The sequence below is a fragment of the Leifsonia poae genome (genome assembly GCF_027921845.1).
Classification (GTDB): domain Bacteria; phylum Actinomycetota; class Actinomycetes; order Actinomycetales; family Microbacteriaceae; genus Leifsonia; species Leifsonia poae.
This window is the reverse complement of sequence record NZ_BSEN01000006.1, coordinates 56,996-110,643: the sequence shown is the minus strand read 5'-3', so window position 1 is coordinate 110,643 and position 53,648 is coordinate 56,996. Positions and strand designations below refer to the sequence as shown.

The window sequence follows — 53,648 nt, the reverse complement described above, 5'->3', positions numbered from 1 at the left end:
TCGGCGACGGGGAGACCACAGTCGCGGAGGAGGTCGGCGCGCCGGGGTCGGCCGCGCATCCGGAGAAGACGGCCGCGGCCACGACTGCCACCACGACCAGGGTGCTCCGTGTGGTCTTCATGCCCTCAACCTAGTCACGGGTGGGTGCGAGGGGAATCGCGATTGCGCTCGCCGGGGTGCGGCGTACCGTGACCGCCATGACAGACGAAACCGGCACCGGCACCACGAGCGGCGACACCGCCAGCACCGACGACCTCGAGACGATCGCGCGCCTGATCAAGGCGTCCAAGGTCGCCCTCCTCACGACGCAGACCGCCAACGGCGACCTCCATTCGCGGCCCCTCGCCACCCAGGAGGCGGAGTTCGAGGGGGACCTCTGGTTCTTCACCCAGGATCCGAGCCCCAAGATCGCAGACATCCACGCCCACCCGCAGGTGAATGTGGCGTACGACACGGGCAAGGGCTACCTGTCGATCGCCGGGACCGCCGAGGTGGTGCACGACCGCGAGAAGGTCGACGAGCTCTGGACGCCCTCGATGGACGCCTGGTTCCCGGCGGGCAAGGACGACCCGGCGGTGGCCCTGCTGCTCGTACACGCGGACTCCGCGGAGTTCTGGGCGACGAACGAGCCGGGCATCGTGACGGCGTTCAAGATCGCGCGCGCCGCCGTGACACGGACGCGACCGGACATCGGCGAGAACCGTTCGGTCGAGCTGTAGGCGGTCGTTCGGGCGGCGGTCGTTCGGCCGTCGGGCGGCCGGCCGTCGGGCGGCCGGCGGTTGTTCGGCAGTCTCACAACTCCGGAACCCGAGGCCGACCTGACGCGATCGTTCCGGAGTTGTGCGCTGACACGCCGGGTGGCCGACCAGAGTTCCGGATGAACGCAGTTGCGCACTCGGAAGGCAGACGGCGGCAGCCGTTCACAACTCCGGAACCCAGGGGCGACACGCCGCCGCGAGCCTCCTGATTCCGGAACTTACGAGCTCCGTCGGCTCGAACGTCCGGAGTTGTGCGGGCAGCGTCTCTGCGGACACGGCGCGGGCATGACGGAGTGCCGCCGGACGCATCGCCCGGCGGCACCTCCGCCCGTTCTCACTGGATGCGGTGCGTGCGGCGCGCCGTGTGGAGGCGCACGGCCTCACGGTTGCGCGCCCCGAACATCAGCACCACTCCGAACAGCGCCAGCAGGGCCGCGATGACACCGAGAGCGGAGAGGTCTCCGGTCTCAGAGCCGGTGTCCGCCAGAGCCGATGCGTCGTCTGCGGTCATTCCGCTGTCGAGCGCGACCGCGCCGCCCGCGCCGGCCGAGGCCGTGCCGAGTCCCACGGTCGTGTCCAGATCGCCGGCCGCGTTCCCACCCGTACCCGGGTCGACCGGCGTGACCGGCGTCGTCGGGTCGGTCGGCGTTGTCGGATCCGTCGGCGTCGTCGGGTCCGTCGGGGTCACCGGCGTGGTGACATCCGAACCGTCGGACGTGCTGTCGCCGACGACGCTCACCGCGTTGCCTCCCACCGTCACCGGAACGTCGAGACCGACCGGCAGCTGGATGCCACCGAGCAGGCCGCCGTCACCGGTCGTGGTGCTCCCACCAGTCGTTCCACCAGCGCCGGGAGCGGTCGAACCGCCCGTCGCCGTGGAACCCGAGCTCGACGAGTCACCCAGTACGCTCACCGCATTGCCGCCAGCCGTCACCGGCAGCGCAGCATCGATCGGCGCCTGGACACCGCTCAGGATGCCGTCGTCACCGGTCGTCGTCGCACCCGACCCCGCAGGGCCGCCCGCGCCACCACCGGTCGTCGTCGAACCCGAGCTCGACGAGTCACCCAGCACGCTCACCGCATTGCCGCCGGCCGTCACCGGCACCGCAGCACCGATCGGCGCCTGGATGCCCGACGCGATGCCATCCGCACCCGACGTCGCCGGAGCCGCGCCCGATCCGGAACCCGAGCCCGCCGCAGGAGCGGCAGGTGTCGCGACCGACGATCCGCTGCTCGACGAATCGCCCAGCACGCTGATCGCATTGCCGCCGACCGTCGCAGGTACGTCGGCGTTCACGAGAGCCTGAACACCCGACAGGATGCCGTCAGCGCCCGACGTCGTCGATCCCGCGGCCGACGATCCGGATGCCGGCGAATCGGCAACCGGAACCGCCGCCGTCGAATCCGCCGACGAGCTGTCGCCGAGCACGCTGATCGCGTTGCCACCGACGGTCACCGGGACATCCGCCGCCACAGGCGCCTGGATCCCCGAGGCGATCCCGTTCGCACCCGACGTCGTCGGAGCCGGCGCCGGAGCAGGGGCGGTCGGAGCAGGAGCGGCCGGAGCAGGCGCCGCAGGCGCCGCCGAATCACTGCTCGACGAGTCGCCGACCGCACTGATCGCGTTGCCGGCCACTGTCACCGGAACGCTGACGTTCACCAGCGCCTGGTCACCGGATGCGACGCCGCCCAGCCCGGAGGTCGAGACCGACGGCGCAGGCGCAGCAGCAGGCGCGGCCGCGGCCGATCCCGAACTCGTCGAGTCGCCGAGCACGCTGATGCCGTTTCCGCCGATGGTGACCGGAATGGTGAGGTCGACGGCGGCCTGGTCGCCCGAGGCCGTTCCGTCGGAGCCGCTGGTCTCGGCCGCGTTCGCGACACCGACCCCGGCGAGTGAGAGTCCACCGAGGAAGACTGTGAACCACAGCCCCCTCGAGACGTATTTGTTCATGGTCGTAGAACCTTTCGATTGAGTGTCAGCTGCTCCCGTGCGGGAGGCTTCGGTCGCGTTCCGCCTGCGGACAGGCGGAGTCGACCCACTCAGTCGGGGTTCGTATCGTGGTCGGCGACCGGCGACGACGGGAGTCGGTCGTCGGTGGCACGGGGGCTCGCGGCGGAGTCGCCGGCGAGCAGGATGAAGCGATCGCCGGGGATGGCAGCGGCGGGCGCGAAGCCGCCTGCCCCGGACGAAAGAGAGCCGGTCGTCGTGCCGTCCGGCGTTCCGATCGGTGCACGCGGCGCGAACGGGCTGCCGCCCGGATCGGCGAACCGACCCGCCGTCGCAGAGGTCGCCGCCGCGCTGCCGCCTCGGTGCGACGCGAACGCGCCCACGGGGTCATTCGAAGACGTCGGAGCGGCCACCACGGTGATCCCCGCACCCGCGGGAGCACCGAGCGCGCCGAGCGTGTCACCGGGCGACGCCGGGCCACCCGAGATTCCGGGCAGACCGGGTAGATCCGGCACACCGGGAAGCCCCGGCAGACCGGGCAGTCCCGGCAGACCACCACCGGGTGCCGGATGCGCGATCGGGTCGATCGCGTCCGTCACCCCGTCCACCACACCGGCGATCGCGTCGTCGACCGTGTCGGCGACCGGCGCCGTGACGCTCGTCACGGGATCGTCCCCGATCAGCTCGTGCACCACCGGGATCGTGGCGGTGACGGTGTCGACGACCGGGTCGACGGCCTTGGCGATCGGCGTGACCACTGTTGCAACCGGCTTGGCGGCGGCGATGTCGGCCACCACATCCGAGACGGGCGCGGTCACGTGGGAGACGATCGTCGATGCCGGAGCAGGAACCACCGCGGCCACCGGCTTCGTGACCGACTCTGCGACCTTCGCGGTCTTCTGCGTGACGCCCGAAACGACACCCTCGACCTTGCCGAGCACCGAGCCCACGACCCCCGTGACGGAGTGCGCCGGGGGCTGCGGGGGCGCCGGTTCGGCTGCGGAGGCGGGCGAGCCCCCGAGGAGGACGCCGAGCAGTGCGAGCCCGGCTCCGGCGATCAGCGACCCGATCACGATGCGCGCAGGAGTGAGGAACGGGAGCTTCACGGTGCTCGTACCGTCCATCACGATCACCCCCTGGGTCGCGCGTTGGTACGAGGGACTGTACTCGCCGTTCTATCCCACCGGAAGTGGCTGTTCCGACTTCGCCTGGACACCGGCGCGGGAACCGCGACGCGCGGTCCCGGCGGCGATCGCCATCACCACGACGGCCCCGACGGTCAGCGCCGCGCCCGCCCAGAGGGGCGACGTGTAGCCGAGTCCCGCGCTGATCGTGATGCCGCCGATCCAGGCGCCGACGGCGTTGCCGAGGTTGAACGCGGCGATGTTGGCGCCGGAAGCCAGGGTCGGCGCCTGCTCCGCGTACATCATCACGCGCGTCTGCAGCCCGGGCACGGTCGCGAACCCGAAGGCCCCCATGAGCACCAGCGCGACGATCGTGGCGATCGGGTTGCCTGCGACGAGCGCGAAGGCGGCGAGCACGATCGCGAGACCGATCAGGATGATCAGGAGCGACCGGTCGAGCGCGCGGTCGGCGAGCCGGCCGCCGACGGCATTCCCGGCGAACAGACCGACACCGAACAGGATGAGCAGCCACGGCACTGCCGATGATGCGAAGCCGGACACCTGGGTCAGCGTGTAGGCGATGTAGGTGAAGGCGCCGAACATCCCGCCGAAGCCGAGCACTGTGACGACGATCGACAGCCACACCTGACCGGAGCGGAACGCCCGCAGCTCGTGCAGCACGCCGGCGCTCTTCGCGTCCGCCGACACCCGCGGGACCAGCAGGGCGACGCCGGCGAGTGCGATCACGCCGATGATCGTGATGGCCCAGAACGTCGAGCGCCAGCCGAGCGCCTGACCGAGCAGGGTGCCGAACGGCACGCCGAGCACGTTGGCGGCGGTGAGTCCCGTGAACATGATCGCGATGGCGCGCGCCTTCTTGTCCGGCGCGACCATCCCGGCCGCGACGACGGATCCGATGCCGAAGAACGCGCCGTGGCACAGCGCGGCGAGGATGCGCCCGAGCAGCATGACCTCGTAGGTTGGTGCGAGGGCCGAAAGAGCGTTGCCCGCGATGAAGAGCACCATCAGGCCGATCAGCGCCGCCTTGCGCGGCACTCGGATGAGCGCGGCCGTCAGCACCAGGGCGCCGACGACCACCGCGAGAGCGTAGCCCGAGATGAGCCAGCCGGCGGCCGCTTCGTCGACATGGAAATCGGCAGCGACCTCCGGGAGGAGGCCGGCGATGACGAACTCGGTGAGGCCGATGCCGAATCCGCCGAGGGCGAGGGCGATGAGGCCGACGGGCATGAGAACTTCCTGTCTGGGTTGGGTGGAGGGTCGAAAGGCGCGTACTCTGATAGTTGCAGGCGCGTCATAAATAGTTGCACATGCAAGTATCTGATGCAACCCTGCGCAGCAACCGATCAGGGAGACCGACATGGGAATCGCCGACGACGCGGTCGAGGTGCGCGCCCAGGGCTGGCGAACACTCGCCGCACTTCACAACTTCATCGAGAACGAGCTGGAGCGGGCACTCACCGCGAACGTGAAGCTCTCGGTGGTCGAGTACACGGTGCTCGACGCCCTCAGCCGCCAGGACGGCTGGCACATGCGCATGCAGCAGCTCGCGCGCGCAAGCGCGCTCAGCCCGAGCGCCACGACCCGGCTCGTCAACCGGCTCGAGGAGCGCGGACTCTTGACCCGGGTGCTCTGCGACGACGACCGCCGTGGCATCTACACCGAGCTGACCGCTGCCGGCCACCACCTGCTCGACCGGGCGCGGCCCATCCACGACGATGCCCTCGAGAGTGCGCTCAGCCAGGCGAACGACCTGCCCGAGCTCGCCGGGCTCATCGCCGCGCTCCCCCAGCTCGCCCTCGCGCACTGACCGACGCGCACCCTAAGGAACCTCATGCTCCGAACCATGTTCAAGTCGAAGATCCATCGCGCCACCGTGACGCATTCGGATCTGCATTACGTGGGCTCGCTCACCGTCGACGCCGATCTGCTGGATGCGGCCGATCTGCTTCCCGGTGAGCAGGTCAGCGTCGTCGACATCGCCAACGGGAGCCGCTTCGAGACGTACCTCATCGCCGGCGAGCGCGGCAGCGGCGTGATCGGCGTCAACGGTGCGGCCGCCCACCTGGCCGAGGTCGGCCACCTGGTGATCGTCATCTCCTACGCCCAGCTGACGGACGAGGAGGCCCGCGTCTTCGAGCCGACGGTCGTGCACGTGGATGCGGACAACCGCATCGTCGCGGTGGACGCCGACCCGGCCGGCGCGCACACCGCCGGCCTCTCGCGCCCTCCGTTCGCCCTGCCGTAGAGCCGTCAGCGCAACTTCTCGATCAGCGCAGGATCTCGATCAGCGCCACCCACGAGAACACGACGGCGCCGATCAGCGCGGTGAACGTGCCGATCGCGACGAGCACCAGGCCGGCGGTCAGGGAGAACACGAGCAGCACTCCCCCGACCGCGAAGATCGCAAGCGGCAGCGTGAACGACGCGATGTGACCCGTGTCGTACCGGTGATACGCGTCCGCCGCCTGGTCGCCCGTGATGGCGCGAGCGGCCAGCACCGCGATCACCGCGCCGGCCGCTGTCCCCACGAGCACCTCCACTCCGTAGACGACGAGCGCCTGCCCGGGGATCAATGCGGCGCAGGCCAGCACGACGCCGAGGATCAGCGCTGAGATCGCGGCTCCCGCACGGGCGGCCAGTCCGCGCGACTCGGCGATCTGCCGGATGTTCACCGACAGCGCCACGATCAGCAGACCGCCGAGCGCCGCGCCCGCCCCGGCGACGGCGACATTGAATTCGCTCCACGACGCGAGCGCGGCATCCATGGGTCACACCTTAGCGAGCCGGTCGTGAACGGCCGATCATTCGAACGGCCAGACCTCCCGCACCTCGACGCGGCCGAACCTGGCCATCGGGTGCCGCGCGGCGATTCCGACGGCCTCCTCCATCGAGTCGCACTCCAGGAGGTCGTAGCCGGCGACCCATTCTTTCGCTTCGGCGAACGGCCCGTCGGTGACGTCGAGACGGTCATGGCGCAGCCGAACGGTCTTCGCCTCCTCGATGGGTCGCAGCCGATCGCCTTGCGTCGGCTTCCCCCGGGCGACGACCTCGGCACCCCACTCCTCGATGTTGTCGTCTTCTGCGCGATACGGCTCCGCATCGACATCCGTGCGGATCAGGAACAGAAACTGCATGTCGCCTCCTTGGTTGTGACGGTACGTGATGACGTCGCCCGGGCACCACCGCATTTCGACTAAGTGCCGAAAGAATTTCTGCAGGCCGCGTTGCGCGCCCGCGCGTGCGACCGGCGACGGCGCCCTCACCGGGCGACCCCACCCTGGTGCATGACCGCGCCGGGGGCGTATAACGGTGCCATGAGCGACGCGATCACGAACTGGATCGACCTGTACCGCCGAGCATGGGAGAGCAACGACCCCGACGACATCCGCGCACTGTTCACGGAGGACGCCTCGTACCGCACCGAGCCGTTCGCCGAGCCGTGGGACGGCCACCTCGAGATCGTCGAGGGCTGGCTGGACGCTCAGGACGATCCGGGCGCGGCGACGTTCGAGTGGCGGCTGCTCGGTCAGGACGGCCCGCAGTACTTCGTCGAGGGCGTCACCGATTATCACGCGGGCCCGGTCTACAGCAATCTGTGGCTCGTCCGCCTGGCTCCGGACGGCCGCGCCGAGGAGTTCACCGAGTGGTGGATGGAGCAGGACGACGACGGCGACGAGTAGCCGTCAGAGCGATCCGAGCCAGAGGCCGAGCCCGGCCGCGGCGAGCGCGAGCACCATCATCCCGAAGCCATTGATGAGCGCGGCGCGGTACCGTCGCTGCTGCGCGAGCCGCACCGTCTCGTAGCTCGCCGTGCTGAACGTGGTGTAGCCGCCGAGGAACCCGGTGCCCAGCACCGCGCGCCACTCCGCCGGCAGGCCGTGGGTCAGGGCGAGCCCCGTCACCAGGCCGAGCAGCAACGAGCCCGTGACGTTGATGACCGTCGTGCCGAGCGGGAAGTTCACGGCGAACCGGCTGCGCAGCACTCCGTCGAGCACGAGTCGCGCGACGGCGCCCAGCCCTCCGGCGGCGGCGATCGCGAGGAGCAGCAGCGGCGTCACCGGGCCGACCGCCCGATCCGCGACGCCACGGCGATACCCGCCAGCGTGCCCAGCGCGCCCACCACGATCGTCGCGACCGCGTACAGGATGCTGCCGCCGAGGTTCTGCGCCACGATGAGTCCGTCGGCGTCCACGGCGAAGGCACTGTAGGTGGTGAAGCCACCCAGGATGCCGGTTCCGGCGAACAGACGCACATCGCGCCGCCATCCGGTGTCGTCACCCCGGAGGGCGAGGCTCTGCAGCAGCATCCCGAGCACGAAGGCGCCGACGACGTTGATGCCGAACGTCGCCACGGGGATGCCTGCGACCGGCGGGACGGCTGCAGCGATCAGGGCACGCACGGCCGTGCCGATGGCACCGCCGACGAAGACGAGCCCGATGTACCGCCAGTGCAGATGAACGGGAGAAGGGCCGGCCACTATACGGGCGGGTCTTCCCAGGGCAGGCGTCCCGAGCCTTCGACCGGAGCGATGGGCACGACGATCACCGGGCGGTGCTGCCGATGGGCGAGGTGCACCGCGACCGAGCCGTTGAAGAACTCCCGGATGCTCCCCCGGATGCCGGCCTCGCGGGTTCCGACCACGATGTACCTGGCGTCGACCTCTTCGGCCAGTCGCGCGAGCGCCCAGGCCGGGTCGCCCGCCAGCTGCTCGAGCGTGAAGGGGATGCCGAGCGGGGCCAGCACGCTGCGCACTCGCTCCTCGAGCTCGGGGTCGAACCGCTCCTCTTCCGTCTCCGGCAGATCCGGGTCGTACGGCAGCGCCACGACCGTGCCGTCGACGTAGCTGGAGACCAGATACCGGTTCGGGTCGACGTTCGCGCAGACCAACGGAACGTCGAGGTCGTCGGCCAGCTTCGCCGCCTGTTCGAGCACCGTCACCGACTGCCCGGGGACGACGGCGACGAGGACGCCGCCGCGCTGCGTGTGATCCGAACCGCTCATGAGACCAGTGTGATGCGCCGACGCGTTCCGAGTCCAGCGGCGCGCAGGCGGTGCATGCCCTTGGCGGCACCCCATTGCTGGGGTACGGTCGCCTGAGACGGCCTGAAGGGAGCCCGCATGAGTTTCGAAAAGCCGCCTCTTCCGCGCGAGCGGAGGCGCACCACCCGAGGTCTCCGACCGATTCCGGAGCTGACCCGGGATCTCGTCGCGCAATTGCGCCGCCTGGTCTCCAGCGAGCTCGCGCTGTTCAAGGCCGAGATGACGGCGAAGGCGAAGGCCGCAGGCATCGGCGCCGGACTGCTGGTCGCCGCCCTGGCCTTCGTGTTCTTCGCACTGTGCGCGCTGGTCGCGACGGCGATCCTCGCCTTCGCGCTCATCGTGCCCGCCTGGCTCGCCGCCCTCATCGTCGCCGTGATCCTGCTGCTGCTCGCCGGGATCGCCGCGCTCATCGGGCGCGCCAGCCTCAAGCGAGGGCTTCCGCCGGTGCCCGACGACCTCAAGCAGGAACTGGGCGACGACGTGCGCGCCCTGAAGGGAGAGCGACCGTGACCGACCGCCGCCCCGAACGGCCGCCGCTTCCCAAGGACGCCGGCATCCACACCATCCAGCTCGACCTCGAGCAGACGAGGGACGAGCTCGCGAGCACGCTCGATGACCTGTTCGCGACGTTCAACCCGGGCGTGCAGATCCGCTCCCATCCGGTGTTGGCCGTCGGGCTGTTCCTGGGGACGCTCGCGGCGACCGCCGGCGCGGTGGTCCTGCTTGTCCGGGGACGGTCGCGTGGCCCCCGCTGACAACGGGGGCGTCGGCTCCGCTCGGGCGGAAGCCGTGGGACGCATCGAGGGGATGAACCAGGTCTCGTGGTTCAAGCTGCCGTGGCGGTTCATCCTCAAGCGCACCCTGCGGAGCTTCTCGCTCGACGCCTGCACCGACCTCGCCGCCGGCCTCACCTACTTCGCGGTGCTGTCGCTGTTCCCCGCGATGATCGCCCTGGTGAGCATCCTGGGGCTGATCGGTCAGAGCAAGTCGGGCATCGATGCCTTGTTCGACATCGTCGACCAGGTGGCCCCGGGCACCCTCGACGCGGTTCGCGGACCGATCGAGAACCTCGCGTCGTCTCCGGCGAGCGGATGGGCTCTGGTGATCGGAATCGTCGGTGCCGTGTGGTCGGCCTCCGGGTACGTCGGCGGATTCGGCCGCGCGCTCAATCGTGTGTACGGCGTGCGTGAGGGTCGAACGGTCTTCTCGCTGCGACCGGTGCAGCTCGGCGTGACGATCGCCGCGCTGGTGCTCGTCGCCGTGATCGCTGTGCTGCTGGTGATCTCAGGTCCCGTCGCGACGGCGATCGGCGATGCCATCGGCGTGGGCGAGGCCGTGCAGGTGGTCTGGTCCGTTCTGAAGTGGCCGGTGATGGTGGTGGCCATCGTGCTGCTGGTGGCTCTGCTCTACTACGCGACCCCGAACGTCAAGCAGCCGAAGTTCCGCTGGCTGACCACCGGATCGTTCGCCGCCATCATCGTGCTCGGCATCGCATCCGCCCTCTTCGCGTTCTACGTGGGCAACTTCGGCAGCTACGACAAGACGTACGGAGCTCTCGCCGGCATCATCGTCTTCCTGCTCTGGATCTGGATCGCCAACGTCGCGCTGCTGCTCGGCGCGGAGCTCGATTCGGAGATCGAGCGGGCCCGCGAGCTGATAGCCGGGATCGACGCGACGACCGACCTGCGGCTGCCGCTCAAGTCGGACAAGGCGATCGTCAAGGCGCGCGACGCGGACGATGCCGGCATCCTGGCCGCGCGCGAGGTGCGCCGGCGCTACCGCTCCTGAGCGCGCCACGCCGCTCAGCGGGCCGGAGTGCGCTCAGTAGGCTCGGACCATGAGCGCGCCCGACGACCCCACCGCCTCCGCCCGCCCCGGCACCACGACCCCGGATGCCCGCGGACGCACGGGCCTCGACGCCGTCGGACGCGACCTCGACCGCAACCCAGGAGTGCGCATCCACGATGTCGAGGTGACCTCCGACGGCTGGCACGTGCTGCGCCGCACCACCTTCGACTTCCTCGGCCGTGACGGCGTCTGGACGACGCAGTCGCGCGAGACCTACGACCGCGGCAACGGCGCCACGATCCTGCTCTACGACCCGGATGCCCGCACGATCCTGCTCTCCCGGCAGTTCCGCTTTCCCGCCTACGTCAACGAGCATCCGGACGGCCTGCTCATCGAGGCCGCGGCCGGGCTGCTCGACGACGATTCGGCGGAAGACGCCATGCGGCGGGAGGCGGCCGAGGAGCTCGGGGTGACGGTCGGCACGCTGCGTCACCTGTTCGACCTCTACATGAGCCCCGGGTCGGTGACGGAACGTGTGCACTTCTTCGCGGCCCCGTACACGGCAGGGGACGTCGACGGCGGAGGCGGCGTCGAAGAGGAGGGCGAGGAGATCGAGGCCGTGACGATCGGCTACGACGAAGCGCTCCCGATGATCGCCGACGGGCGCATCGTCGACGGCAAGACCGTCATCCTGTTGCAGTGGGCGGCGCTCAACCTCTTCTGAGCGCGACGCCGCGACGCGACGCGGGCTACTGCGTGAGGGCGACGCCCTGCGCTTTGCCGAAATCGATGTGCAGGTGGTTGCAGGTGTCGTCGAACGGCACGAAGTTCGTCAGCGACATCGACTCACGGCACCCGACCTGACCGAGGCCGGAGCCGGCGGGGACGAGCGGGTCGAGGTACCGGATGAGCTCGACCGACTTCGCATCGCCACCGGTGAGCGCCTGGCCGTCGAGGAGGTAGAAGTCGACCGCGTGGCCGCCGCCGTCGGCGTAGTGGGAGGAGTCCGTTCCCGCACCCTCGATCTGACCGGTGCAGCGGCGGTTGATGTCGCTCACTCCGACCTGGCGGTAGTGCGCGAGCGCGACCGAGATCGCCTGCAGAACGCGGTAGTCGATGCCGCAGTCGGGCACGGCCTTGCCCTCGGCGAGGTTGGCGATCTCGGGGATGTGGTCGGGGATCGAACCCACGAGCCGGCCGGTGGCGACAGCGCCCATCAGCTGGGTGGCGAGCGCCTGCACGGTCGGCGAGACGTAGTTGTTCTGGGTGGAGTCGAGCGCGATGGCCGCTTCCTGCGTCGAGAAGGCATCGCGGGCGACGGTCTGGATGGTGGCGGCGCCACCGCCCGTCAGCGTCTGCACGGCGAGCGCCACTCTCGTGTCGCCCTCGACCGATGCGGTGTCGGATGTGGCGTATGCCGGCAGCGCAGCGGTGCCGAAGAACGCGGAGAGAGCGAGGAACACGACGGCGTGGAACCCGAAGCGGCGGCGGTCTCCGCCACGCAGGCGGGCGAACGCGCCGCGCATGCCGTGAGGCACGGCGGTGGGTGCCGGAGTCGCACGTGCGGCCACGACGCGCTTGGCCTTCACCTCGCGACGGGTGTTCTTGGCCTCGACGGCAGCCGCCCTCGAGGCGGAGCGCTCGGAGCGCGCGGAGTGGCCGGAACGCGGAGCCCTGGCCGGGCGTGCCTCGCGGGTGCCGGTGCGCTCGTGCTCGAGTCGCTCGCGTCTGCTCGACCACACCTGCTCGCCCGCGCGTGTGCCGTCGAGAAGTGCTGCGTCGTCGGCAGACACCTCGGACGCCTGGACGCCGACAACGACGACCGGGGCCCTGTAGGTGCGGCGAGACCGCATCGGGGCACTGGAGTTTGGCAAATCGGGGGCTTTCGTGGGCGGGGTAAGAGCGCCGGGCCTGGCGCAACGCGTTCCCACCATTCTGTCCTTAAATCGCCCGCGAGGAAACCGGACACGACGATGTGCGAGGTCGGAGGGGCCCTTCCTGCGTGTTCGGGTCACGCAGAAAGCGCCCCCTGTCCGGGGGGGATACGAGCGATGAGGCTCTGGAAGGCCCCTTCGCCGTCTCGACTGGAGTGAGCGTACATGCCCGTCAGCGCTCGGTTTTCGGCGGGTTCGGTCTCTACGACATCCGCCTCGGGGTCACGGGACGGCCACCGCGAGTTCGACGGCGCCGAGACGCTGCCTCAGAATCACCTCCGAATGCCGCGAGAGGTCTCTCAATCCGATGCCGGGACGGCCGCCGCGCAGCTGACCTCCTGAGGTGACGACGACCGTGACGCCATCGCGTCCGCTCGCCCGCACGGCCAGCGTGACGGCCGATCCGTCCCCGTGGCGCACCGCGTTGGCGAGTCCCTCCGACACCGCGTCCACGACCACCTGACGACGCACCGGATCGTGCAGCCGGTCCCACACGGCCTCATCGATCTCCGCCGCGAGCGGCATGGCCGAACTCCAGCTGTCGACCAGCCGGCCGACCTGCACGCGCGGCCCCCGGCCGTCGCGCGTCTCCACCGGGGCCCCTTCCAGCTCGGCCCGGATGCGGTCCAGCGCATCCCGCACGGCGCCCTCGGCATCCGCGTCGTCGTCTCCCGCGATGGCCAGCGCCGTCGCGATCAGGTCGGCCTGCACTCCGGAGTGCAGCAGCGTCGCGAGGCCCGTGCGTTCGTGGTCGTAGGCGGCACGCACCCGGGCCGCGACGGCGACGCTGGACTGCAGCGACTCCTCGAGCCGGCGCTCGTCGTCGCCGAGACTCGCCGCGAGCGACACGACGAGCGCGATCGCGCAGGCGATCACCGGGAACAGGAGCGCCTGCATCCAGACCAGGTCGGTGCGGAAGCCGCTGAGGTCGACCAGGGCCGTGCTCTCGGCGGCGACGACCACCCCGACGGCGAAGTAGCCCCCGATGACCACCACCGTGGCGGCCGGGCCGGCGGCATGACGCGCGGCCCAGCCGACGACGACGTTCCCCGCGTACAACAGGGCGGCCGCAATGACCCCCTGCACCACCGTGAGCGGGATGCCGTATGCCCCTACCGCGTAGGGCACGAAGAGCGCGACGAACAGCAGCGAGGTGAAAACGGGTGGAGCCGGTCGCAGCTCGGTGACAGAGGCCAGCAGCCAGTCGCGCATCCGGGGCTCGGCGAGTTCGGGTGCGGTCGCGACGGGCTCGTCCGGCTCGGAGTCGAACAGGTCGTGACTCACCGGACGCACGATGTCGTTGGCGATCGAGCGCAGCAACCGCGATGCCTCCCCCGGCGCCAGCCCGGGCCGGATGGCCGGCCGCACGGTCTCGTCGATGCGGGCGAGCACCGCGTCGACGACGTTCTCGCGGAGCTCCTCGATGCGGCGCCGTCCGGTCTCGCTGTCGGCGTCCGCCGCGCGCTGGACGGCGCGCAGCCGCCCGAGCACCCGGAAGTGCTCGTGCACCAGGTCGACGCAGATCGCGATGAGTGCGAACGACACGACGCACACGACGATGTTCACGGCGACCCGCGACGCCATGTCGCCGACGGTCACGTCGATGCCGAGCAGGGCCGCAGACCCGAGGAAGAGGTACGGGCGGGCGGCGCCGACGACGGCGAACACCAGAAGCACCGCGGTCGGCCGGAATCCGCCACGCACGGGCCGCAGCAGCAGCCGGCAGGCCAGGAGAAGGATGCCGACGCCGACGTGCTCGAGTGCCGCCAGTCCCCAGATGGCGCCCGACGGCGAGCCGGCCGCCACGTACTGCGAGCCGGACATCGCGGTGAGCGCGAAGGGTGCGCTGACCAGCCAGGTCCACACGGTGACGGCACTCGGGCCGGTGGCCCGGGCGAGCATCCGGCGCGCTGATGGCGGGATCATCCGAGCCCCGTCGCCGGGTCGCCGAATGTGGCGATGTACGCGGCGGCCGTGGCGACCCGGGGTGCGACGCCGTCGTCGGAGAGCTGAAGGGCGGCGAAGATGCGCTCGACGCTCTTCTCGACCGCGCGCACCGAGACGCCGCGCCGTCGGGCGATCTCCGCGTTCGTCAGGCCGGCGGCCAGGAGCCGCACGGTCGCGAGTTGCGTGGAGCTCAGGCCCGCGAGCGAGGTCTGCGGCGCGCGCAGCGGCACCTCCCGCGCGTACGGGCGGTCGTCGAGCGCCGCCTCGGCCGCGTCGACCAGTTCGTCGATCGACTCGATCGCACCCTTGTTGACGAACGACGCCCCGGCGATCAGCTCGCGCGCCGTGGCCGAAGCGGCCTCCCGCGAGAGGTTCGTGAGGAACACGACCGCCACGTGGGGAGCACGCGAGCGGACGATCCCGGCCAGCTCGACGCCGTTCGGACGCTCGCCCAGATCGATGTCGGTCACGAGCAGATCGGGGTCGAACGACTCCAGCGCGTCGAGCGCGTCAGCGGCCCGGCCGAACGCGGCGACCTCGAACCCGCGGGAGCCGATCCCGTCGGCGACGAGCGAACGCATCAGGGCGTGGTCCTCCACCACCAGCGCTCGTCTCGTCCAGTCCCCAGCCGTCACGTCGCCAGGATAACCGCGGGCGGAGGTGCTCCCAGCCGATTCGGCACCCCAGTTCGGGTGCTGTGCCGGCGCCTGAAATCGGGACCGGGTGGGCGGTCGCAGAGGTGTCGCCCGCCCCGGGGTTCGCGCGGCCCGGGGCGGACGGTCGGTGCGTCAGCGTGCGAAGCGCAGCGTGACGAGCTGGAAGGGGCGGAGCGCCACTGTGACGCCGGATTCCGACGACCCGGCCACAGCATCCGGCGGGGTCTCGCGTTCGATCAGATCGGTCTCGATCACGCCCGAGTGGGGGAACGTGGTGCTGACGTCCGCGGTCGCCCGCGTGCCGTGCGCCTCGTAGAGCCGCACGATCACGTCGCCCGATCCGTCTTCGGCCAGCTTGACGGTCTCGATCACCACGGCCGGGTGGGACGAGGCGACGAGCGGCTCGACGCCGGCGTCCGGGCCGGCGGCGGCGACGCGCGACGGCAGGTTGAGACGGTAGCCCTCCTCGATCGCCCGGTCGACACCACCGACGACGATGGCCGAGCGCAGCACGTGCTCGCCCTGGTCGGCGACGGGGTCGGGGAACATCGGCGCGCGCAGCAGCGTCTGCCGCACGAGCGAGTAGGTTCCGCCGCCGTCGCGCGCGTGACGGGTGATGTCGTGACCGTAGGTCGAGTCGTTGGCCACGCCGACACCGAAGCCGGCATCGGCGACGTGCACCCAGCGGTGGGCCGGCGTCTCGAAGCGTGCCGTGTCCCAGCTCGTGTTCGTGTGGGTCGGACGGTCGATGTGGCCGAACTGGATCTCGGAGCGCGCCGACGACGTGTGCACGTCGACGGGGACCGCCAGCTTGAGCATCCGCTGCCGTTCGTGCCAGTCCACGTGCGTCTCGATGTCGAGCGCGTGCGCGCCGGCGTCGAGGGTGAGCGTCTGGGTGATCACCGAGGCGCCGGTGCGGCGCACGATGCGCACGCCGACGCGTGTCGGCCCGTCGGCGATCACGTCGAGGCTGTCGAGGTCGGTGAGATCGACGCCCGACCGGCGGTACTCGACGTCGACGTCCCACGCGTCCCACTGCGTGGGGGTGTCGCGGAACACCTGCAGCACGTTGGCGCGCGTGCCCGGCGGCACGACCTCGCGCTCGGTCGCGCGGTCGACGATCGAGGTGATGAGACCGTCGCCGTCGATCCGGATGCTCAGGGCGGAGTTCGAGAGCAGATAGCCGTCTCCGTCGCGCTCGATGCCGGCGTCCGTTCCGCGATCGGGCACCGCGGCGCCGTAGGCAGGAACGCCGTCGACCGCGTACGGGGAGGCGTTGAAGGCGACGGCCGTGGCGGCCGGGCCCGAACCATCCGGTGCACCCGCGCCGAGTGCGCCGATCGCCTCGGCGATCACGCCCTCCAGCGACTGCGCGACGATCGCGTAGTTCTGTTCGGCCTGGTCGTGCACCCACCCGATCGACGAGCCGGGCAGGATGTCGTGGAACTGCTGCAGCAGCACCGTCTGCCAGGCGGCGCGCAGCGCCTCGACCGGATACGCGGCGCCGGTGCGCACGGCGGCCGTGGTCGCCCAGAGCTCCGCTTCGTGGAGGAGGTGCTCGCTGCGGCGGTTGCCGCGCTTGGTGCGGGCCTGCGAGGTGTAGGTGCCGCGGTGGAACTCGAGGTACAGCTCGCCGGCCCACACCGGCGCCGGGTCGAACTCGGCAGACGCCGCGGCGAAGAACTCCGCGGGTGAGGCGACGCGCACGGTCGGGGAGCCCTCGAGCGAGGCGGTGCGCCGCGCGGCCGCCACCATCTCGCGCGTCGGGCCACCGCCGCCGTCGCCGTATCCGAACGGCACGAGGGAGGTGTTCGCCCTGTCCTTGTCCTGGTAGTTGCGCTCGGCGTGCGCCAGCTCGGCTCCGGAGAGCTGCGAGTTGTAGGTGTCGACGGGCGGGAAGTGCGTGAAGATGCGGGTGCCGTCGATGCCCTCCCAGTCGAAGCTGTGGTGCGGGAACCGGTTCACCTCGTTCCACGAGATCTTCTGCGTGAGGAAGTAGTCGGCGCCGGCCGCACGAGCGATCTGCGGCAGCGCGCCGGTGTAGCCGAACGAGTCGGGCAGCCACACCTCTTTGGGCTCGTAGCCGAACTCCTCGAGGAAGAACCGCTTGCCTTCGACGAACTGGCGCGCCAGCGCCTCCGAGCCCGGCATGTTCGTGTCGGACTCCACCCACATGCCGCCGACCGGGATGAAGCGCCCCTCGGCGACCCTCGCCCGGATGCGCTCGAAGAGCTCCGGATAGAACTGCTTCATCCAGGCGAACTGCTGAGCCGACGAGCAGGCGAACACGAAGTCCGGATCCTGGTCCATCAGGTCGAGCACGTTCGAGAACGTGCGGGCGCACTTGCGCACCGTCTCGCGCACGGGCCAGAGCCAGGCCGAATCGATGTGGGCGTGGCCGACGGCGAACACACGGTGCGCGCTCGGGGCCGCCGGCGAGGCGAGCACCGGCGCGAGAACGGCGCGGCCTGCGGACGCGGTTCCGCTCACGTCGCACGGATCCACCGCATCCACCGTGGCGTCGAGCGCGGCGAACAGGGATGCGCGGCGCGGCGACGTCTCCGGCAGTTCCGCCGCGAGGCCGCGAGCCGTCCAGACATCCTGGATCAGCTCCCACACCTCGCGGTCGCGGTGCACGACGTCGATGCGCCGCAGGGCGTAGATCGGGGTCGGCGGCGCGGTCGACTTGCGGCCGAGCTTGGTCGGGATGAAGTCGACGAACTCGCTGCCGACATCCGGATTCGAGGCGGCCTCGAGGTAGAGCTCGAACGACGTGCCGGGCGCGACCTGCAGCCGCACGTAGCCGTTGTACGGCTCGAGCGCCTTCAGGATGCGGCCGTCCGGTGTCCACACCAGGCCCTCGGCCTGGAACCCGACCTGGCCGGCCGTGAAGCCCAGATCGACGACGAGCTCGACATCGTCGGAGTCCGCCTCCCACTCAGCAGGCACGGTGCCGGTGACGTGGAACCAGGTGGTCCCCCACGGCTTGCCCCACGGCTGACCGACGGCGAACGGCACGTACGGGGCGGCGATCGCCTGCGCGAACGGCACCGGCTCATCCGGCACCTCCCACGCCTCGATCGTCACGGGCACACGCACGCGCTCCACCGCGGGGGCGAGACGCTCGCGGACGAACCGGTCCACGCGCATCTCGACGAGCTGATTCTGCTGATACAACGAGACTCCTTATATAGAGGTACGGGCTGGGGAGGCGAAGGGGCTCAGCCCTTGACCGCCCCGGCGAGCGCCGACGAACCGCCGAGCACCCGCGAGACGAGCACATAGAGAGCGATGACCGGAACCGAGTAGACGAGCGAGTAGGCGGCGAGCTGTCCGTACGCCACCGCTCCGTACTGTCCGAAGAAGGTGAAGATGCTGACCGCCGCCGGCTGGTTCTCCGGGCTCAGCAGCAGCACGAACGGAACGAAGAAGTTGCCCCACGCCTGCACGAACACGAAGATGAACACCACGGCGATCCCGGGCCGCACGAGCGGCACCACGACCGTCCACAGCGTCTTCATGCTCGACGCACCATCGACCCATGCCGCCTCCTCGAGTGAGATCGGCACAGCATCCACGAAGTTCTTGGTCATCCAGATGGCCATCGGCAACGACGACGCCGCCATGAACAGGATGGTCCCGCCGAGCGAGTCGATCAGATTCAGCGACACGAACAGGCTGTAGACGGGAACCATCATCGCCGTGATCGGCAGGCAGGTGCCGAACAGGATGGCGTAGAGGAACGGCTTGTTGAACCGGTTGCGGTAGCGCGAGAGCGGGTAGGCGGCGAGCACCGCCACGATGACCGTCAGGATGGCGCAGCCCGCCGAGAGCAGCAGGCTGTTCCAGAGCGGAACGAAGGCGAGCTCGGGGGTGAGCACCTTCTGGAAGTTCTCGAGCGTCCACTGCTTCGGCCACGCGACGGCGAGCGTCGCGCCGCCGTCGAACGAGGCGAGCACCACCCAGACCATGGGCAGCACGAACACGATTCCGATGACGATGAGCAGCACGTTGGCGAGCCATTTGAGGCCCTTGCCGCTGGGCGATGACAGCCGGATCGACGACATCAGTCCACCTCCGATTTCAATGCGCGAACGTAGACGAAGGCGAAGATCGCGCCGACGAGGAGCAGGATGGTCGCGATCGCGGTGCCGTAGCCGAGCTCGGAGAACTTGAACGCCTCCTGGTAGGCCAGCACCGGCAGGGTCATGCTCTTGTTCCCGGGACCGCCGCCGGTCATGACGTAGATCAGCGTGAAGACCGAGAGGGTCTGCAAGGTGATCAGCATGAGGTTGGTCGAGATGCTGCGGCGGATCATCGGCAGCGTCACGAGGAAGAACCGCTTGACCCCGTTGGCGCCGTCGACCTCTGCCGCCTCGGTGATCTCAGGCGGCACCTCCGACAGCGCCGCCGAGTAGACGAGCATCGAGAACGCGGCGCCGCGCCACGTGTTCGCGAGGATCACCGCCAGCATCGGGAAGGCGAACAGCCACGCCGGGCCGGCGATCCCGAACGCGGCCAGGATGGCGTTGAAGGTGCCCTTCGAGCTGAAGAACGCGTACGACGCGAACGCGGCGACGATCTCGGGGAGCACCCACGCGCCCACCACGAACGTGGAGACGATGGCGCCGACCACACGTCCGCCGTGCCGCATCAGCAGGGCGAGCACCATGCCCATCACGTTCTGGCCGATCACGGCGGAGCCGATCACGAACACCAGGGTGAGCACGACCGCCACCGGGAAGTCGGGGCTGTTGAACAGATCGATGTAGTTCTTGAGGCCGATCCACTCCGTGTCCGCCGCGGCGGAGCCGGTCAGGGACGAGTTGGTGAACGAGCCGTAGAACGACGCGAGGATGGGACCGACCAGGAACACGACCAGCAGGCCGATGGCCGGGACGAGCGGGACGGCCCTGGCGACGGACCGGCCCATTCTGCGCGAACGTGCCGTGCGCTCCGGGCGCTGCGGCCGGGGAGATCCTCCCCGGCCGCGCGCGTCGGAGCCGACGGCGTCGAGTGTCGACGTCACTGGAACTACTCCGACTCCGTCTTGTCTTTCCCGACGATGCCGACGACCGTGTCGTCGTACGCCTTCGCCGCCTCAGCCGGCGACTGCTGACCGGTCATCACCGACTCCATGGCCACCTGGATCCCGTTGGAGATCTTCGAGTAGTCCGGGGTCGCCGGGCGGAACTTGGTGACGGCGACGAGCGACGAGAAGAACTCCGACGTCGGGTTCGCCTTGGCGTACGCGGGGTCGGCCGCGACGTCCTTGCGAACGGGGATCTGGCTCAGCTTGATGGCGAAGTCGAGCGAGTTGTCCTTGTTCAGGGCGTAGGTGATGAACTTGAACGCCTCGTCCTTGGCCTTGCTCTTGGCGCCCATCGAGAGGGTCCAGCCACCCGACATGCTGATGCTGCCCGGGTCGTCGCCGTTCTGGGTCGGCATCGGCGCGGTGCCCATGACTTTGTTCCAGTCCGCCCACGGCTTGGCACCGGTGGACTGCCAGGTGTTCGAGACCCACGAGCCGTCGAGGTTGATCGCGAGCTTGCCCTCTGGCAGCAGCTGGCTCGTGACGATGTTCTGGTAGTTGGTGTCGCTGGTGATCTCCTGCGACGGGCCGAGGCCGCCCTGGTAGACGTCCTTCAGCACCTTCAGCGAGTCGGTGAAGGCCTGGGATCCGGTGATCCACTTGCCGCTGCTCGCGTCGTACAGTCCGTCTTTGCTCGCTCCGTAGAGCAGCATCTCGAAGCCCTGCATCGAGCTGGCCTCGCCGCCGGCCTTGCCGGAGAAGATGTTGATCGGCGTGACACCGGGGACCTTGGACTTGATCGTCTTGGCCGCGTCCATGACGTCGGCCCAGGTCTTCGGCTTCCAGTCGGTCGGCAGACCTGCCTTGGCGAAGATCTCTTTGTTGTACCAGAGGCCACGTGTGTCGGTGCCCATCGAGACGCCGTAGATCTTGCCGTCGTCGCCCTTACCGGCGTCCTTCGCGTTGTCGAAGAACTGCGACCAGTCGGCCCACTTCTTCACGTAGGAGTCGAGGGGCTCGAGGTAGCCGGCCTGGGCATCCGAGCGGATGAGGAACGTGTCTTCGTAGAGCACGTCGGGGGCGGTGGACGCGCTGCGGTTCATGAGCGCGAGCTTCGTGTAGTAGTCGTTCTCGGCGGCTTTGATGGGAACCAGGGTGACCTTCTCGCCCGGGTTGGCCGCTTCGAAGCCCTTCTTCGCCTTGTTCATGAAGACGCTCATGAGGTCGGATCCGAAGTCCTGATAGGCGACCTTGATGGTCTTCCCGTCGTTGGAACCGGACGACGAGCATCCGGCCAAAGCGACGAGGGTGGACGCGGCCACGACGGCGGCCAGTATCCTGCTGCGTTTCATCGATGCTCCTTTGCTTCGATGTCCGGTGGGCGCTCACGCCCTCGATGCCGGACCCTAGTCGTATTTTATAAATCAATTTGATTTACATTGCAAGACTTTGTCAGAACATTTACGGAACGGTGATGTGCCGCGCCCGTGCCCCGGTGGCGTGAGTCGGCTCAGCGGGGTGAGAAGGTCGCGTCGAGCACGAGGCAGGCGGCGCCGACCGCGGCCACGTCGTCGCCGACCGAACTCGAGGCCAGCGTCACCGGGTGCGTCAGGATGCTCATGTCGATCTCGCGCAGGCGCTCCGGCAGCTGCTCCAGGTAGCGGCGCTCCACCCGCGCCCACGACGGACCGCCGTAGACCACGCGATCGATGTCGAGAAGAGCCGCCAGGTTCGACAGGTACAGCGCCGAGTTCCGGATCGAGCGATCCAGGATGGCCGCCGCCGCAGCATCCCCGTCGTCGGCCGCGCGCGTGAGCGCCGTGAACAGCTCGTCCACCGTGTCGACGTCGAGGTCGAGGTCGACCCCATCCGGAACGGGCGCGCCGCCCGGCGCCCGGAGCACGCCGGCCCGGATGCCCTGCATCACGAGGCGGTACGGCCGCACGGACTCGCCGTAGCAGCCGCGCCGACCACAGGCGCACAGGGCGCCATCCGGGCCGGGGTCGACGACCGCGTGACCGACGTCGCCCGCGTTCTGCGATGCCCCGGTGTAGACCGCGCCCGCGAGCACCATCCCGACGCCCACTCCGGTGCCGTAGTACACGAAGGCGAAGTTGCCGCTCGCGCCGGCCGGGTCGCGCCAGCGCTCGCCGACCGCGGCGGCCGTGACATCCTTCGCGAGCAGCGACGGCAGGCCGGTCGCGGCCGTGAGCTCGTCGCCCAGGTGCAGGTCGTTCCAGCCGGGCACGAGCGGGGGTCGCACGACGACGCCGGTTCCGACGTCGATCGGCCCGGGAGCGGCCACGCCGACACCGCTCACCCGCGAGCGGTCGACGCCGGAGCGCTTCAGCACATCCCCGATCGCGTCGACGGCCACGGCGATCGTCTCGGCCGGGTCGCCGGAGACGGGCGAATGGCGCCGCACGTGCTCGATCACGGAGCCCTCGAGATCGAGCAGCACGCAGGTGATCACCGTCGGGTCGAGGTGCACCCCGACGGCGTACGAGCCTCGTGGCTCGAGCTGCAGGATGGTCCGCGGCTTGCCCGGCCCATCGATCTGCTTGCCGGCCTCCCTGATCAGGCCCTGGCCGAGCAGCCGGCGGCTCACGTTCGAGACGGTCTGCGCCGACAGGCCGGTGGCTCCCACCAGCTCGACCCTGCTCATCCCGTCACCCGAACGGCGGATCGCGTCGAGCACCACCGTGTCGTTGAACGCGGCGATCGCGGGGAGGTTCGCTCCTCTCGGCATGCGGCCTCCTTCCACGGCTCCGGGCATTCGTAGGATACATACCGTCTCGCGCTCGGTTCGGCGGATGACCACAATGGGGGATATGAGCGAAACGACGTCGATCGACCCCGCGGTCCCACCCAGCGGACCCGTCTGCGTTGAGTGCACGGAGACCGACGGCTGGTGGTTCCACCTGCGACGCTGCGCCTCGTGCGGTCACGTCGGATGCTGCGACAGCTCTCCCTCGCAGCACGCGACCGCGCACTTCCGCGAGACCGGCCACCGCGTCATCCGCTCGTTCGAGCCCGGTGAGACGTGGTTCTACGACTACGAGACCGAACAGCTCTCCGACGGGCCGGACCTGGCGGCGCCGCAGCACCATCCACTCGATCAGCCGGCGCCCGGGCCCGAGGGCCGCGTGCCGCAGGACTGGCAGCGGCTGCTGCACTGAGCGGCCCCGTCGCCACCCCATCCGTCTCCTAGACTTGCTACGAACCACGGTCGACAACGGCCGACGGAGGGACGCACTATGGGATCGAGATGGGCTCGCGTGCTGCGCGGGCTGCTCGCGTCCGGCGTCGCCATCTTCGTCGCCGCCCTGTTCCACGTGGCCGGCGGCGGAGCGGCCCCCGGGCCCGTTCCGCTCGCACTGAGTCTCGCCTTCGCGACGATCGCGTCGATCGCCCTGACCACGCAGCGCCTCTCGCTCTGGCGCCTCACGATCTCGGTCGTCCTCAGTCAGCTGCTCTTCCACGCGCTCTTCGGACTCGGCGGAGGCACGGCCACGTTCACCGCGGCCGGCGGCATGCAGGCCGGCGGCATGCAGCACATGCACTCCGGATCGCACCTGACGATGTCGATCAGCGACGCCGCCGGCGCACATGCCGACATGGGAATACTTCCGTCGAACCCGGCGATGTGGCTCTCGCACGCGGCCGCCGTTCTCGTCACCGTGATCGCCCTGCGCTTCGGCGAGCGGGCGTTCTGGGGGCTCCGCGACACGGCCAGGATGGGCGTCGCCCGGCTGACACGCGCTGCGCTGGCCGCTCAGAGCCTCGCAAGCCTTCCGGTCGTGCCGCGCTCCTCGGCGATCGCCACGGTCGACACCGAACCCGTGCACCTGCGCGAGCTCGGCATCCCGCTCGGGCGTCTGCGCCATCGAGGTCCACCGGTCGCCGTCGCCGCGTTCTGACGCGCGCCACCACGGATGCCGTGGTCGCGCCGTCGGTGATCGCGCGCACGCGCATCCGCTTTCGACCCAACGACTTCGATCAGGACATCCCCATGAAGAAACGCACCATCGCCGCGTCCATCGCGGCAGGAACCACCGCCCTGCTCCTCCTCGGCGCCCCGCTCGCCGCGAGCGCCCACGTGCACGTCGACCCCGACCAGGCGACGCCCGGCAGCTACACCACGCTGACGTTCCGGGTGCCGACGGAATCCGCGACCGCGGGCACCGTCAAACTGGTGGTCGACCTGCCCACCGACCACCCGTTCACCTCGGTCAGCTACCTGCCGATCGCCGGCTGGACGACGACCGTCGACACCGAGAAACTCTCCAAGCCGGTTACGGCGGAGGGCGGCACGATCACCGAGGCGCCGGTGCGCGTCACCTGGACGGCCGGCAGCGGCGTTTCGATCGCACCGGGCCAGTTCCAGCAGTTCACGATCTCCGCGGGAGCGGTCCCGGATGTCGGCAGTCTCGCGCTGCCGACCCACCAGACCTACTCCGACGGCACCGTCGTCGACTGGACCGAGGCGACACCGGCCTCGGGCAAGGAACCCGAGCACCCGGCGCCGACCCTCTACGTGAACGACCCGGTGCCGGCCGGCGATGAGAGCCCCCTGGTGGCCACCGCTACGCCCGCCCCGGCTCCCGCCGCCGCGTCCGACGGGATCACGGATGCCGTCGCGATCGGACTCGGAATCGCCGGCCTGGCGCTGGGAGCCATCGCCCTGGTGGTCGCGGTGTTCGCCGTGACGCGTCGCTCGCGCGGACAGGCAGGCGCCTGATGCGCCGGCGACTGCTGACCGCATCCGCCGTCGCTCTCGGCGCGCTCGCGTTGGCGCTCGCGCCCGTCGCCGCGGCATCCGCGCACGACTATCTCGTGTCGAGCGACCCTGCCGCGGGGTCGACGGTGACGACACCACCTCAGACGGTTACGCTCACGTTCAACGACCGGGTGATCGATCTCTCCGGTGACGGCGCGAGCACCCTCGTGACGGTCACCGGACCCGGCTCGGGCTCGGCGGTACGCCACTTCGAGACCGGATGCCCGACCGTCGCGGACACCGTCGTGACCGCGCCCGTCGCCCTCGGCGGCGCTGGGGACTACACCGTGACCTACCAGATCGTCTCGGCCGACGGGCACACGGTGTCGAACACGGTGAAGTTCGCGTACCAGCCGCCCGCAGGGGCGGCCGCGGCGGGCGGCAGCGAGACCGCAGTATGCGGGGCCGGCGGGGGCAGCGGGAGCGGCGGCGGGAGCGGCGGCGGGTCGACCTCGACCGCATCGCCGACGGGCCCTGCGTCGTCGACCCCTGGCGCGCAGCCGACCGAGACGGCCGGATCCGCAGTGCCGACGCAGACCGCGTCCGGTGACTCCGGCAACCTCGGGCTCGTGATCGGGATTGCGATCGGGATCGTGGTGCTCGCGATCGCCGGCGTGCTGATCGTGGTGTTCACGGCGCGGCGCAAGCCGCCGGCGGGCGGCGCCGGGGCCGGTCCCGCGGACGGAGTGTCAGGCGGCGAGTCCGGCTCGGGCGGCGGTTCGGGCGGCGCGTCAGGTTCGGGCGGCGCGTCCGGCGACTGAGCGCCGACGCGCTCGTCGCCCGCGCGCGTCACCGCGCGGATGCGCCCGCGCATCCGCGCCCGCGCATCCAGGCCCGCGATCGAGTCGGGGAAAAGTATCGGTTTTCGGCCGATCCACGTGATTTCTCCCCGACTCGATCTCGGGTGCGAGCGCGGGTGCGCGCGCGGGTGCGAGCGCGGGTGCGCGCGGGCTCAGGGGGTGGGCATGCCGCCGTTGACGTTGAGGGTCTCGCCGACGACGTAGCTCGACTCCGGCGACGCCAGGAACACGTAGGCGGGCGCCAGCTCGGTCGGCTGACCCGCCCGGCCCAGCGCCGTCTGCTCGCCGAAGTCCGGGAGCTTGTCCTTCGGCTGCCCGCCCGACACCTGCAACGGTGTCCAGATCGGCCCGGGAGCGACCGCGTTCACCCGGATGCCGCGGGGGGCGAGCTGCGAGGCGAGCGCCTTCGTGAAGGTGTTGATCGAGGCCTTCGTGGTGGCGTAGTCGACCAGGATCTCGCTCGGCAGGTATGCCTGGACGGACGTGGTGTTGATGATCGACGACCCGGCGGGCAGGTGGGGAAGGGCCGCCTTCGTGATCCAGAACATCGCGTAGACGTTCGTGCGGAACGTCTCGTCGAACTGCTCGTCACTCAGGTCTTCGAGGCGTTCGCAGAACTGCTGCTTGCCGGCGTTGTTGACCAGGATGTCCAGGCCGCCCAGCGCCTCGACGGCGTCACCGACCAGCGCGCGGCACGCATCCGGAGTCGTGATGTCGGCGGGCAGGGCGACCGCCGTGCTGCCGCTCTTCTCGATGAGCTCGACGACGGCGCGGGCATCCTGCTCCTCGTCGGGCAGGTACGCGATTGCGACATCCGCACCCTCCCTGGCGAACGCGATCGCCACCGCAGCGCCGATCCCGGAGTCGCCTCCGGTGATGAGGGCACAACGGCCCTCGAGCCGTCCCGTGCCCCGGTAGGTCTCCTCGCCGCGGTCGGCGGTGGGGGTGAGTTCTTCGTCGAGGCCCGGCGCCGGTTGCTGCTGCTCGGGCGCATCGACGGACGGATAACGATCGACGGGATTCTGAAAAGTGAGCTGATCGGACATGCAGCGCACGGTACGCGGGGCGTCATCCGCGACACAGGGGCTTTCGGCGATCCGTCGAGGAGCGTACGTTCAGCCCATGGACAAGGACGCCCAGACCCCGCAGCCACCCATTCCGGACTACCAGATGGACCCGGACATCGTTCCGGCGAGCCTCCCCGATCCGGCGGCCGTCGACGACGGCGACGAGGAGGACGGCCGCCTCTGAGCCGGTCGATCGCCGAGCGAACGCCCGCCTAACGCCGAGCGGACGCCTAGTCCGGCGCGCCGCCGGACGCCGTGTCCTCCTCGGTCTCGGCGTTGTGGTGCTGCTGCTGCGACGGTTCGGACTCCTGGCCGTGCTCCGGATCGGATGCCGTGAAGTCGGCGCTCGTCATCTCGCGCTCGCCCTCGTCGAGATCGGGACGGTTCTGCTCATCGCTCATCAGTGATCCTCTCCTGCGGCTGAGTCGCCGCGGCTGTGCCCGGGCGGCCTGGACGGCCGCCCCATCGACCGTGGCGATGAACGGTATCCCCACCCGCGCGCCGACGGAAGGGGTCCAGCGGATACACCAGGACTCCACACCGGAGGTTGAGCACTCCCCCAGCCAGATGGGGCAGGGTGGCCACGTGGAAATCGTGGTGGACGTCGTGCTCATCGTGCTCGCCGTCGCCGCGATCGCCGCGGGCTGGAGCAATGGCGCGATCAAGGCCGCCGCCTCTCTCGTCGGTCTCGGTCTCGGACTCTGGGCGGGTCTGGCGCTGGCTCCCGTAGCCGTAGCCTGGCTGGCGTCGATGGGCTGGACCAGCGTGATGCAGCGGTCGGTCATCGCCTCCCTGGTCGTGCTCGCCTGCGCGGCGGTCTCCTACGCGATCGCCGTGACACTCGCATCCGTCATCGGCAAGGTGCTGCGGCACGGTCCGATCCGGTGGCTCGACTCTCTGATCGGCTCCGTCTTCGGCCTGCTGACCTGGGCCGTCGTCGTCTGGCTGCTCGCCGGTTTCGCGCTCGCCACCAACATCGCGACGGTCGTCCAGGCCGCCAACTCGTCGCGCGTCGTCGCCACGCTCGACAGCGTCGCGCCCGTTCCGTCGTCGACCGTGCTCGGCGCCGTGGACGACGTGCTCGCCGACGCCGGCCTGCCCAAGGTGTTCGAGGGCGGAGAGTCGATCAAGACCGCTCAGCCGCCGAGCACGGCGGTGCCGGCCGCCGTCGCCCGCGCGGAGAACTCGGTGGTCACGGTGCTCGCCTCCAAGCCGGACTGCGGTGTCGACTCGGAGGGAAGCGGTTGGGTGGTGTCGCGCGGCCGGGTCGTCACCAACGCCCACGTCGTCGCGGGCGCCTCGTCGATCGTCGTCCGCGACCCCATCACCGACCGTCCCGAGAGCGCGACGCTCACCGCCTTCGATCCGGAGCGCGACCTGGCCGTACTCGACGTGACCGACCTCACCGCGCCCGCGCTCGACATCGGCCCCGACCTCACCGCGGGGGCCCAGGCCTACGCCGCCGGCTACCCCGGCAACGGCCCGTACACGGTGAGCCCGCAGCGCGTACGCGATCGACTGAACGCTCGCGGCACCGACATCTACCAGAGCGGCATCGTCGAGCGCGACATCTACTCGCTGCGCGGATCGGTGCGGCCCGGCAACTCGGGCGGCCCGCTGCTGGACTCCTCCGGCAGGGTCGCCGGCGTCGTCTTCGCACGCTCGACCGCCGACCCGGACACGGGCTACGCGCTCTCCCTGGCCGAGCTCCGCCCCGTCCTGTCCTCGGTCAGAACCGCTCCGATCAGCTCCGGGGGCTGCGCGACCGGATGACCACCGACCGACCCGTACCCTGACAAGGCCGGGAAGTCATCCCCCTCGCGATCGCGCGCGAGCCTGGCTACCCTGGTGTCATCGCATCCAGGCGCACGTCGGACCGAATGATTCCGGGCGACACACGTGGGGGCCGGATGCCTGACACCATCCCGGGCTCGCCGATCGAGTCCGGGATCGTGTTTTCCCGGCTAACGGACTGAACGTTTTCGGAACGCCCGACCGCATTTTCGGAACAGTTCTCCCTCAGCGGTGGTTGGCTGGGAGCATGAAGGCTGTCACCTATTCGTCCACCGGTTCCTCCGACGTCCTCCACTTCGGCGAGCGCGACGAGCCGCATCCCGCCGCGGGTGAGGTGCGCGTGCGCATCCACGTCTCGGGGGTGAACCCGACCGACTGGAAAGCGCGACAGGGCAGCGGCGAGACGGAGCTCCCCCAGCCGCAGGTCCCGAACCAGGATGGCGCCGGCGTCGTCGACGAGATCGGCGACGGCGTGACCGGCATCGCCGTCGGCGACCGCGTCTGGGTATGGGACGCCGCCTACAAGCGTCCGGATGGCACGGCCCAGGAGCTCGCCGTCGTCCCGGCCCGTCAGGTGGTCCGCCTGCCCGACGACGTGAGCTTCGACGTCGGGGCTTCGCTCGGCATCCCGGCACTCACGGCGCACCGCGCCTTGACCGTGCACGAGAACTCTCCCGGTGAGCTCGCGCCCGGCGCGCTCGATGGCCGCACCGTTGTCGTCGCCGGGGGCGCAGGCGCGGTCGGGCATGCGGCCATCCAGCTCGCCGTCTGGGCGGGAGCCACCGTGGTCTCGACCGTGAGCAGTCACGAGAAGGCGGAGCTGGCGCGCGCCGCCGGCGCCCACCACGTGGTGAACTACCGCGACTCGGATGCCGCCCAGGCGATCGGCGCGCTCGCTCCGCGCGGCGTGGACATCATCGTGGAGGTGAATGCGGCCGCCAACGCCGAGCTCGACGTGCGCGTCGCGGCACCGGATGCCTCGATCGCGATCTACGCCGACGGCGCGGACTCCCCCGGGGTGACGATCCCCACCCGGCCGAGCATGTCGAAGAACCTGCGGTTCCAGTTCGTGCTGACCTACACCACTCCGCCCGAGGTGAAGGCGGCTGCGGTGCGCGCCGTCTCGGCGGCGCTGGCCGACGGCGCTCTGCCGGTGGGCGCGGAGCACGGCCTGCCGATCACGCGCTTCGCGCTGGCGGACACGGCCGCCGCGCACGACGCGGTCGAGAAAGGCCTCGTCGGCAAGGCCCTCATCGACGTCGCCTGAGCGCGGCCCAGCCGCGCCGAGCGCCTCCCCTGATCGTCGTTTGCCACTTGATGTGGTCATCCGGGCAATGAAACCACCACAAGTGGCAAACGACGCCCGGCCTCAGTCGGCGGCAGCGCGGGGGCAGCGGGATGCAGCAGCAACGACCGTGGCGGCGATCGCCGGGCCGGCCGCGCGCGACGCGCGGTCCGTACGTGCGAGCGCCAGCTGGGTCACCAGCGCCACCACTCCGACCGCCGCGATAGCCACCGCGTACCCGATCACCGACGGCAGCAGCCCGACGATCCCGATCAGCTCGCCCGCCACGAGCGCAGGCACCCCGTACGCCAGGTAGTTCACCAGGAACACGGCGGCGAACAGCTCCGCACGCTGGTCGTTCGGGGCGAGCGGGGCCAGGATGCGCAGGCTCGACGAGAACGCGGCACCGAAGCCCGCCCCGCCGAAGACCGCGGCTACGAACAGCAGCCAGAGCACCCCGCCCGCGATCGCCACCGTCGCGAGCACCACGCCGACGATCACCGCGGCCATGCCCGTGATCATCGCGAGGCGAGCGGGCACCCGGCTCAGCAGGAACCCGACGACCGCGCCGACCGCCGGCTGCAGGGCGACGATGAGGCCGTTGACCAGTCCGCTGTCGATGTGGAACACCCCGTGCACGATCGACGGGGCCAGCCCGAGGAAGAGGCCGGCGAGCATCCAGGTCGCGGCCAGCACGGGGATGGACCCCGTGAACTCGCGGCGCGCGGCCCGCGGCACATTCAGGCGCGGGATGAGCGACCGCACCGCTCCCGGGCGGCTCTCGACCGTCTCCGCGGACCAGGCGACCACGAAGATCCCGGCGACGAAGACGAGCGCCAGTGCGGTGAAGATGAGGAGCGTCGGCTGCGCGGTGAACTGCACGGCGATGCCGGTGACGAGGGCGCCGAGGGCGATCCCGCCGATGGGCGCCGTTCCGCCGATGACCGCCCCGAGCTTCTTGTGGCGCTGGGGAGCGAGCTCGACGATCGACGCCGTGAAGGTTCCCGTCGCGGCACCGGTCGCGACGCCCTGCACCGCGCGGGCCACGATGATCCACCCGATGTCGCGCGCGAACAGGAAGAGCACCATCGAGACGATCTCAAGCGCGAGCGCCCCGATCAGCACCGGTCGGCGACCGATGTGGTCGGACAGGGAACCGGCGATCAGCAGGGTGACGAGCAGGGTGATCGCGTAGATCGCGAAGGCGACGGTCAGCACCCAGTCGGGGAAGCCCCACTGCTGCTGGTAGAGCACGAACAGCGGGCTGGGGGCGCCCGCGGCGAAGGTCACGCCGACGAACGCGAGCGCGGCACCGACGAACGCGGCGATCGGCCGGAGCGTGCGACGCGCGGGACGAACGGCGGCGATGGAGCCTGTTTCTGCGGCTGTTGACATCTTCCCCTCCTGAGAGCAGACACTAAAAGCAAATCCGATTGCTTTAGGGATGCTAGACCCGCCGTGCAATTAAAGCAACAAGTTTTGCTTTAATTCATTCCGGGCGTACCATCGAGGCATGGAAACCCAGACCACAGGGCCGAAACGCACGGGTGGGCGCAGCGCCGCGGTCATCCACAATGTGCGCACGGCGGTCGAGGAGCTCGTCAAGGAGCGCGGCCGCGATCGTGTCACGGTCCCGCTCGTCGCCGAGCGGGCCGGCGTCAACCCAACGAGCATCTACCGCCGTTGGGGAGACCTGCCCACCCTCATCAACGACATCGCCACCTACCACCTCGACCCCGAGCGTGAGCTGCCGCACAGCGGAAGCCTGCAAGACGACCTCACCGAGTGGGCGCGCGAGATCGTCGCCCACTATCGCAAGCCCGTCAACGCGGCGCTGCTGCGCGGCGGCGCCGCCAACGCCGGCGACCGGGAGTCGGACTGCCTGCGCAATCGCCGCCTCGAGGCGACGATGTTCCTCGACCGAGCGGATGCTGCGGGCATCACTCCCGACGACATCGTGGATCATGTGGTCGCCCCGATCATCTACCGGGTGATCTTCCAGCCGTGGACGCTCACCGACCAGACCGCCGAGGACCTCGTCTCCCGCCTCTTCGCCTGAGCACCCGTGGGGCCATCACCGACCTGCCGACCGTCGGCCGTCCTCCGTTTGGGTATCGTCGGAGGATGAGCCGAAGCCGACCCGAGCGCGTCGCCGCACGCTCCGGCTGGGCCGTCGGCATCGCGACGGCCGCCTACGGCGTCTCGTTCGGCGCACTGGCAACGGCATCCGGACTCGACATCTGGCAGACCTGCGTGCTCAGCCTGCTCATGTTCAGCGGAGGCTCGCAGTTCGCGCTGATCGGCGTGCTCGCCTCGGGCGGCACCGCGGCCGGGGGCTCGGCCATCGCCGGCGCAGCCCTGCTCGGCGTGCGCAACTCGTTCTATGCGTTGCGGCTGTCCCGCATCATCGGACCCGGATTCTGGCGCCGCGCCGCCGCCACCCAGCTCACGATCGACGAGTCGACGGCCGTCGCCACGGCACAGACAGAACCGCGCGCCCAGCGCATCGGGTTCTGGACGACGGGCCTCGTCGTCTACATCGGGTGGAACCTCACCACCCTGGCCGGCGCCCTCCTCGGCAACCTGATCGGCGACGTCAAGGCCTACGGGCTGGATGCTGCTGCCGCGGCCGCCTTCCTCGGCCTGCTCTGGCCGCGGCTCAAGGCGCGTCAGACCCAGGCCGTCGCCGTCGCGGCCGGCTTCGTCGCCACGCTGCTCACGCCGTTCCTCACCCCTGGGCTCCCGGTGCTGGCCGCCGCGGCCGTCGCGATCGTGATCGGCGCGCTCAACCTCTTCGGCGCGCGATCGGACCCACCGCATCTCGAAGCCATCCCGATGGAACGCGAGGTGGAGCCGTGACGACCTGGAACATCATCCTGCTCGCGTCGATCGCGGTGCTCGCCCTGAAAGCGGTGGGCTGGCTCGTGCCGCCGAAGGCGCTCGACCATCCGACGGTCGCGCGGATCAGCGACCTCCTCACGGCAGCGCTGCTCGCCGCTCTCATCTGCGTGCAGACGTTCGGCGCCGGCCAGGGGCTCGTGCTGGATGCGCGCATCCCGGCCCTGGCGATCGCGGCGGGCCTCTACGCCCTGCGCGTCCCGTTCATCGTGGTCGTTCCCGCCGCGGCCGTCGTCGCCGCGCTCATCCGGCTCATCCCCTGACAACAACCCCTCCGCGCGCGAGGTGCGGAATGTCGTCCATTCCCGCCGAATGAGCGACTTTCGGCACCGCTCGGCGGATCGGGCCGCTCGCGAACGACGGGTGTCGGCGGCCGTTCGTACTCTGTGAGTGCAGCGGGCCGGGCTGCGCACCAGGTATGAAGGAGAGCAGTGGCCCCGTGGCATCCCGTCGCCAACGCGCACGCGTCGGAGTGGCTGCTGCGGCAGGGCGCGATGGACACGCCGTATGCGGTCGTGCGCCGCTTCGCGTTCGGTGACCCCAATCATCCGGATGTCTGGTTCCGGGTGGTCACGTGGGCGGCGCGGTCCGAGGGGCGCGAACTGATCGGCTGGTGCCGCACGCTCGAGGCCGCTGCCGCCGCCGGCTGGGACCACCGCTGCGCGGCCGAGTCGTGGCGCCACCATCTCGCCGCCAAGCGGACGGATGCGACCACGATGGACCGGCGCCGCCCTCCGGCCGCCGACCTCGTCCGCTTCTACCGCGCCTCATTGCGCAGACGGACAGCGGCGGGCACGATGGAGCGCACGACATCCGGGAGGCAGTGATGGCCGAATCGACGGGCCGAGGCATCGACATCGACCCCACCGACGGACGCGACGAGAGCGCGTCCCAACGCGCCGACCGGAACTGGGCCGAGATCCTTCAGGAGTTGCGGGTGACCCAGACCGGAACCCAGATCATCAGCGGGTTCCTGCTCTCGATCGTGTTCCAGCAGCGGTTCCACGAGCTGGACACGTTTCAGGTCGGCTTCTACCTGGCGCTCGTGGTGATCGCGGCCGCGTGCACGGCGCTCGCGCTCGCCCCCGTGGCGCTGCACCGTCAGCTCTTCCGTCGCCACGAGAAGGTGCGGGCGGTGGTGATCGCGAACATCCTGCTGCGCGCGACGCTGGCTCTGGTCGCGGTGCTCACCACGGGCGTCGTGTTCTTCATCTTCGACGTCACCCTCAACCGCACCGCGGCCATCACGGCCGCCTGCGTCGTGCTCGTGCTGCTGGTGCTGCTGCTCCTCGTCTTCCCACGGTCGGTCGCGCAGATACTCCGCCGCACCGAGCCGGCCGAGCATGCCTGAGGCAACGTTCTCACGTTGAGGGGCGCGCGACGATGAGGACGAGGGAGCCGAGGAACTCCGGCGTGGTGCGCAACGCGCCGTACCGGGCGTCCCAGGCTCCGGATGCGAGGTCGTCGCGCAGACGGCGCTCGAACCGTTCCTCCACCTCCGGTCCCACGAAGCTCCAAGCCGAGTTCGCCAGCCGAGCGCCGGGATCGAGCAGCAGCTCCGGGCGTCCGTAGTACGCCTCGCCGAAGCCGTCGCTGCAGTCGAGCGGGATCGGCACCGTCGTGACGGTCGTCTGCCCGCCGACCAGCTCGGCGATGAGCGCGGGCCGGGGATAGCGTCGCGCTTCGGTCGCGATCACCTCGGGCGCGTAGTCGGCGAGCCAGAACCGGTCGAGGGTATCCGGATCGCAGGTGAGCACGACGACCGGGCCGGTCGCCACCCGTCGCAGCTCGGCCAGCCCAGCGGCGAGGTCTCCCCACTGGTGCACGGAGAACGTGGTCATGGCCGCGTCGAAGGAACCGGAGGCGAACGGGAGCTGCTCGGCCGTGGCATCCAGGGCAACCGGCAGCGAGGCGGGCCGCTGTGCTCGCATCGAGGCGGAGGGTTCGACCGCGGTCACAGCTCGGTCATGCGGTTCGTAGGAGCCGGCGCCCGCTCCGACATTCACGACGGTCGCGGCATCGCCGAGTGCTGCGACGATCGCCGACGCGATCGCAGGATCGGGCCGACGGTAGTACGTGTAGCCGCGTCCGATCGTTCCGTAGTCCGCGTCGCCCGCGCTTCCGTCTGCTCGCCTCACTCTCCCGATCCTCTCAGACGGCTCGAGTCTTCCTTCGTTGAGGGGCGGCGAACGCATGGTCGCACGGCGTGTTTACCTGCGTTCGCCGCCCCTCAATGGATGGGAAAGATCCGTGCCAGCCCGGATGCCGGTGCGAGCGACCTGGCCATAACGTGAGAGTCAGCAATCAGCTGGGGGACACCGGGGGGTGACCAGGGCCGGAGCGGAATCATCCGCTCCGGCCCTACTCGTGTGCGGGCGGCCGCGCACCGCGGAGCCACTCGCCGGACAGAGAAAGGGCCGGACCCCCGAAGGGATCCGGCCCGCTCGTCGTCTCAGCGAGACGGTGAGTCGTTGACTACTTGGTCAGCGGCTCGAGGGTCGGGTCGTTGGCGTACGCCTCGGCCGCGTTCTCCTTGGTGACGATGACCGGCTTCAGCAGGAAGGCCGGAACGACCTTCTTGCCGTTGTCGTACGACTTGTCGTCGTTGGTCTCCGCCTTGTCGCCCTTCGAGAGCGAGGTCACCATCGCGATGGCCTGCTTGACCAGGTTGCGGGTGTCCTTGTTGATGGTCGAGTACTGCTCGCCCGCCATGATCGACTTGACCGACTCGGCCTCGGAGTCCTGACCGGTGACGGTCGGGACCGGCTTGCCTGCACCCTTCACCGAGGTGATGATGGCGCGGGCCAGGGTGTCGTTCGGCGACAGCACACCGTTGAGCTCGGTCGAACCGTAGCTCTTGGCAAGCAGGGTGTCCATGCGGGTCTGCGCGTTGGCCGGCAGCCAGCCCTGGGTAGCCGTCTGCTTGATGTCGGTCTGACCGGAGACGACCTTCAGGGTGCCGTCGTCGATCTTCGGCTGGAGGACCTTCATGGCGCCGTTGAAGAAGACGGCCGAGTTGGCGTCGTCGGGCGAACCGGAGAAGAGCTCGATGTTGAAGTTCTTCTTACCCGGGTACTTCTTGGCCATGCCGTCGAGCAGGGCCTGACCCTGCAGTTCGCCGACCTTCTCGTTGTCGTACGCGACGTAGTAGTCGACGTCCGGCGAGTTCAGGATGAGGCGGTCGTACGCGATGACCTTGGCGCCTGCATCATGTGCAGCCTTCGCCTGAGCGGCCAGCTGGCCACCGTCGACGGCACCGATGATGACGACCTTGGCCCCGTTGGTGATCATCGACTGGATCTGCGACTGCTGGTCGGCGACAGCACCGGATGCTCCGGCGTACTGCACGTCGCCCTTGAAGCCGGCGTCCTTCAGCCCGTTGGTGAACAGGTCACCGGCGAGCACCCAGTTCTCCGACGTCTTAGTCGGGAGGGCGACACCGATGGTCGCGCCCTTGTCGAAGCCCGCAGCGGACGAGTCGGAACCCGATCCGCGGCTCGAGCAGCCCGACAGGGCGAGCGCGGCGGCAGCAGCGACGGCCACTGTCGCGAGTGCGATTTTGCGCATGTGTACTTTCACTTTCTCTTTTTGGATGGTGCAGGGATTGTTGTGTTGTGGTGCAGAAACGAAGTTCTAGTGGGAGAGGGAGCGGCTGCTCGCCTCGGCGGAGTCGCCGGTCGGCAGGACCTCTGGCTGGTCGGCCCCGACGGCCGCGGCCTCGCGTTCCTTGCGACTGAACCGGCCTATCAGCGACCGACCTCCCGTGCGCTTGGAGTAGACGTCGACACCGACCGCCACGAGGAGCACGAGGCCCTTGATGATCTGGACCTTGTCGGAGGTGACACCGAGCAGCTGCAGGCCGTTGTTCAGGACCGCGATGACGAGACCACCGATGATGGACCCGGCGACGGTACCGATACCACCGGAGACGGCGGCGCCACCGATGAAGACAGCGGCGATGGCGTCGAGCTCCCAGCCGAGGCCGTCCTGCGGGCCCGACGAGATCGAGCGGGCGACCGCGATCATGCCGGCAAGCGCGGCGAGCACCGACATGTTCATCATCACGAAGAAGTTGATGCGCTTGATCTTGACGCCGGAGAGCTCGGCCGCGTGCCAGTTGCCGCCGACCGCGTAGATGTGACGTCCGAAGATCGTGTTGCGGGTGATGAACGAGTACAGGATCACGAGAATGCCGAGGATGACGCCCGACACCGGGAAGCTGGTGCCGATGCGGCCGCCTGCGAACAGGAAGGCGGCGTAGATGACGACCGCGTCGAGGATGACCACCTTGAAGATGCTGACCCAGAGGGGCGCCTTCTCCGAGCCCATCTTGGTCTGGGTGCGGCGGCGGCGGATCTCCATGTACGCGATGACGACCGCGATGATCAGTCCGAGCAGCAGCGTCGAGTTGTTGTAGCCGAAGTCGGGTCCCCAGTCGGGCAGGAAGCCGCCGCCGATGTAGGTGAAGCCGTCGGGCACCGGGATGGTGTTCGCGTTGCCGATCAGCTGGTTCAGGCCACGGAAGATGAGCATGCCGGCCAGGGTCACGATGAAGGCGGGGACACCGACGTAGGCGACCCACCAGCCCTGCCAGGCGCCGATGAGCACACCGATGACCAGGCCGAGCAGGATCGCGAGCGGCCACGGCACGTGCCAGTCGTTCATCGACTTGGCGACGATGATGCCGACGACCGCCGCCACCGAGCCGACCGACAGGTCGATGTGCCCGGCGATGATGACCATGACCATGCCGATGGCGAGGATCAGAACGTAGGCGTTCTGATTGACCATGTTGATCAGGTTGACCGGCTCGAGCGTCTTACCGCCGGTGAGGATCTCGAAGAAGATGATGATGACGACCAGGGCGCCGAGGATGCCGAACTGGCGACCGGTGGACTGGCCGCCGCCGAACATCTTGCCGAGGTCGCGGATTCCTCCGGACTTCTTCTTTTCGGGGATCTGTGTGGTCATGAGTGGGATGCACCCTTCGTAACGGGCCTCTTCGTGGCGGATGTCATGCTTTTCAGGAGTGTTTCGGGGGTTGCTTCGCTGATCGGAAGCTCATTGGTGATCTGACCCTCGAAGATCGTGTAGATGCGATCGGAGATGCCGAGCAGCTCGGGCAGCTCGGAGGAGATGACGATGACGCCCTTCCCCTGCGAGGCCAGCTGCTGGATGATGCCGTAGATCTCGTATTTCGCGCCGACGTCGATCCCTCGGGTGGGCTCGTCGAGGATGAGCAGGTCGGGGTCGGTGAACATCCACTTGGCCAGCACGACCTTCTGCTGGTTTCCACCGGAGAGGGTGCTGACGCCGCGGTCGACATCCGGGGTCTTGATCCGGAGGCTCTTGCGGTACTCCTCGGCGACCTTGTGCTCTTCCTCGTCGTTGACGACGTTGAACTTCGAGATCTTCTTGAGCTTCGCCGAGACGATGGACTCTTTGATGTCGTCGAGCAGGTTGAGGCCGAGCACCTTGCGGTCCTCGCTCACGTAGGCCATGCCTTCGTCGATGGCCTCGCTGACGTTGCGGACCTGGATCTCCTTGCCGTCTTTGTAGAGCTCGCCGGAGACGAAGTTCCCGTAGGAGCGGCCGAACACGCTCATCGCGAGCTCGGTGCGGCCGGCGCCCATGAGGCCGGCGAAGCCGACGATCTCGCCGCGACGCACGAAGAAGCTCGAGTTCTTGACCACGAGCCGCTCGGTGATCTGCGGGTGCTGCACGACCCAGTCCTTCACCTCGAAGAACTTCTCGCCGATGTTCGGCGTGTGCTCCGGGAAGCGGCTCTCGAGCGTGCGGCCGACCATCCCGCGGATGATGCGGTCCTCGTCGACGCCGTCTGCCTTCACGTTGAGCGTCTCGATCGTGCGGCCGTCGCGGATGATCGTGATCTCGTCGGCGACGCGCTCGATCTCGTTGAGCTTGTGGGAGATCATGATCGAGCTGATGCCCTTGGACTTGAGTCCGAGGATCAGGTCGAGGAGGTGGGCGGACTCGGCCTCGTTCAGGGCGGCGGTCGGCTCGTCGAGGATGAGCAGCTTCACCGACTTGTTGAGCGCCTTGGCGATCTCGACGAGCTGCTGCTTGCCGACACCGATGTTCTTGATGGGGGTGTCGGGGTCGTCGGTGAGACCCACGCGGGCGAGGAGCTCGACGGCACGCGTCTTGGCCTCCTGCCAGTTGATGACGCCTCTCCGGCCGGGCTCGTTGCCGAGGAAGATGTTCTCGGTGATCGAGAGCTCCGGGATGAGCGCCAGTTCCTGGTGGATGATGACGATGCCCTGCTGCTCGCTGGACTTGATGTCCTTGAAGCGCATCTCTTCGCCGTTGTAGACGATCTCTCCGCTGTAGGTCCCGTACGGGTACACACCCGAGAGAACCTTCATCAGAGTTGATTTGCCTGCACCGTTCTCGCCGCAGATCGCGTGGATCTCGTCGGCCTTCACGGTGAGGGAGACATCTTCGAGAGCCTTCACACCAGGGAACTCCTTGGTGATCGCGCGCATCTCCAAGATGACTGCGTTCGACGACATCGTCGCTCCTTCGGGTTTATAGCTTTACAGCGAACTATCTGCCTAAGTAGTAAACGCTACGTTCAACCTTGGCGTCAAATAGTGAACACAACGACCTGATAACGACTTGACGGGCTTCGGCCGGGGTGGACCTCAGTCGTGCCCTGCGAGCGAGCTCTGGATGACCAGGGCCGCGGCTCCCAGGGACTCCGCACGGTCGCCGAGGGACGACATGCGCAACGTCGTCGTCTCGCCGATCGCGGGGAGGGCGTTCTGCAGGATCCCGTGCTGGATGGGGTCGAGCAGGGCATCGCCGAGACCGGCGAGCGGGCCGCCGATCAGCACGATCTCAGGGTTGATGATGTTGGCGATGTTCGCGATGGCCTGGCCGATCGCCGACCCCGCGTCGCCGACGATCCTGAGGGTCGCCGGGTCGCGCGCCAGACCGTGCCTGACGATGTCGGCCGTGCCGATCGGCTTCTCTGCTCCACGACTCAGGGACTCGATCATCACTGTCGTCGACGCGACCGTCTCGAGGCATCCGCGGTTGCCGCAGCGGCAGATGATGCCGTGCTCGGCGACGGGCGTGTGGCCCAGCTCGCCGGTGATCCCGAGGTACCCGTAGTACGGCTGGCCGTTGAGGATCAGGCCCGCGCCGATGCCGGAGCCGATCTTCACGAACATGAGGTTGCGCACCCCGCGGTTCTCGCCCCAGGTCACCTCGCCGAGCGCGCCGAGATTGGCGTCGTTGTCCACCATGACGGGGAAGCGGAAGGCATCCTCGAGCTCGCGGAGGTTCACTCCGACCCACTCGGGCAGGATCGCGCCCTGCAGCACGGTTCCGGTGCGGCGGTCGATGGGGCCGGGGATGCCGACGCCGACGGCGAGCACGGACTGCCGCTCGAAACCGCCCGCTTCGAGCATCCGGTCGAGCAGCTCGGAGGCCGCCGTCAGGCTCTCGCTGACGTCGTAGCCGAGCGGGAGCACGATGGACTCCTCGGCCAGCACGTCGTAGCCGAGTGTGGCGAGCACGATGCGCACGTGCCGCCGGCCGAAGTCGACGCCGACGGCGATGTCGCCGGTGTCGGTCAGCCGCACGAGGAGGGCGCGCCGCCCTGAGCTGTTGACCGGGCTGGTGGCGACGACGCCTTTGGCCGCCATGTCTCGCACGATGTTCGAGACGGTGGCGGTCGAGAGTCCCGTTCCGCGCGCCAGCTCCGCCTGGGTCGATGGGCCGTTCGCCAGGAGGAACTCGAAAAGCCGTTCCTGGTTCAAGTGCCTCAGCGCGCCTTGCGACCCGGGGTTGCGTGCGCCACGGACGAGCGGACCCGAAGTGGCGGTCATGCGATAAGGGTGCAATATCCGTGAGTTGTAGTCAAGTTGTGAACGCATCCGTCGACCCCCGAGCGAGGTCCACGACCGGTCGGGGTCGCTTCGCCCGTCCTCCTCTCTCGCGCGGGCGCGCGCACAGGAGCAGGATGGGCGGATGACCGTCGACGACCGCACGCTCGTCATCGTGGGAGCCCCCTCCAGCGCGGGGAGCTACGCCCCGGGGCAGGAGCTCGCCCCCGCGGTCCTGCGGGAGCACGGGCTGGTCGATCGCCTGCGCTCGCGCGGGATCACGGTGACCGATGCCGGTGACGGGCCGGTGCAGATCTGGAGTCCTGACGACGAGCATCCGCTCGCTCAGAACCTCGGCGACGTCGTGGCCTCGGTCACGGCCGTCGCCGAGAAGGTCGGGGCCGCGCTCGACGACGGAGCCGATGTGCTCCTGCTCGGCGGCAGCTGCCTCGTCGCGCTCGGTGCGATGAGCGCGCTGGTCCCCCGCGCTCCGGATGCCTCGCTGCTTTACATCGATCGCCACTCCGATCTCAACACCCCGCAGACCACGACGGACGGAGCACTGGACTGGATGGGGCTCGCCCACCTGCTCGACGTTCCCGGTGCCCTCCCCGAGCTGCGGGATGCGCTGGGTCCCGCTCCGCTGCTGACCCCGGAGCACGTGCACTTGCTCGGTGTGGTGCCGTCCGCATCCACTCCGGGCGAGCGCCGCATCCGGGACGCGCTGGGGCTGCAGATGACCGTCAGCGACGACCTCGCCCACGATCCGAGGGCGGCGGCGGCCCGTGCCCTCGAGGCGCTCGGTCCAGGGCCGATCGTCGCGCATGTCGACGTCGACGTGCTCGACTTCACGGATGCGCCACTCGCCGAGGACACGGGCGGGCGCAACACGGGCCCCACCCTCGCGGCGCTCACCGAGGCGCTCGCGATGATCTGCCGGGACCCGCGGTTCCGCATCCTGTCGATCGGCGAGTTCAACCCGACCCGAGCCGTCGGAGCACCGGAGGTGATCGACCGCCTGGTCGACGGAATCGCCCACGCGCTCTGAGAGGATGGCCTCATGCCCATCCTGAACAAGGACATGCAGGTGTGCATGTCGCTCGCGGCCCGGCCCAGCAACATCGGCACCCGCTTCCACAACTTCCTGTACGACGAACTCGGTCTGAACTTCATCTACAAGGCGTTCACGACCACCGACCTCGAGGGCGCCGTGCGGGGCATCCGCGCGCTCGGGATCCGCGGATGCTCGGTGTCGATGCCGTTCAAAGAGGCGATCATCCCGCTCGTCGACGTGATGGAGCCGTCGGCGCTCGCCATCGAGTCCGTCAACACGGTCGTCAACGACAACGGCGTGCTCACGGCGTCGAACACCGACTACGAGGCCGTCGAGCTGTTGCTCGACGAGCGACGCCTCGACGTGACGCAGAGCGTGCTGCTGCGCGGATCGGGCGGCATGGCGAAGGCGGTCGTCGCGGCGTTCCGCGGCGTCGGGTTCGAGAACGTGACCATCGTCGCGCGCAACGAGGAGGCCGGCTCCGCGCTCGCCTCCCGCTACGGCTACGCGTGGGTGGCCGACGAACCGGATGCGCCGTTCGACATCATCGTGAACGTCACGCCCCTCGGGATGCACGGCGACGCGGCCGACGTGCTGTCGTTCTCTCCCGAGCACATCGCGGCGGCATCCACTGTGTTCGACGTGGTGGCGTTCCCGTCGGAGACGCCGTTGATCGCGGCCGGACGTGCGGCGGGCAAGAACCTCATCACCGGGGCCGAGGTGATCGCACTGCAGGCGGCCCGCCAGTTCGAGCGGTACACGGGCGTGGCGCTGACCCCGGAGCAGGTGGCCAGGGCCTCGGAGTTCTCGCGGGCCGAGTGACGCGGCCGGCTGCGGCGTATAGTGTGCCGCAGCACCGCGACCCGGATGCAGCAGGGATGCGGCACAGTCGGAAGGAGCCCGTCATGGGCATCGGAAGCGGAATCTTCGTGTTCGTCGTCGGCGCCATCCTCGCGTTCGCCATCACCGTGCAGCTCGCATGGATCGATCTGCGGATCGTCGGCTACATCCTGATGGGCGCCGGGCTGATCGTGTTCGTGCTGTCGCTGATCTTCACGCTGCGGCGGCGCAGGACGACCACGACGACGCGCACCGGCATCGACCCGTCGACCGGCGCGCGGGTCGAAGAGCGCAGCACCGGCGCCGACGAGCTCTGATCACGCGGCTCGTTCCGACGTGCCGGACGGTCAGGCCGGTCGGACCGCCGCCGCGATGATCGCGTGCAGTCCCTCGCGCAGGTGCACGAGCTCGCTGACCGGGAGTCCCAGCCGGGCGACGATCTGCGGCGGGATCTTCTCCGCCTCGGCGCGCAGGGCGCGGCCGCTGTCGGTGAGCGTCACCTCGAGGGCGCGCTCGTCGCTCGTGCTCCTCTTGCGCTCGACGTAGCCGGTCGCCTCGAGCCTCTTCAGGAGCGGCGAAAGCGTGGCCGGCTCCAGCTGCAGCGCCTCGCCGAGGTCGCGGACCGAGCGCGGATCGCGCTCCCACAGTGCGAGCATCACCAAGTACTGCGGATGCGTCAGCGAGAGGGGCTCGAGCAGCGGACGGTAGAGCGCGATGACGCTCCGAGCGGCGACGGCGAGGCCGAAGCACACCTGGTTCTCGAGGGCGAGCAGGTCTTCTGACACGGGCGTCATCCTACCGAGGCGGTCGCCGGGCAGATCAGCCTGGTGGCGTCGCGCTGGCCGTCGGGCCGCAGCACCTCGTGCGCGGTCATCGGGTTGCCGCAGATCGGGCACGGCGACGCGGCCGACCGCCGGTCGGGACCTTCCGGGTGTCCCGCACCGAGCTGTGCGGGGCCCGCGACCCTGATCAGCGACTCGTTCACGCGCGAGTACCAGCTCATGAAGCGTCCGGCCATCGTCTCCTCAATTCATTAGCCCACTAATCATTAGTGTACACCGCTTTCGACCTTTTTTCGTTGAGGGGCGGCTAACGCATCCACCTCGGCGGTTTTGGATGCGTTCGCCGCCCTTCGACGAAAGCAGAGCTTGACCTTGACCCGCGGGGGAAGGTTTAGCCTGTGGGCGGAGGACGACATGCAGATCAGCGAACTGGCGGAGCGGGCCGGCGTCACGGTGAAGGCGGTGCGGTACTACGAGAGCCTCGGCCTGGTCGTGCCCGACCGGCTCTCGAACGGCTACCGCGACTACGGCGACGAGCACGTGCGCGCGGTAGCGGAGATCCGCGAACTCGCCGCCGTCGGAATCGCTCCGAGCAAGGCCACTCCCTTCATCGAATGCCTCGGAACCGGTCACATCCACAGCGACGAGTGCCCCGCCTCGCTCGCCGCCTATCGCGACGGGATCGCCGACCTCGACCACGCGATCGCGACCCTCACCGCGCGCCGCGATCTGCTCGCCCGGCGGCTCGACGAGAGCGCGCTCCGCGGCTTCCCGGATGCTCCCCCGACGCCACCCGCCGACTTCACGGCCCTTCCATCCGGCCTCCCCCGCCCGGTCGACGACGGCGCCGCCGATCATCTTCCCGGTATGGCGCTTCCCCCACTGGTGCTGCCGGCGACGGATGGGCGCACCGTCGACCTCTCCCGCCTCGGTGGCCCGGCATCCGGCTCTGCACGCTCGATCGTCTACCTCTACCCGCTCACCGGCCGCCCGGGTGTCGACCTTCCCGACGGCTGGGACGCCATCCCCGGCGCGCGCGGCTGCTCCACCGAGGCCTGCGACTTCCGCGACCACTTCGATGATCTGCGGACGGCCGGTGTCGATGCGGTCTTCGGCCTCTCGAGCCAGACCCGCGACTACCAACGCGAACTCGTCGACCGGCTGCAGCTGCCGTTCGCCATGATCTCCGATCCTCAGCACCGCGTCGCGGACGCCCTGCGGCTGCCGACCTTCATCGCCGGCGGCGAGCGCCTCTACAGCCGCCTGACCCTGGTGGTGCGCGACGGCGCGATCGAGCACGCCTTCTACCCGATCTTCCCGCCCAACACGCACGCCCAGCAGGTGCTGACCTGGCTCCGGGAGAACCCGCTCGCCTGACTACCCGCCCACCCATGCGCACTCGCCCACCCATGGGCGGAGCTCGCCTGCCCGGAAGTCATACCCGCGGATGACTCACGGGCGACCCACGGTGGATGCCCCGCCGCCCTCCGCTCGCTTGACTGGAGCAGTCGGCCAGTGAGGGGAGCAAGACCATGACGACGTTCGACCATCATCTACCGATCACGGGCTCGGTAGCGCAGGTCACGCGAGGCCGGGGGGCTCTCGCAACGATCGCGGACAACGCTTATCTGAAGCTGTTCGCGGTGCTCGTCGTCATCGCGGCCGGCGCGGTGGCGCTCGTCTTCGGAATCGCATTCGTGCTCGACCTCGTCGTGCCGGTGCTGTTCGGGAACGAGCTCCACGCGCTGGCCGCACTCTTCCCCCAAACGGCGGGCTAGAGGGGACGGTGGGCTAGAGGGGACGGTCGGCGAGCGTCCCGACCCGTCGCTGACAGACCGGATGCCGCAGCGTAGAGTGCCCCGAGGGAGGTGCCTCCATGGCGGACATCATCTACTCGGCGATCATGTCGCTCGACGGCTACACGGCCGACACGACGGGCGGCTTCGACTGGGCCGCGCCCAGCGAAGAGGTCCATGCCTTCGTCAACGACCGTGAGCGCGTGATCGGCACGTACCTCTACGGCCGCAGGATGTACGAGACCATGCGGGTCTGGCAGACCATGCCGACGGGCCCGGATGAGTCGGCCGCGATGAGCGACTACGCCGCCATCTGGAAGGCTGCCGACAAGGTCGTCTACTCGTCGACGCTCAGTGAGGCATCCACACCGCGTACGCGCATCGAGCGTCGTTTCGAACCGGATGCCGTGCGGAGCCTCGCCGCGAGCGCCGATCGCGCCGTCAGCGTCGGGGGTCCGACACTCGCCGTCGAGGCGTTCCGCGCAGGACTCGTCGACGAGGTGCAGCTCTTCGTCGTTCCCGTCTCGGTCGGCGGCGGAACCCCCGCACTCCCCCACGACCTGTTCGTGCGGCTCGAGTTGCGCGACGAGCACCGCTTCGCCGACGGCACGGTGTACCTCGACTACGGAGTTCTCGAACCCCGCTAGGTCAGCCCGGCGAGGAACGCGGGATTGCTCCAGTCCGGGTCCGTCGGCGGGTGGATGAGTCGCACGTCGCCGCCGACCGCGACCGGCAGTTCCACGGTCAGTCGCTCGAAGTCGAGGCGGGCGTCGCACGACTGGTCCGGCCCCTTCCGGCTGAGCGCGGCGAGGGTCACGGCACCGGGACTCCGCTGGACGCGCACGCCGACGGGCACCACACAGCTGCCGTTGCCCGTCACCGCCACGATCTCGGCGACGCGATGATCGGCGGACAACGACACGAGCACCCAGGGCATGCTGAGCAGGCCGGATGCCGTCGTCGCGTCGAGCACGTCGGCCTTCATCGGCGGGCTCATCGTCTGAACCACTGCGGACTGCGAGGGGGCGAGCGCATCGACGATCGAGCCCGCCACGAGCGGCGCCGCAGTGACCGGCGGCTCGTCGGCCGTCGAGCCCACCCGCTCGGAACTGCACGCCGTCAGCGCGACGACCGCGGCCAGGGCCAGCGCCCCCGCCGATATCCGGATCACCCTGCGATTCCGCCCCGTCATGCTGCTCACCGTAGACCGCGGGCTCCACTGCGAGCAACGGTCACTTGCCTCACGAGTGGAGTGAGTGTACAGTCACTCACATGGCAACGAACTCCCGCTCCACCCTCTCGACCGCCGAAGCCCGGCGTGAGACCGTGATCGCCAGCGCGATCGAGGTGTTCGGCAAGACCGGGTACCTCGGCACGCCGATCGCGGCGGTGGCGACGCACGCCGACATCTCGACGGCCTACGTCTTCAAGCTGTTCCCCGGCAAGGAGAGCCTGTTCGTCGCCGCGCTCGAGCGGTGCTTCGATCTCATCGAGCAAGCGCTCGAAACCGGGGCCGAGGCCGGCACGGACCACACGCCCGACGGCATCCTCGATGCGATGGGCGACGCCTACGCCGACCTGATCGGCGACCGCTCCCTCCTGATGCTGCAGGTGCACGCGCAGTCCGCGGCCGACGTGCCGGAGATCGGCGAGGCGCTGCGGCACGGCCTGGCACGCGTCACCCGCTTCGCGAAGAGCCGTTCGGGCGCATCCGATGACGCGGTGCAGCGCTTCATCGCCTTCGGGCAGCTCTGCCACCTGATCGTCACCACGGGGATCGACGGCGAGACCGCCGACTGGGCGCGCCTCCTGACCGCCGGCATCCGCCACCCATAGCCGACTTCCGCACCGGCACACCACCGGCTCCACTCCGAAACCCCCGTCCGCACCCCCCCCTCTACGCACCTGCACCAGTGATTGACCAGTCACTCACCATCGAAAGGACCACACCATGACCACCACCGCCCTCGCCCCCACCGGGAGCACTCGGAGCACCCACCGCTGGTGGGCGCTCACCGTGCTCGCCCTCGCCGAATTCCTCGTGGTGCTCGACGCCTCGATCGTCAACATCGCCCTGCCCGCGCTCGGCACGCAGCTCCACCTCGACACCGCAGCGCTCGCCTGGGTGATCACGGCGTACGTGCTGCCATTCGGGGGGCTCCTCCTGCTGGGCGGACGCCTCGCCGACCGCGTCGGGCACCGGCGCGTCTTCCTCATCGGCGTCGCCGGGTTCGTGGCCGCCTCTGCCCTCGCCGGCCTCTCCGCGACAGGCGGAATGCTCCTCGCGGCCCGCGCGGTCCAGGGCGCGTCGGCCGCGTTGCTGGCTCCCGCATCCCTCGCCCTTCTCACTCAGCTCTTCACCTCGGCGGGCGACCGGGCGAAGGCGCTGGGCGTCTGGGGCGCCGTCGCCGGGATCGGGAGCGCGGCCGGCGTGCTGCTCGGCGGCGTGCTCACCGCCGCACTCGGCTGGCAGGCGGTGTTCTTCGTGAACGTGCCCGTCGGCATCGTCGTGCTGGCCGTCATCCCGGCGCTGGTCGGCCGCGACCCGCGGGCCGAGGCCCAGCGCATGGACGTCGCCGGAGCCGTGACGATCACCCTCGGCCTGACGGCGACCGTCGCCGCACTGAGCTCCGCCGGCCAGCTCGGCTGGGCCAGCCCTCTCACCCTCGGGATGGCCGCTGCCGCCCTCGCCCTGCTTGCGGCGTTCGTCATCGTCGAGCGCCGCGCCGAGCATCCCCTGGTGCCGTTCCGCTTCTTCCTCAACCGCGATGCCGCGACCGGCAACCTCGTGATGCTCCTCGCCGGCGGCGCGACCACCGCGTTGTTCTTCGCCCTCTCGGTGTACCTGCAGGAGGTCCTGGGCTACGACGCGCTCACGGCCGGCGTCAGCCAGTTGCCCCTCGCCGGCGCGCTCGTGCTCGTCGCGGGCGTCGTGCCGACGGTCGTCTCCCGGCTGGGACTCCGCTCCACGGTGACCGGCGCGCTGGTCGTCTTCGCCGGCGGGATCCTCTGGCTCGCGGCGGCCGGGCCGGCGGCGACGTTCGTGGGCGGCCTGCTCGGTCCGAGCATCCTGATCGGCGCCGGGCTGGGCGCGGTGTTCATGACGGCGACCCAGCTCGCGGTCGACGGCACGGAGGCAGCCGACTCCGGTCTCGCCAGCGGCCTCGTGAACACGAGTCAGCAGGTCGGCGGAGCGCTCGGCCTCGCGATCCTGGGTTCCATCGCCGCGGCACGGGCCGCCGGCGTCAGCGCGGCAGGAGGGTCGACCGCGGTCGCCCTGTCGTCCGGATTCTCGTGGCTGTTCATCGGTGCTGCGGCACTGGCCGTGATCGGCGCGGGGGTCGCGGTCGTCCTGCGCCGCCGCTGACCGGAGGAGCCCGCAGCGAGGGGTCCCGACACGCCATCCATCGTCCATCGGACGCGGCGTGTCGGGACCCCTCGTTCGAGCGCGACGGAGGGACGGCGTCGCGACGTCTCAGACCAGGTGGACCTGGCGCGTGTTATGCACATCGACCTTGGCGTCGATGAACGAGTGCACGCTCTCGCCGATGTGGTACTGCGTGTGGGCGAGCCGCGCGGAATGCGTGGCCAGCAGGGCACTGGCCGCAGACCGGCGTGCGCGCACCCGGCGCAGGGAGATGAGCGCACCGACGAGAACGGCGACGACCAGGGCGAGCGCCCCGTACTGGATGGTGGGCATCCACTCGGCGGGGAGGCGAACGCTCTGCACGAACCAGTCCGCGCCCGCGATGGCGAGGAGCATCAGCACGGAGACCGTGATGGTCTTGGCCGCGAGCGCGATGGGCTTCGTGGCGAGCAGCAGACGGGCCTCGCCGAGCTCGCGCTCGTGCTGGCGGCGGCGCTCCTTGGCCCACTGCAGGTCGCGCTCATGGCGGCGGGCGAGCAGGTGGGCGTCGTCGTGGGCGCGGTTGTAGGTGTATGTGGTGTTCACAGACGTGTCCTTCGGGTAGACAGTGTGACTGTTCTCGGGTGAGTGATGCGGGTGCGCCGGAGCGCGCGTGGGCGCAGTCGGGCGCGTCGGCCGCGGTCGGGTGCGGTGAGAGACGCCGGTCGGGTGGCGCCGGGAGATCGGGTGCGCTGTCGGGGCGCTTCCGATCGGTCGCTCCCAGCGGGGGCGACGGGAGGGCGGTGTTACACAGAGGGGCGCGCCGAGTCGTTCACCGGGGTGAGCGAGGGCGGCGTGAGTGCGGAGACGGACGAGAGCTGCACGACCGGCGCGATCGACGGCGACGGCGCGGACGGCGCAGCGGCGACCGGGACGGGCGCGACCGGAGCTGCGGCAACCGGAGCTGCGGCGGCCGGAGCCACGGCGACCGGAGCGGGAGCGGGCGCGAGGGAGGAGACGGGCTCGGCGGGGCTGCCCGTCGAGCGGCGGCCTGCGACGGCGGGCGACGACTCGGGCGAGTGCAATCCGATGTCGCGCAGCTTGTCCTCGGTCCAGCCGGCCTGCGTGGCCGAGTGCCAGGCGACCTCGTATTCGAGGATGGCGGCGTCCAGAGCGTTGAGGCGCTGGGCCAGCTCGCGGACCGAGCCGATCCTGGCTTTGATTTCGGACTCGAGCAAGGCGTTGGCGCGCTGGGCTGCCATGTCGGGGTCTACTGAGATTCCATTCGGGTGGTTCACGATACGTCCTTCCGCTTCGGTTCGGCGATCCGGGAGATCCGGGTTGGAGCACCGACGCGATTCTGTGGGGCAAAGGCTGTAACTCGGGTGTGTGACAGTCCCTGAGCATACCTAGAAAGAACGTTCTGTAGGTTGTTTGGAGGACACGAATCTGTCCCCCAAATCGGGCGACACGCAAGAGGGTGTCATTCGGTGCGATCGCCTGTCAGGATGGCCGTCATGAGAGCGGACGAATGGGACGCGCGCTACCGCGAGGCCGCTGCGAACCACGGCGGCGCCCTGTGGCATTCCGAGCCGTCGCCCGACCTCGTCGCCATCGTCTCGGCGCTGGATCCAGCCCGCGCTCTCGACCTCGCGACCGGTGACGGACGCAACGCCCTCTGGCTCGCGGAGCGCGGCTGGGTGGTGACCGGAGTGGACTCCTCGACTGCTGGTCTCGCCATCGCCGCCGACCGGGCCGCAGCGTCGGAGCTCGAGATCGAGTGGGTCGTCGGCGACGCACTCGACTGGACTCCGGCCGAGCTGTTCGACCTCGTCACGATCACCTACCTCCAGTTGCCCGAGCCCGACCTCGCCGCCGTCATCGGTCGGGTGGCAGGGTGGCTCGTGCCCGGCGGCCGGATGCTCGTCATCGGCCATGACCGCTCGAACCTCGGCACCGGCGCGCCCGGTCCACGGGACCCTGCGGTGCTGCACACCGCAGAACAGCTCGAGCGGGCGGCGCGCGCCGCCGGCCTCACGGTGCTGGAGTCGCGAACGGTCGAACGGCACGCCGCCGAACTCGCGCATCCGGGCGAGCCGCACGCGTCCGGGCCCGCGATCGACACCCTGCTCCTGGCGGTGTCGGATATCGACTCCGAGGCGGACGCCGAGCCGGACCCCGGGGCAGGCTCCGAGCCGGGCTCCGGCGACCACTGACCGGCGTGGTTACGCGAGGATGGCCGGGATCGAGTCGATGAGAAGCCGCGTGTACGGATGCTCCGGATGCCGCAGGATGTCGTCCGTCACCCCGCGCTCGACGATGCGGCCCTGACGCATCACCACCACCCGTTCGCAGACGCGGCGCACCACAGCCAGGTCGTGACTGATGAACAGCACCGTGAGGCTGCGGGCACGCCGGATCTCCGAGACCACGTCGAGCACCTGCGCTTGAACGGAGACGTCGAGCGCGCTCGTCGCCTCGTCCATCACCAGCACGCGCGGTTCGATGGCGAGCGCGCGAGCGATCGCCACCCGCTGACGCTGTCCGCCGGAGAGCGTGCGCGGATGCGCCTGCGCGTGCTCCTCGCCCAGTCCCACCTGGTCGAGCAGCACCAGAGCGCGTGTCCGCGCTTCACCGGACGTCAGCGGCGCGTGCAGCCGCAGGGCGTCTTCGATCGCTTGTCCCGCCGGGATGCGCGGGTCGAGCGACAGGTACGGGTCCTGGAAGACCATCTGCACGCTGCGGGCATGGGCGATCCGCTCGGCGCGACCGCGCGGCCGTGTTGCGCGCTCGATGCCGTGGATGCGGATCTCCCCGCCATCCGGATGCTCGAGCCCGACGATCATCCGAGCGAGCGTCGACTTGCCCGACCCGGACTCGCCGACCACGCCGAGCGCCTCCCCCGCCGGAACGCTGATCGAGGTGTCCTGGACGGCCGGCACCGGCGCCTTGCCCCGCGGGTGGTAGGTCTTCGACAGCGACCGGGCCTCGAGCATCGGCGCGGGCGCGTCGGAGGACACGAGGCGGGCCGGGACCGCATCCGGGATCGCGGCGCGCTCGTCGCCGGGCCCCTGTGGTGTGAGGTCGAGGGTGGGAGTCGCGGCGACCAGGAGCCGCGTGTACTCCGCGCGCGGCTGCCGGAACACCTGGCGCGCCGGCCCCTCCTCCACGATCCGGCCCTCGCGCATGACGTAGACGCGATCGCAGATGGATGCCGCCAGCGTGAGGTCGTGGGTGATGAAGAGCATGCCCATCCCGCGCTGCGCCCGCTGCTCGGTGAGGACCGCGATGATCTCCGCCTGGGTCGTCACGTCGAGCGCGGTCGTGGGCTCGTCGCACACGAGCAGCTGCGGGGAGCCGGCGAGGGCCCCCGCGATCATGACCCGCTGCAGCATCCCGCCCGAGAACTCGTGCGGGTACTGACTCAGGTGCTCCTCGGGCCGCGGCAGTCGCACGGCGTGGAGCAGCTCGATCGCCCGGGCGCGTGCAGCGGATGCCGACCAGCCCTCGCCGAGGCGGAGAGCCTCGGTCAGGTGGTCACCGAGCGTGCGCATGGGGTTGATGCCGGCGCGCGGATCCTGGAAGATCATGGCTGCTCGCGAGCGGCGCAGGCGCAGCAGCTCGCGCCTGGACGCGCCGATGACCTCGGTGCCCTCCAGCCGGAGGGCACCGGTCACCATGGCCCCGGTGGGCAGCAGACCGAGCACGGCTCGGGCGGTCAGCGACTTGCCCGAGCCGGACTCGCCCACGAGGCCGACGGTCTCGCCGTCGCCGACGTGGAGCGAGACGTCGCGCAGGAGTTGCGCACCGGTCGGGAGGTCGAGCGTGAGTTGCGAGATGTCGAGGAGTGTCATGCGGCGGATGCGCCTCCGATCCGGTCCGAGAGCTCTTCGCCGACGATGTTCACTGCGACGACGACGATCACCACGGCCACCGCGGGAACGATCGCGGGAAGGAAGTGGCCGCCGACGATTCCGGCCTGCGCCTCGTTGATCATCGCGCCCCAATCGGCGGTCGGCGCCTGCACCCCCAGGCCGAGGAATGAGAGGCCGGCGAGCTCGGCGAGCACGTAGCCGAAGTTCAGCGTCGACTGCGCACCCACGATCGGAGCGACGTTCGGCAGCACCCGGCGCAGCGCGATCCAGCCGCCGGAGAAGCCCTGCACCCGGTATGCCGCCACATAGGGCCGGCTGCGTTCGGCGAGGACCAGCGAGCGGGTGAGCCGGGCGACGAACGGGGCATACGCGATGCTCATCGCGATGACGGGCGCGAGCAGTCCCTTGCCGAACAACGCGACCGCCATGATGGCGATGAGCAGCGACGGGAACGCGAAGAGCACGTCGAACACGCGACCGAGCACGGCATCGATCCACCCTCCGCGCCACGCCGCGAAGAGGCCGAGCAGGATGCCGACCGCGGTGGAGGCGATCACGACGATGAACGGGCCGATCAGGGCGGTGCGCGCGCCGAAGATCAGCCGGCTCAGCGTGTCCCGGCCGAGCGCGTCCGCCCCCAGCCAGTGCGCGGTGCTCGGCGACGCGTAGATCGCCGTGAAGTCGATGTGATCGGGGTTGTACGGCGCGATCAGCGGGGCGAAGACCGCGGCCAATGTGATCACGGCGAGCACGACGAGACTGATGGTCCAGCTGATCGCCGGCCGTCGCGTTCGGGATGCTCGCAGCACCTTCACGGCCATGGTGGGAGTAGTCATCGGGCACCTGCTCCTGCCGCCGAGCGCGGATCGATCACGGGTTCGAGGATGTCGACGATCGCGTTGACCACGACGAAGGCGGTCACGACGAGCAGCACGATCGCCTGCACCACGGGGAAGTCGAGCCGGTCGACCGACTGCACGAGCAGCGAGCCGATCCCGGCCAGCCCGAAGGCCGACTCGACGATCGTGCTGGCCACCAGCAGCCCGGCGACGAGCACGCCGCTCACCGTGACGATCGGCCCGATCGCGTTGCGCAGCACGTGGCGGCGGATGACGGTGGCCCGCGTCAGCCCCCTGCTCGTGGCCACCTCGACGTGCTCGCGTGCGAGCTGGTCGACCATCGACGTGCGGGTCACCTTGCCGACGAGCACGATGAACACGATGGCGAGCG

Annotated in this window: 62 protein-coding genes (2 of these 62 running past the window's edge); 29 read left to right on the top strand and 33 right to left on the bottom strand. The window is 69.7% G+C overall.

What is annotated here, in order from left to right:
* Nucleotides 1-121 carry the 5' portion of an META domain-containing protein gene (locus PKE84_RS07525; protein WP_271176614.1) on the bottom strand. It extends 332 nt beyond the left edge of the window, so only the first 121 of its 453 coding nucleotides appear in the window; the start codon lies at nt 119-121; its stop codon lies beyond the left edge, outside the window.
* A 76-nt stretch (nt 122-197) separates the two neighbouring features.
* On the opposite strand from PKE84_RS07525, the gene PKE84_RS07520 reads away from it, so the two are divergent.
* Nucleotides 198-719, top strand: a complete 522-nt coding sequence (locus PKE84_RS07520) for a pyridoxamine 5'-phosphate oxidase family protein (protein ID WP_271176613.1) — start codon at nt 198-200, stop codon at nt 717-719.
* Nucleotides 720-1,092: 373 nt separating this feature from the next.
* On the opposite strand, the gene PKE84_RS07515 is transcribed toward PKE84_RS07520, so the two are convergent.
* From PKE84_RS07515 to PKE84_RS07505, 3 genes are all read right to left on the bottom strand, one after another.
* Nucleotides 1,093-2,709: a hypothetical protein gene (locus tag PKE84_RS07515; RefSeq protein ID WP_271176612.1), complete on the bottom strand. Its 1,617-nt coding sequence runs from the start codon at nt 2,707-2,709 to the stop codon at nt 1,093-1,095.
* 89 nt (nt 2,710-2,798) lie between these two features.
* Entirely contained in the window at nt 2,799-3,833 is a 1,035-nt protein-coding gene (locus PKE84_RS07510; RefSeq protein WP_271176611.1) for a hypothetical protein, read from the bottom strand.
* Between the two features lie 48 nt (nt 3,834-3,881).
* Entirely contained in the window at nt 3,882-5,078 is a 1,197-nt protein-coding gene (locus tag PKE84_RS07505; protein WP_271176610.1) for an MFS transporter, read from the bottom strand.
* 130 nt (nt 5,079-5,208) lie between these two features.
* On the opposite strand from PKE84_RS07505, the gene PKE84_RS07500 reads away from it, so the two are divergent.
* Nucleotides 5,209-5,658, top strand: a complete 450-nt coding sequence (locus PKE84_RS07500; protein ID WP_271176609.1) for a MarR family winged helix-turn-helix transcriptional regulator — start codon at nt 5,209-5,211, stop codon at nt 5,656-5,658.
* Nucleotides 5,659-5,682: 24 nt separating this feature from the next.
* Complete coding sequence (panD, locus tag PKE84_RS07495; RefSeq protein WP_271176608.1) at nt 5,683-6,096, top strand: aspartate 1-decarboxylase; 414 nt, start codon at nt 5,683-5,685, stop codon at nt 6,094-6,096.
* 22 nt (nt 6,097-6,118) lie between these two features.
* On the opposite strand, the gene PKE84_RS07490 is transcribed toward panD, so the two are convergent.
* Entirely contained in the window at nt 6,119-6,616 is a 498-nt protein-coding gene (locus tag PKE84_RS07490; protein WP_271176607.1) for a hypothetical protein, read from the bottom strand.
* A gap of 36 nt (nt 6,617-6,652) precedes the next feature.
* Entirely contained in the window at nt 6,653-6,985 is a 333-nt protein-coding gene (locus PKE84_RS07485; RefSeq protein ID WP_271176606.1) for a YciI family protein, read from the bottom strand.
* A gap of 180 nt (nt 6,986-7,165) precedes the next feature.
* Here PKE84_RS07485 and PKE84_RS07480 point away from each other — a divergent pair, with 180 nt between their 5' ends.
* Nucleotides 7,166-7,531 (top strand): nuclear transport factor 2 family protein, encoded by a 366-nt coding sequence (locus PKE84_RS07480; RefSeq protein ID WP_271176605.1) that lies wholly within the window; start codon nt 7,166-7,168, stop codon nt 7,529-7,531.
* 3 nt (nt 7,532-7,534) lie between these two features.
* Here the strand turns inward: PKE84_RS07480 and crcB are convergent, their stop codons facing one another.
* Genes crcB through PKE84_RS07465 form a run of 3 tightly spaced genes read right to left on the bottom strand, consistent with a single transcriptional unit; the run spans nt 7,535 to nt 8,852 of the window.
* Nucleotides 7,535-7,909: a fluoride efflux transporter CrcB gene (gene crcB / locus PKE84_RS07475; RefSeq protein ID WP_271176604.1), complete on the bottom strand. Its 375-nt coding sequence runs from the start codon at nt 7,907-7,909 to the stop codon at nt 7,535-7,537.
* Complete coding sequence (locus PKE84_RS07470) at nt 7,906-8,328, bottom strand: fluoride efflux transporter FluC (protein ID WP_271176603.1); 423 nt, start codon at nt 8,326-8,328, stop codon at nt 7,906-7,908. The genes crcB and PKE84_RS07470 overlap by 4 nt, the downstream gene beginning before the upstream one ends.
* Nucleotides 8,328-8,852: a universal stress protein gene (locus PKE84_RS07465; protein ID WP_271176602.1), complete on the bottom strand. Its 525-nt coding sequence runs from the start codon at nt 8,850-8,852 to the stop codon at nt 8,328-8,330. The genes PKE84_RS07470 and PKE84_RS07465 overlap by 1 nt, the downstream gene beginning before the upstream one ends.
* A gap of 117 nt (nt 8,853-8,969) precedes the next feature.
* Between PKE84_RS07465 and PKE84_RS07460 the strand changes: the two genes are divergently transcribed.
* From PKE84_RS07460 to PKE84_RS07445, 4 genes are read left to right on the top strand one after another with little or no spacing between them, the layout of a single operon-like run.
* Entirely contained in the window at nt 8,970-9,401 is a 432-nt protein-coding gene (locus tag PKE84_RS07460; RefSeq protein ID WP_271176601.1) for a phage holin family protein, read from the top strand.
* A complete protein-coding gene (locus PKE84_RS07455) occupies nt 9,398-9,646 on the top strand; it encodes a DUF3618 domain-containing protein (RefSeq protein ID WP_271176600.1) in 249 nt (82 codons plus the stop codon). Before PKE84_RS07460 ends, PKE84_RS07455 begins: the two co-directional genes overlap by 4 nt.
* On the top strand, nt 9,633-10,679 hold the full coding sequence (locus PKE84_RS07450; RefSeq protein WP_271176599.1) for a YihY/virulence factor BrkB family protein: 1,047 nt from the start codon (nt 9,633-9,635) through the stop codon (nt 10,677-10,679). Before PKE84_RS07455 ends, PKE84_RS07450 begins: the two co-directional genes overlap by 14 nt.
* A 49-nt stretch (nt 10,680-10,728) precedes the next feature.
* Entirely contained in the window at nt 10,729-11,403 is a 675-nt protein-coding gene (locus PKE84_RS07445) for an NUDIX domain-containing protein (RefSeq protein WP_271176598.1), read from the top strand.
* Between the two features lie 25 nt (nt 11,404-11,428).
* Here the strand turns inward: PKE84_RS07445 and PKE84_RS07440 are convergent, their stop codons facing one another.
* From PKE84_RS07440 to PKE84_RS07405, 8 genes are all read right to left on the bottom strand, one after another.
* A complete protein-coding gene (locus tag PKE84_RS07440; protein WP_271176597.1) occupies nt 11,429-12,472 on the bottom strand; it encodes a hypothetical protein in 1,044 nt (347 codons plus the stop codon).
* A gap of 363 nt (nt 12,473-12,835) precedes the next feature.
* Nucleotides 12,836-14,539: a sensor histidine kinase gene (locus tag PKE84_RS07435; protein ID WP_271176596.1), complete on the bottom strand. Its 1,704-nt coding sequence runs from the start codon at nt 14,537-14,539 to the stop codon at nt 12,836-12,838.
* Nucleotides 14,536-15,195: a response regulator transcription factor gene (locus PKE84_RS07430; RefSeq protein WP_271176595.1), complete on the bottom strand. Its 660-nt coding sequence runs from the start codon at nt 15,193-15,195 to the stop codon at nt 14,536-14,538. The genes PKE84_RS07435 and PKE84_RS07430 overlap by 4 nt, the downstream gene beginning before the upstream one ends.
* 153 nt (nt 15,196-15,348) lie before the next feature.
* Nucleotides 15,349-18,393, bottom strand: a complete 3,045-nt coding sequence (locus PKE84_RS07425; protein WP_271176594.1) for an alpha-mannosidase — start codon at nt 18,391-18,393, stop codon at nt 15,349-15,351.
* A gap of 44 nt (nt 18,394-18,437) precedes the next feature.
* On the bottom strand, nt 18,438-19,283 hold the full coding sequence (locus PKE84_RS07420) for a carbohydrate ABC transporter permease (protein WP_271176593.1): 846 nt from the start codon (nt 19,281-19,283) through the stop codon (nt 18,438-18,440).
* Nucleotides 19,283-20,245, bottom strand: coding sequence for a carbohydrate ABC transporter permease (locus PKE84_RS07415; protein WP_271176592.1), 963 nt, complete (start codon nt 20,243-20,245; stop codon nt 19,283-19,285). Before PKE84_RS07415 ends, PKE84_RS07420 begins: the two co-directional genes overlap by 1 nt.
* Before the next feature lie 5 nt (nt 20,246-20,250).
* Nucleotides 20,251-21,600, bottom strand: a complete 1,350-nt coding sequence (locus tag PKE84_RS07410; RefSeq protein ID WP_271176591.1) for an extracellular solute-binding protein — start codon at nt 21,598-21,600, stop codon at nt 20,251-20,253.
* Between the two features lie 158 nt (nt 21,601-21,758).
* Nucleotides 21,759-22,997 (bottom strand): ROK family transcriptional regulator, encoded by a 1,239-nt coding sequence (locus tag PKE84_RS07405; protein WP_271176590.1) that lies wholly within the window; start codon nt 22,995-22,997, stop codon nt 21,759-21,761.
* Between the two features lie 73 nt (nt 22,998-23,070).
* On the opposite strand from PKE84_RS07405, the gene PKE84_RS07400 reads away from it, so the two are divergent.
* The 4 genes from PKE84_RS07400 to PKE84_RS07385 all read left to right on the top strand — a co-directional run bounded on the left by PKE84_RS07400 (nt 23,071) and on the right by PKE84_RS07385 (nt 25,789).
* Nucleotides 23,071-23,427, top strand: coding sequence for a UBP-type zinc finger domain-containing protein (locus tag PKE84_RS07400; protein WP_271177127.1), 357 nt, complete (start codon nt 23,071-23,073; stop codon nt 23,425-23,427).
* A 78-nt stretch (nt 23,428-23,505) separates the two neighbouring features.
* The gene (locus PKE84_RS07395) at nt 23,506-24,168 is read left to right on the top strand and encodes a hypothetical protein (protein ID WP_271176589.1); all 663 of its coding nucleotides are present in this window, start codon (nt 23,506-23,508) and stop codon (nt 24,166-24,168) included.
* Between the two features lie 92 nt (nt 24,169-24,260).
* Nucleotides 24,261-24,989, top strand: a complete 729-nt coding sequence (locus tag PKE84_RS07390; RefSeq protein WP_271176588.1) for a YcnI family copper-binding membrane protein — start codon at nt 24,261-24,263, stop codon at nt 24,987-24,989.
* Nucleotides 24,989-25,789, top strand: coding sequence for a copper resistance CopC family protein (locus tag PKE84_RS07385; RefSeq protein ID WP_271176587.1), 801 nt, complete (start codon nt 24,989-24,991; stop codon nt 25,787-25,789). Before PKE84_RS07390 ends, PKE84_RS07385 begins: the two co-directional genes overlap by 1 nt.
* Nucleotides 25,790-25,980: 191 nt before the next feature.
* On the opposite strand, the gene PKE84_RS07380 is transcribed toward PKE84_RS07385, so the two are convergent.
* Nucleotides 25,981-26,874, bottom strand: coding sequence for a glucose 1-dehydrogenase (locus PKE84_RS07380; protein WP_271176586.1), 894 nt, complete (start codon nt 26,872-26,874; stop codon nt 25,981-25,983).
* 76 nt (nt 26,875-26,950) lie between these two features.
* Here PKE84_RS07380 and PKE84_RS07375 point away from each other — a divergent pair, with 76 nt between their 5' ends.
* Complete coding sequence (locus tag PKE84_RS07375) at nt 26,951-27,079, top strand: hypothetical protein (protein ID WP_271176585.1); 129 nt, start codon at nt 26,951-26,953, stop codon at nt 27,077-27,079.
* A 46-nt stretch (nt 27,080-27,125) separates the two neighbouring features.
* On the opposite strand, the gene PKE84_RS07370 is transcribed toward PKE84_RS07375, so the two are convergent.
* The gene (locus tag PKE84_RS07370; protein ID WP_271176584.1) at nt 27,126-27,296 is read right to left on the bottom strand and encodes a hypothetical protein; all 171 of its coding nucleotides are present in this window, start codon (nt 27,294-27,296) and stop codon (nt 27,126-27,128) included.
* A gap of 184 nt (nt 27,297-27,480) precedes the next feature.
* Between PKE84_RS07370 and PKE84_RS07365 the strand changes: the two genes are divergently transcribed.
* Nucleotides 27,481-28,668, top strand: a complete 1,188-nt coding sequence (locus PKE84_RS07365) for a MarP family serine protease (protein WP_271176583.1) — start codon at nt 27,481-27,483, stop codon at nt 28,666-28,668.
* A 268-nt stretch (nt 28,669-28,936) separates the two neighbouring features.
* Nucleotides 28,937-29,956 (top strand): NADPH:quinone reductase, encoded by a 1,020-nt coding sequence (locus PKE84_RS07360; protein ID WP_271176582.1) that lies wholly within the window; start codon nt 28,937-28,939, stop codon nt 29,954-29,956.
* 102 nt (nt 29,957-30,058) lie between these two features.
* Here the strand turns inward: PKE84_RS07360 and PKE84_RS07355 are convergent, their stop codons facing one another.
* Entirely contained in the window at nt 30,059-31,369 is a 1,311-nt protein-coding gene (locus PKE84_RS07355; RefSeq protein WP_271176581.1) for an MFS transporter, read from the bottom strand.
* Nucleotides 31,370-31,487: 118 nt separating this feature from the next.
* On the opposite strand from PKE84_RS07355, the gene PKE84_RS07350 reads away from it, so the two are divergent.
* From PKE84_RS07350 to PKE84_RS07330, 5 genes are all read left to right on the top strand, one after another.
* Nucleotides 31,488-32,033 carry a TetR/AcrR family transcriptional regulator gene (locus PKE84_RS07350; protein ID WP_271176580.1) on the top strand — a complete coding sequence of 182 codons (546 nt, stop codon included), beginning with the start codon at nt 31,488-31,490 and terminating at the stop codon, nt 32,031-32,033.
* A gap of 65 nt (nt 32,034-32,098) precedes the next feature.
* Nucleotides 32,099-32,833: an AzlC family ABC transporter permease gene (locus PKE84_RS07345; protein WP_271176579.1), complete on the top strand. Its 735-nt coding sequence runs from the start codon at nt 32,099-32,101 to the stop codon at nt 32,831-32,833.
* On the top strand, nt 32,830-33,135 hold the full coding sequence (locus tag PKE84_RS07340; RefSeq protein ID WP_271176578.1) for an AzlD domain-containing protein: 306 nt from the start codon (nt 32,830-32,832) through the stop codon (nt 33,133-33,135). The genes PKE84_RS07345 and PKE84_RS07340 overlap by 4 nt, the downstream gene beginning before the upstream one ends.
* Nucleotides 33,136-33,303: 168 nt before the next feature.
* Nucleotides 33,304-33,699 (top strand): hypothetical protein, encoded by a 396-nt coding sequence (locus tag PKE84_RS07335; protein WP_271176577.1) that lies wholly within the window; start codon nt 33,304-33,306, stop codon nt 33,697-33,699.
* On the top strand, nt 33,699-34,223 hold the full coding sequence (locus PKE84_RS07330; protein ID WP_271176576.1) for a DUF6328 family protein: 525 nt from the start codon (nt 33,699-33,701) through the stop codon (nt 34,221-34,223). The genes PKE84_RS07335 and PKE84_RS07330 overlap by 1 nt, the downstream gene beginning before the upstream one ends.
* Before the next feature lie 10 nt (nt 34,224-34,233).
* Here PKE84_RS07330 and PKE84_RS07325 read toward each other — a convergent pair whose 3' ends face one another.
* The 5 genes from PKE84_RS07325 to PKE84_RS07305 all read right to left on the bottom strand — a co-directional run bounded on the left by PKE84_RS07325 (nt 34,234) and on the right by PKE84_RS07305 (nt 40,728).
* A complete protein-coding gene (locus PKE84_RS07325) occupies nt 34,234-35,010 on the bottom strand; it encodes a class I SAM-dependent methyltransferase (protein WP_271176575.1) in 777 nt (258 codons plus the stop codon).
* A gap of 337 nt (nt 35,011-35,347) precedes the next feature.
* The gene (locus PKE84_RS07320; protein WP_271176574.1) at nt 35,348-36,439 is read right to left on the bottom strand and encodes a substrate-binding domain-containing protein; all 1,092 of its coding nucleotides are present in this window, start codon (nt 36,437-36,439) and stop codon (nt 35,348-35,350) included.
* 66 nt (nt 36,440-36,505) lie between these two features.
* The gene (gene mmsB / locus PKE84_RS07315) at nt 36,506-37,843 is read right to left on the bottom strand and encodes a multiple monosaccharide ABC transporter permease (RefSeq protein ID WP_271176573.1); all 1,338 of its coding nucleotides are present in this window, start codon (nt 37,841-37,843) and stop codon (nt 36,506-36,508) included.
* On the bottom strand, nt 37,840-39,405 hold the full coding sequence (mmsA, locus tag PKE84_RS07310; protein WP_271176572.1) for a multiple monosaccharide ABC transporter ATP-binding protein: 1,566 nt from the start codon (nt 39,403-39,405) through the stop codon (nt 37,840-37,842). The genes mmsB and mmsA overlap by 4 nt, the downstream gene beginning before the upstream one ends.
* Nucleotides 39,406-39,537: 132 nt before the next feature.
* Nucleotides 39,538-40,728 (bottom strand): ROK family transcriptional regulator, encoded by a 1,191-nt coding sequence (locus PKE84_RS07305; RefSeq protein WP_271176571.1) that lies wholly within the window; start codon nt 40,726-40,728, stop codon nt 39,538-39,540.
* Nucleotides 40,729-40,870: 142 nt separating this feature from the next.
* Between PKE84_RS07305 and PKE84_RS07300 the strand changes: the two genes are divergently transcribed.
* The 3 genes from PKE84_RS07300 (at nt 40,871) to PKE84_RS07290 (ending at nt 42,936) form a co-directional block, all read left to right on the top strand.
* The gene (locus tag PKE84_RS07300; RefSeq protein ID WP_271176570.1) at nt 40,871-41,773 is read left to right on the top strand and encodes an arginase family protein; all 903 of its coding nucleotides are present in this window, start codon (nt 40,871-40,873) and stop codon (nt 41,771-41,773) included.
* Between the two features lie 12 nt (nt 41,774-41,785).
* Nucleotides 41,786-42,601, top strand: coding sequence for a shikimate 5-dehydrogenase (locus tag PKE84_RS07295; RefSeq protein ID WP_271176569.1), 816 nt, complete (start codon nt 41,786-41,788; stop codon nt 42,599-42,601).
* Nucleotides 42,602-42,684: 83 nt separating this feature from the next.
* Nucleotides 42,685-42,936, top strand: coding sequence for a DUF6458 family protein (locus PKE84_RS07290; RefSeq protein WP_271176568.1), 252 nt, complete (start codon nt 42,685-42,687; stop codon nt 42,934-42,936).
* Between the two features lie 30 nt (nt 42,937-42,966).
* Here the strand turns inward: PKE84_RS07290 and PKE84_RS07285 are convergent, their stop codons facing one another.
* Together PKE84_RS07285 and PKE84_RS07280 are read right to left on the bottom strand one after the other, a co-directional pair.
* On the bottom strand, nt 42,967-43,404 hold the full coding sequence (locus PKE84_RS07285) for a MarR family winged helix-turn-helix transcriptional regulator (protein ID WP_373877125.1): 438 nt from the start codon (nt 43,402-43,404) through the stop codon (nt 42,967-42,969).
* Nucleotides 43,405-43,409: 5 nt separating this feature from the next.
* Nucleotides 43,410-43,637 (bottom strand): hypothetical protein, encoded by a 228-nt coding sequence (locus PKE84_RS07280; protein WP_271176566.1) that lies wholly within the window; start codon nt 43,635-43,637, stop codon nt 43,410-43,412.
* A gap of 178 nt (nt 43,638-43,815) precedes the next feature.
* Between PKE84_RS07280 and PKE84_RS07275 the strand changes: the two genes are divergently transcribed.
* From PKE84_RS07275 to PKE84_RS07265, 3 genes are all read left to right on the top strand, one after another.
* A complete protein-coding gene (locus PKE84_RS07275) occupies nt 43,816-44,778 on the top strand; it encodes a MerR family transcriptional regulator (protein WP_271176565.1) in 963 nt (320 codons plus the stop codon).
* A gap of 155 nt (nt 44,779-44,933) precedes the next feature.
* A complete protein-coding gene (locus PKE84_RS07270; protein WP_271176564.1) occupies nt 44,934-45,179 on the top strand; it encodes a hypothetical protein in 246 nt (81 codons plus the stop codon).
* A 98-nt stretch (nt 45,180-45,277) separates the two neighbouring features.
* Entirely contained in the window at nt 45,278-45,844 is a 567-nt protein-coding gene (locus tag PKE84_RS07265) for a dihydrofolate reductase family protein (protein WP_271176563.1), read from the top strand.
* Here PKE84_RS07265 and PKE84_RS07260 read toward each other — a convergent pair.
* A complete protein-coding gene (locus tag PKE84_RS07260; protein WP_271176562.1) occupies nt 45,841-46,389 on the bottom strand; it encodes a hypothetical protein in 549 nt (182 codons plus the stop codon). The two genes, PKE84_RS07265 and PKE84_RS07260, sit on opposite strands and share 4 nt — an antisense overlap.
* Before the next feature lie 80 nt (nt 46,390-46,469).
* On the opposite strand from PKE84_RS07260, the gene PKE84_RS07255 reads away from it, so the two are divergent.
* Both PKE84_RS07255 and PKE84_RS07250 read left to right on the top strand, forming a co-directional pair.
* Nucleotides 46,470-47,033 carry a TetR/AcrR family transcriptional regulator gene (locus PKE84_RS07255; RefSeq protein ID WP_271176561.1) on the top strand — a complete coding sequence of 188 codons (564 nt, stop codon included), beginning with the start codon at nt 46,470-46,472 and terminating at the stop codon, nt 47,031-47,033.
* Between the two features lie 115 nt (nt 47,034-47,148).
* Nucleotides 47,149-48,564 carry a DHA2 family efflux MFS transporter permease subunit gene (locus PKE84_RS07250; protein WP_271176560.1) on the top strand — a complete coding sequence of 472 codons (1,416 nt, stop codon included), beginning with the start codon at nt 47,149-47,151 and terminating at the stop codon, nt 48,562-48,564.
* Between the two features lie 108 nt (nt 48,565-48,672).
* On the opposite strand, the gene PKE84_RS07245 is transcribed toward PKE84_RS07250, so the two are convergent.
* Nucleotides 48,673-49,149, bottom strand: coding sequence for a hypothetical protein (locus PKE84_RS07245; protein ID WP_271176559.1), 477 nt, complete (start codon nt 49,147-49,149; stop codon nt 48,673-48,675).
* Between the two features lie 200 nt (nt 49,150-49,349).
* Entirely contained in the window at nt 49,350-49,805 is a 456-nt protein-coding gene (locus tag PKE84_RS07240) for a hypothetical protein (RefSeq protein WP_271176558.1), read from the bottom strand.
* 255 nt (nt 49,806-50,060) lie between these two features.
* Between PKE84_RS07240 and PKE84_RS07235 the strand changes: the two genes are divergently transcribed.
* The gene (locus tag PKE84_RS07235; RefSeq protein ID WP_271176557.1) at nt 50,061-50,759 is read left to right on the top strand and encodes a class I SAM-dependent methyltransferase; all 699 of its coding nucleotides are present in this window, start codon (nt 50,061-50,063) and stop codon (nt 50,757-50,759) included.
* A gap of 9 nt (nt 50,760-50,768) precedes the next feature.
* Here PKE84_RS07235 and PKE84_RS07230 read toward each other — a convergent pair whose 3' ends face one another.
* The 3 genes in view from PKE84_RS07230 to PKE84_RS07220 are tightly spaced (each overlapping or abutting the next) and all read right to left on the bottom strand, a layout consistent with a single transcriptional unit that may run on beyond the window.
* Complete coding sequence (locus PKE84_RS07230; RefSeq protein WP_271176556.1) at nt 50,769-52,397, bottom strand: dipeptide ABC transporter ATP-binding protein; 1,629 nt, start codon at nt 52,395-52,397, stop codon at nt 50,769-50,771.
* On the bottom strand, nt 52,394-53,254 hold the full coding sequence (locus PKE84_RS07225) for an ABC transporter permease (protein WP_271176555.1): 861 nt from the start codon (nt 53,252-53,254) through the stop codon (nt 52,394-52,396). The genes PKE84_RS07230 and PKE84_RS07225 overlap by 4 nt, the downstream gene beginning before the upstream one ends.
* Nucleotides 53,251-53,648 carry the 3' end of an ABC transporter permease gene (locus tag PKE84_RS07220; protein WP_271176554.1) on the bottom strand. 559 nt of this gene lie beyond the right edge of the window, so the window shows 398 of its 957 coding nt (coding positions 560-957); its start codon lies off the right edge, out of view; it ends in the stop codon at nt 53,251-53,253. Before PKE84_RS07220 ends, PKE84_RS07225 begins: the two co-directional genes overlap by 4 nt.

What these genes read in the sequence shown, in the direction of transcription:
- PKE84_RS07520 (WP_271176613.1), top strand. Translation starts at nt 198, where the DNA reads ATGACAGACGAAACCGGCACCGGCACCACGAGCGGCGACACCGCCAGC.
- PKE84_RS07515 (WP_271176612.1), bottom strand. Translation starts at nt 2,709, where the DNA reads ATGAACAAATACGTCTCGAGGGGGCTGTGGTTCACAGTCTTCCTCGGT.
- PKE84_RS07505 (WP_271176610.1), bottom strand. Translation starts at nt 5,078, where the DNA reads ATGCCCGTCGGCCTCATCGCCCTCGCCCTCGGCGGATTCGGCATCGGC.
- PKE84_RS07500 (WP_271176609.1), top strand. Translation starts at nt 5,209, where the DNA reads ATGGGAATCGCCGACGACGCGGTCGAGGTGCGCGCCCAGGGCTGGCGA.
- panD (WP_271176608.1), top strand. Translation starts at nt 5,683, where the DNA reads ATGCTCCGAACCATGTTCAAGTCGAAGATCCATCGCGCCACCGTGACG.
- PKE84_RS07490 (WP_271176607.1), bottom strand. Translation starts at nt 6,616, where the DNA reads ATGGATGCCGCGCTCGCGTCGTGGAGCGAATTCAATGTCGCCGTCGCC.
- PKE84_RS07485 (WP_271176606.1), bottom strand. Translation starts at nt 6,985, where the DNA reads ATGCAGTTTCTGTTCCTGATCCGCACGGATGTCGATGCGGAGCCGTAT.
- PKE84_RS07480 (WP_271176605.1), top strand. Translation starts at nt 7,166, where the DNA reads ATGAGCGACGCGATCACGAACTGGATCGACCTGTACCGCCGAGCATGG.
- PKE84_RS07465 (WP_271176602.1), bottom strand. Translation starts at nt 8,852, where the DNA reads ATGAGCGGTTCGGATCACACGCAGCGCGGCGGCGTCCTCGTCGCCGTC.
- PKE84_RS07460 (WP_271176601.1), top strand. Translation starts at nt 8,970, where the DNA reads ATGAGTTTCGAAAAGCCGCCTCTTCCGCGCGAGCGGAGGCGCACCACC.
- PKE84_RS07445 (WP_271176598.1), top strand. Translation starts at nt 10,729, where the DNA reads ATGAGCGCGCCCGACGACCCCACCGCCTCCGCCCGCCCCGGCACCACG.
- PKE84_RS07435 (WP_271176596.1), bottom strand. Translation starts at nt 14,539, where the DNA reads ATGATCCCGCCATCAGCGCGCCGGATGCTCGCCCGGGCCACCGGCCCG.
- PKE84_RS07420 (WP_271176593.1), bottom strand. Translation starts at nt 19,283, where the DNA reads ATGTCGTCGATCCGGCTGTCATCGCCCAGCGGCAAGGGCCTCAAATGG.
- PKE84_RS07410 (WP_271176591.1), bottom strand. Translation starts at nt 21,600, where the DNA reads ATGAAACGCAGCAGGATACTGGCCGCCGTCGTGGCCGCGTCCACCCTC.
- PKE84_RS07405 (WP_271176590.1), bottom strand. Translation starts at nt 22,997, where the DNA reads ATGCCGAGAGGAGCGAACCTCCCCGCGATCGCCGCGTTCAACGACACG.
- PKE84_RS07400 (WP_271177127.1), top strand. Translation starts at nt 23,071, where the DNA reads ATGGGGGATATGAGCGAAACGACGTCGATCGACCCCGCGGTCCCACCC.
- PKE84_RS07395 (WP_271176589.1), top strand. Translation starts at nt 23,506, where the DNA reads ATGGGATCGAGATGGGCTCGCGTGCTGCGCGGGCTGCTCGCGTCCGGC.
- PKE84_RS07390 (WP_271176588.1), top strand. Translation starts at nt 24,261, where the DNA reads ATGAAGAAACGCACCATCGCCGCGTCCATCGCGGCAGGAACCACCGCC.
- PKE84_RS07385 (WP_271176587.1), top strand. Translation starts at nt 24,989, where the DNA reads ATGCGCCGGCGACTGCTGACCGCATCCGCCGTCGCTCTCGGCGCGCTC.
- PKE84_RS07380 (WP_271176586.1), bottom strand. Translation starts at nt 26,874, where the DNA reads ATGTCCGATCAGCTCACTTTTCAGAATCCCGTCGATCGTTATCCGTCC.
- PKE84_RS07375 (WP_271176585.1), top strand. Translation starts at nt 26,951, where the DNA reads ATGGACAAGGACGCCCAGACCCCGCAGCCACCCATTCCGGACTACCAG.
- PKE84_RS07370 (WP_271176584.1), bottom strand. Translation starts at nt 27,296, where the DNA reads ATGAGCGATGAGCAGAACCGTCCCGATCTCGACGAGGGCGAGCGCGAG.
- PKE84_RS07360 (WP_271176582.1), top strand. Translation starts at nt 28,937, where the DNA reads ATGAAGGCTGTCACCTATTCGTCCACCGGTTCCTCCGACGTCCTCCAC.
- PKE84_RS07355 (WP_271176581.1), bottom strand. Translation starts at nt 31,369, where the DNA reads ATGTCAACAGCCGCAGAAACAGGCTCCATCGCCGCCGTTCGTCCCGCG.
- PKE84_RS07350 (WP_271176580.1), top strand. Translation starts at nt 31,488, where the DNA reads ATGGAAACCCAGACCACAGGGCCGAAACGCACGGGTGGGCGCAGCGCC.
- PKE84_RS07345 (WP_271176579.1), top strand. Translation starts at nt 32,099, where the DNA reads ATGAGCCGAAGCCGACCCGAGCGCGTCGCCGCACGCTCCGGCTGGGCC.
- PKE84_RS07330 (WP_271176576.1), top strand. Translation starts at nt 33,699, where the DNA reads ATGGCCGAATCGACGGGCCGAGGCATCGACATCGACCCCACCGACGGA.
- PKE84_RS07320 (WP_271176574.1), bottom strand. Translation starts at nt 36,439, where the DNA reads ATGCGCAAAATCGCACTCGCGACAGTGGCCGTCGCTGCTGCCGCCGCG.
- mmsB (WP_271176573.1), bottom strand. Translation starts at nt 37,843, where the DNA reads ATGACCACACAGATCCCCGAAAAGAAGAAGTCCGGAGGAATCCGCGAC.
- mmsA (WP_271176572.1), bottom strand. Translation starts at nt 39,405, where the DNA reads ATGTCGTCGAACGCAGTCATCTTGGAGATGCGCGCGATCACCAAGGAG.
- PKE84_RS07305 (WP_271176571.1), bottom strand. Translation starts at nt 40,728, where the DNA reads ATGACCGCCACTTCGGGTCCGCTCGTCCGTGGCGCACGCAACCCCGGG.
- PKE84_RS07300 (WP_271176570.1), top strand. Translation starts at nt 40,871, where the DNA reads ATGACCGTCGACGACCGCACGCTCGTCATCGTGGGAGCCCCCTCCAGC.
- PKE84_RS07295 (WP_271176569.1), top strand. Translation starts at nt 41,786, where the DNA reads ATGCCCATCCTGAACAAGGACATGCAGGTGTGCATGTCGCTCGCGGCC.
- PKE84_RS07290 (WP_271176568.1), top strand. Translation starts at nt 42,685, where the DNA reads ATGGGCATCGGAAGCGGAATCTTCGTGTTCGTCGTCGGCGCCATCCTC.
- PKE84_RS07280 (WP_271176566.1), bottom strand. Translation starts at nt 43,637, where the DNA reads ATGGCCGGACGCTTCATGAGCTGGTACTCGCGCGTGAACGAGTCGCTG.
- PKE84_RS07275 (WP_271176565.1), top strand. Translation starts at nt 43,816, where the DNA reads ATGCAGATCAGCGAACTGGCGGAGCGGGCCGGCGTCACGGTGAAGGCG.
- PKE84_RS07270 (WP_271176564.1), top strand. Translation starts at nt 44,934, where the DNA reads ATGACGACGTTCGACCATCATCTACCGATCACGGGCTCGGTAGCGCAG.
- PKE84_RS07265 (WP_271176563.1), top strand. Translation starts at nt 45,278, where the DNA reads ATGGCGGACATCATCTACTCGGCGATCATGTCGCTCGACGGCTACACG.
- PKE84_RS07260 (WP_271176562.1), bottom strand. Translation starts at nt 46,389, where the DNA reads ATGACGGGGCGGAATCGCAGGGTGATCCGGATATCGGCGGGGGCGCTG.
- PKE84_RS07255 (WP_271176561.1), top strand. Translation starts at nt 46,470, where the DNA reads ATGGCAACGAACTCCCGCTCCACCCTCTCGACCGCCGAAGCCCGGCGT.
- PKE84_RS07250 (WP_271176560.1), top strand. Translation starts at nt 47,149, where the DNA reads ATGACCACCACCGCCCTCGCCCCCACCGGGAGCACTCGGAGCACCCAC.
- PKE84_RS07240 (WP_271176558.1), bottom strand. Translation starts at nt 49,805, where the DNA reads ATGGCAGCCCAGCGCGCCAACGCCTTGCTCGAGTCCGAAATCAAAGCC.
- PKE84_RS07235 (WP_271176557.1), top strand. Translation starts at nt 50,061, where the DNA reads ATGAGAGCGGACGAATGGGACGCGCGCTACCGCGAGGCCGCTGCGAAC.
- PKE84_RS07230 (WP_271176556.1), bottom strand. Translation starts at nt 52,397, where the DNA reads ATGACACTCCTCGACATCTCGCAACTCACGCTCGACCTCCCGACCGGT.
- PKE84_RS07225 (WP_271176555.1), bottom strand. Translation starts at nt 53,254, where the DNA reads ATGACTACTCCCACCATGGCCGTGAAGGTGCTGCGAGCATCCCGAACG.